49 protein-coding genes, 4 pseudogenes and 3 riboswitches (1 of these 56 running past the window's edge) are annotated in these 57,671 nt (G+C 32.7%); of the genes and pseudogenes, 49 read left to right on the forward strand and 4 right to left on the reverse strand.

Annotation, left to right across the window (positions count from 1 at the left end):
• Nucleotides 1–55 precede the first annotated feature (55 nt).
• From LN736_RS13915 to LN736_RS14050, 28 genes and pseudogenes are all read left to right on the forward strand, one after another.
• Nucleotides 56–751, forward strand: coding sequence for a hypothetical protein (locus LN736_RS13915; RefSeq protein ID WP_229981754.1), 696 nt, complete (start codon nt 56–58; stop codon nt 749–751).
• Between the two features lie 351 nt (nt 752–1,102).
• Nucleotides 1,103–1,840, forward strand: coding sequence for a uracil-DNA glycosylase family protein (locus LN736_RS13920; RefSeq protein WP_229981755.1), 738 nt, complete (start codon nt 1,103–1,105; stop codon nt 1,838–1,840).
• 360 nt (nt 1,841–2,200) lie between these two features.
• Nucleotides 2,201–3,091 (forward strand): toll/interleukin-1 receptor domain-containing protein, encoded by an 891-nt coding sequence (locus tag LN736_RS13925; RefSeq protein ID WP_229981756.1) that lies wholly within the window; start codon nt 2,201–2,203, stop codon nt 3,089–3,091.
• A 651-nt stretch (nt 3,092–3,742) separates the two neighbouring features.
• Entirely contained in the window at nt 3,743–4,687 is a 945-nt protein-coding gene (locus LN736_RS13930) for an IS982 family transposase (protein WP_229981757.1), read from the forward strand.
• Nucleotides 4,688–5,058: 371 nt separating this feature from the next.
• Nucleotides 5,059–6,117 (forward strand): cyclic GMP-AMP synthase DncV-like nucleotidyltransferase, encoded by a 1,059-nt coding sequence (locus LN736_RS13935; RefSeq protein ID WP_229981758.1) that lies wholly within the window; start codon nt 5,059–5,061, stop codon nt 6,115–6,117.
• Nucleotides 6,095–7,741, forward strand: coding sequence for a ThiF family adenylyltransferase (locus LN736_RS13940; RefSeq protein WP_229981759.1), 1,647 nt, complete (start codon nt 6,095–6,097; stop codon nt 7,739–7,741). The genes LN736_RS13935 and LN736_RS13940 overlap by 23 nt, the downstream gene beginning before the upstream one ends.
• Before the next feature lie 13 nt (nt 7,742–7,754).
• On the forward strand, nt 7,755–8,240 hold the full coding sequence (locus LN736_RS13945; RefSeq protein ID WP_229981760.1) for a Mov34/MPN/PAD-1 family protein: 486 nt from the start codon (nt 7,755–7,757) through the stop codon (nt 8,238–8,240).
• A 488-nt stretch (nt 8,241–8,728) separates the two neighbouring features.
• Nucleotides 8,729–9,592 carry a hypothetical protein gene (locus LN736_RS13950; protein ID WP_229981761.1) on the forward strand — a complete coding sequence of 288 codons (864 nt, stop codon included), beginning with the start codon at nt 8,729–8,731 and terminating at the stop codon, nt 9,590–9,592.
• A 203-nt stretch (nt 9,593–9,795) separates the two neighbouring features.
• Nucleotides 9,796–9,967: pseudogene (locus LN736_RS13955) on the forward strand (GrpB family protein); the annotation flags it as partial.
• A gap of 250 nt (nt 9,968–10,217) precedes the next feature.
• Nucleotides 10,218–11,723 carry a bacteriophage abortive infection AbiH family protein gene (locus tag LN736_RS13960; RefSeq protein WP_229981762.1) on the forward strand — a complete coding sequence of 502 codons (1,506 nt, stop codon included), beginning with the start codon at nt 10,218–10,220 and terminating at the stop codon, nt 11,721–11,723.
• Between the two features lie 161 nt (nt 11,724–11,884).
• Nucleotides 11,885–12,700, forward strand: a complete 816-nt coding sequence (locus LN736_RS13965) for a hypothetical protein (protein WP_229981763.1) — start codon at nt 11,885–11,887, stop codon at nt 12,698–12,700.
• Nucleotides 12,701–13,016: 316 nt separating this feature from the next.
• Nucleotides 13,017–14,480 carry an AAA domain-containing protein gene (locus LN736_RS13970; protein ID WP_229981764.1) on the forward strand — a complete coding sequence of 488 codons (1,464 nt, stop codon included), beginning with the start codon at nt 13,017–13,019 and terminating at the stop codon, nt 14,478–14,480.
• Nucleotides 14,481–14,710: 230 nt separating this feature from the next.
• Nucleotides 14,711–16,153, forward strand: a complete 1,443-nt coding sequence (locus LN736_RS13975) for a DEAD/DEAH box helicase (protein WP_229981765.1) — start codon at nt 14,711–14,713, stop codon at nt 16,151–16,153.
• 92 nt (nt 16,154–16,245) lie between these two features.
• Entirely contained in the window at nt 16,246–17,079 is an 834-nt protein-coding gene (locus LN736_RS13980) for a hypothetical protein (RefSeq protein WP_229981766.1), read from the forward strand.
• Between the two features lie 257 nt (nt 17,080–17,336).
• Nucleotides 17,337–17,948, forward strand: coding sequence for a hypothetical protein (locus tag LN736_RS13985; protein ID WP_229981767.1), 612 nt, complete (start codon nt 17,337–17,339; stop codon nt 17,946–17,948).
• Between the two features lie 436 nt (nt 17,949–18,384).
• A complete protein-coding gene (locus LN736_RS13990; RefSeq protein WP_229981768.1) occupies nt 18,385–19,134 on the forward strand; it encodes a DUF6414 family protein in 750 nt (249 codons plus the stop codon).
• A complete protein-coding gene (locus LN736_RS13995) occupies nt 19,131–20,273 on the forward strand; it encodes an AAA family ATPase (protein ID WP_229981769.1) in 1,143 nt (380 codons plus the stop codon). Before LN736_RS13990 ends, LN736_RS13995 begins: the two co-directional genes overlap by 4 nt.
• Nucleotides 20,274–20,623: 350 nt before the next feature.
• Nucleotides 20,624–20,938: a YdcP family protein gene (locus tag LN736_RS14000; RefSeq protein ID WP_229981770.1), complete on the forward strand. Its 315-nt coding sequence runs from the start codon at nt 20,624–20,626 to the stop codon at nt 20,936–20,938.
• 19 nt (nt 20,939–20,957) lie between these two features.
• The gene (locus LN736_RS14005; protein ID WP_229981771.1) at nt 20,958–21,341 is read left to right on the forward strand and encodes a YdcP family protein; all 384 of its coding nucleotides are present in this window, start codon (nt 20,958–20,960) and stop codon (nt 21,339–21,341) included.
• 30 nt (nt 21,342–21,371) lie between these two features.
• Nucleotides 21,372–22,772, forward strand: a complete 1,401-nt coding sequence (locus LN736_RS14010) for an FtsK/SpoIIIE domain-containing protein (RefSeq protein ID WP_229981772.1) — start codon at nt 21,372–21,374, stop codon at nt 22,770–22,772.
• Nucleotides 22,773–22,959: 187 nt separating this feature from the next.
• A pseudogene (locus LN736_RS14015) lies at nt 22,960–23,667 on the forward strand (replication initiation factor domain-containing protein); the annotation flags it as partial.
• A 613-nt stretch (nt 23,668–24,280) separates the two neighbouring features.
• Nucleotides 24,281–24,769 (forward strand): annotated as a pseudogene (locus LN736_RS14020) (reverse transcriptase domain-containing protein); the annotation flags it as partial.
• Nucleotides 24,770–25,333: 564 nt separating this feature from the next.
• Nucleotides 25,334–26,623: a group II intron reverse transcriptase/maturase gene (gene ltrA / locus LN736_RS14025; protein ID WP_229981773.1), complete on the forward strand. Its 1,290-nt coding sequence runs from the start codon at nt 25,334–25,336 to the stop codon at nt 26,621–26,623.
• Between the two features lie 213 nt (nt 26,624–26,836).
• Entirely contained in the window at nt 26,837–27,328 is a 492-nt protein-coding gene (locus LN736_RS14030; protein ID WP_229981774.1) for an ATP-binding protein, read from the forward strand.
• Nucleotides 27,329–27,490: 162 nt separating this feature from the next.
• Nucleotides 27,491–28,243 (forward strand): prepilin peptidase, encoded by a 753-nt coding sequence (locus LN736_RS14035; protein ID WP_229981775.1) that lies wholly within the window; start codon nt 27,491–27,493, stop codon nt 28,241–28,243.
• Between the two features lie 121 nt (nt 28,244–28,364).
• A complete protein-coding gene (locus LN736_RS14040) occupies nt 28,365–29,153 on the forward strand; it encodes a PhzF family phenazine biosynthesis protein (protein WP_229981776.1) in 789 nt (262 codons plus the stop codon).
• A gap of 33 nt (nt 29,154–29,186) precedes the next feature.
• Nucleotides 29,187–29,284, forward strand: a riboswitch (purine riboswitch).
• Nucleotides 29,285–29,352: 68 nt separating this feature from the next.
• Nucleotides 29,353–31,059: an adenine deaminase gene (ade, locus tag LN736_RS14045; protein ID WP_229981777.1), complete on the forward strand. Its 1,707-nt coding sequence runs from the start codon at nt 29,353–29,355 to the stop codon at nt 31,057–31,059.
• A gap of 41 nt (nt 31,060–31,100) precedes the next feature.
• Entirely contained in the window at nt 31,101–32,708 is a 1,608-nt protein-coding gene (locus LN736_RS14050; protein WP_150355498.1) for a gamma-glutamyltransferase family protein, read from the forward strand.
• A 109-nt stretch (nt 32,709–32,817) separates the two neighbouring features.
• Here LN736_RS14050 and LN736_RS14055 read toward each other — a convergent pair whose 3' ends face one another.
• Nucleotides 32,818–34,017 (reverse strand): M20 family metallopeptidase, encoded by a 1,200-nt coding sequence (locus LN736_RS14055; RefSeq protein ID WP_150355499.1) that lies wholly within the window; start codon nt 34,015–34,017, stop codon nt 32,818–32,820.
• A gap of 69 nt (nt 34,018–34,086) precedes the next feature.
• A riboswitch (SAM riboswitch) is annotated at nt 34,087–34,200 on the reverse strand.
• A gap of 145 nt (nt 34,201–34,345) precedes the next feature.
• Nucleotides 34,346–34,447: riboswitch (SAM riboswitch) on the forward strand.
• 124 nt (nt 34,448–34,571) lie between these two features.
• Between LN736_RS14055 and LN736_RS14060 the strand changes: the two genes are divergently transcribed.
• The 6 genes from LN736_RS14060 (at nt 34,572) to LN736_RS14085 (ending at nt 42,002) form a co-directional block, all read left to right on the forward strand.
• A complete protein-coding gene (locus LN736_RS14060; protein ID WP_229981778.1) occupies nt 34,572–35,648 on the forward strand; it encodes a methionine ABC transporter ATP-binding protein in 1,077 nt (358 codons plus the stop codon).
• A gap of 39 nt (nt 35,649–35,687) precedes the next feature.
• Nucleotides 35,688–36,368, forward strand: a complete 681-nt coding sequence (locus LN736_RS14065; protein WP_150355501.1) for a methionine ABC transporter permease — start codon at nt 35,688–35,690, stop codon at nt 36,366–36,368.
• Between the two features lie 25 nt (nt 36,369–36,393).
• Entirely contained in the window at nt 36,394–37,224 is an 831-nt protein-coding gene (locus LN736_RS14070; protein WP_229981779.1) for a MetQ/NlpA family ABC transporter substrate-binding protein, read from the forward strand.
• A gap of 127 nt (nt 37,225–37,351) precedes the next feature.
• Entirely contained in the window at nt 37,352–38,530 is a 1,179-nt protein-coding gene (locus tag LN736_RS14075) for a trans-sulfuration enzyme family protein (protein WP_150355503.1), read from the forward strand.
• A 214-nt stretch (nt 38,531–38,744) separates the two neighbouring features.
• Nucleotides 38,745–41,117 carry a glycyl radical protein gene (locus LN736_RS14080; protein ID WP_150355504.1) on the forward strand — a complete coding sequence of 791 codons (2,373 nt, stop codon included), beginning with the start codon at nt 38,745–38,747 and terminating at the stop codon, nt 41,115–41,117.
• A gap of 3 nt (nt 41,118–41,120) precedes the next feature.
• Complete coding sequence (locus tag LN736_RS14085) at nt 41,121–42,002, forward strand: glycyl-radical enzyme activating protein (RefSeq protein WP_229981780.1); 882 nt, start codon at nt 41,121–41,123, stop codon at nt 42,000–42,002.
• A gap of 89 nt (nt 42,003–42,091) precedes the next feature.
• Here LN736_RS14085 and LN736_RS14090 read toward each other — a convergent pair whose 3' ends face one another.
• On the reverse strand, nt 42,092–43,786 hold the full coding sequence (locus LN736_RS14090; RefSeq protein ID WP_150355506.1) for a M3 family oligoendopeptidase: 1,695 nt from the start codon (nt 43,784–43,786) through the stop codon (nt 42,092–42,094).
• 256 nt (nt 43,787–44,042) lie between these two features.
• Between LN736_RS14090 and rlmH the strand changes: the two genes are divergently transcribed.
• Nucleotides 44,043–44,522 (forward strand): 23S rRNA (pseudouridine(1915)-N(3))-methyltransferase RlmH, encoded by a 480-nt coding sequence (gene rlmH / locus LN736_RS14095; protein WP_150355507.1) that lies wholly within the window; start codon nt 44,043–44,045, stop codon nt 44,520–44,522.
• Nucleotides 44,523–44,766: 244 nt separating this feature from the next.
• Here the strand turns inward: rlmH and LN736_RS19230 are convergent, their stop codons facing one another.
• Nucleotides 44,767–44,868, reverse strand: a complete 102-nt coding sequence (locus LN736_RS19230; RefSeq protein ID WP_150355508.1) for a putative holin-like toxin — start codon at nt 44,866–44,868, stop codon at nt 44,767–44,769.
• Nucleotides 44,869–45,378: 510 nt separating this feature from the next.
• Here LN736_RS19230 and LN736_RS14100 point away from each other — a divergent pair.
• The 7 genes from LN736_RS14100 to LN736_RS14130 all read left to right on the forward strand — a co-directional run bounded on the left by LN736_RS14100 (nt 45,379) and on the right by LN736_RS14130 (nt 50,012).
• Nucleotides 45,379–45,861, forward strand: coding sequence for a hypothetical protein (locus LN736_RS14100; RefSeq protein ID WP_150355509.1), 483 nt, complete (start codon nt 45,379–45,381; stop codon nt 45,859–45,861).
• Between the two features lie 232 nt (nt 45,862–46,093).
• A complete protein-coding gene (locus tag LN736_RS14105) occupies nt 46,094–46,909 on the forward strand; it encodes an MBL fold metallo-hydrolase (protein WP_229981781.1) in 816 nt (271 codons plus the stop codon).
• 346 nt (nt 46,910–47,255) lie between these two features.
• On the forward strand, nt 47,256–47,513 hold the full coding sequence (locus tag LN736_RS14110) for a helix-turn-helix transcriptional regulator (protein ID WP_150355511.1): 258 nt from the start codon (nt 47,256–47,258) through the stop codon (nt 47,511–47,513).
• Nucleotides 47,494–47,946: a peptide deformylase gene (gene def / locus LN736_RS14115; RefSeq protein ID WP_229981782.1), complete on the forward strand. Its 453-nt coding sequence runs from the start codon at nt 47,494–47,496 to the stop codon at nt 47,944–47,946. The genes LN736_RS14110 and def overlap by 20 nt, the downstream gene beginning before the upstream one ends.
• Nucleotides 47,947–48,168: 222 nt before the next feature.
• The gene (locus LN736_RS14120; protein ID WP_229981783.1) at nt 48,169–49,149 is read left to right on the forward strand and encodes a serine hydrolase domain-containing protein; all 981 of its coding nucleotides are present in this window, start codon (nt 48,169–48,171) and stop codon (nt 49,147–49,149) included.
• Nucleotides 49,150–49,252: 103 nt separating this feature from the next.
• On the forward strand, nt 49,253–49,513 hold the full coding sequence (locus LN736_RS14125) for a TfoX/Sxy family protein (protein ID WP_150355514.1): 261 nt from the start codon (nt 49,253–49,255) through the stop codon (nt 49,511–49,513).
• A 25-nt stretch (nt 49,514–49,538) separates the two neighbouring features.
• Complete coding sequence (locus LN736_RS14130; RefSeq protein ID WP_229981784.1) at nt 49,539–50,012, forward strand: alpha/beta fold hydrolase; 474 nt, start codon at nt 49,539–49,541, stop codon at nt 50,010–50,012.
• Nucleotides 50,013–50,399: 387 nt separating this feature from the next.
• On the opposite strand, the gene LN736_RS14135 is transcribed toward LN736_RS14130, so the two are convergent.
• Nucleotides 50,400–51,212 (reverse strand): nitroreductase family protein, encoded by an 813-nt coding sequence (locus LN736_RS14135; RefSeq protein ID WP_150355521.1) that lies wholly within the window; start codon nt 51,210–51,212, stop codon nt 50,400–50,402.
• Between the two features lie 141 nt (nt 51,213–51,353).
• Between LN736_RS14135 and LN736_RS14140 the strand changes: the two genes are divergently transcribed.
• The 7 genes and pseudogenes from LN736_RS14140 to LN736_RS14170 form a co-directional block, all read left to right on the forward strand.
• Nucleotides 51,354–51,695 carry a winged helix-turn-helix transcriptional regulator gene (locus LN736_RS14140; protein WP_279237941.1) on the forward strand — a complete coding sequence of 114 codons (342 nt, stop codon included), beginning with the start codon at nt 51,354–51,356 and terminating at the stop codon, nt 51,693–51,695.
• 356 nt (nt 51,696–52,051) lie between these two features.
• Entirely contained in the window at nt 52,052–52,564 is a 513-nt protein-coding gene (locus LN736_RS14145) for a sigma-70 family RNA polymerase sigma factor (RefSeq protein ID WP_179977273.1), read from the forward strand.
• A gap of 5 nt (nt 52,565–52,569) precedes the next feature.
• The gene (locus LN736_RS14150; protein WP_179977274.1) at nt 52,570–53,733 is read left to right on the forward strand and encodes a DUF4179 domain-containing protein; all 1,164 of its coding nucleotides are present in this window, start codon (nt 52,570–52,572) and stop codon (nt 53,731–53,733) included.
• Nucleotides 53,734–54,729, forward strand: a pseudogene (locus LN736_RS14155) (helix-turn-helix domain-containing protein); the annotation flags it as partial.
• A gap of 613 nt (nt 54,730–55,342) precedes the next feature.
• Nucleotides 55,343–56,029, forward strand: a complete 687-nt coding sequence (locus LN736_RS14160; RefSeq protein WP_179977275.1) for a response regulator transcription factor — start codon at nt 55,343–55,345, stop codon at nt 56,027–56,029.
• Nucleotides 56,016–57,005: a sensor histidine kinase gene (locus tag LN736_RS14165; RefSeq protein WP_229981786.1), complete on the forward strand. Its 990-nt coding sequence runs from the start codon at nt 56,016–56,018 to the stop codon at nt 57,003–57,005. Before LN736_RS14160 ends, LN736_RS14165 begins: the two co-directional genes overlap by 14 nt.
• Nucleotides 57,006–57,087: 82 nt before the next feature.
• Nucleotides 57,088–57,671, forward strand: the 5' portion of a protein-coding gene (locus LN736_RS14170; protein ID WP_179977277.1) for an ABC transporter ATP-binding protein. 103 nt of this gene lie beyond the right edge of the window; only the first 584 of its 687 coding nucleotides appear in the window; its start codon is at nt 57,088–57,090; the stop codon falls past the right edge of the window.

Raw genomic sequence — 57,671 nt, forward strand, 5'->3', positions numbered from 1 at the left:
ACACTGAGGTTGGTTCGACCTTTAGAGCTTAGGTAAACTTGTTCCATTAGGAATATTGACTAAGAAGCCATCCACTTCTATAAGTGGTGGTAGTTCACTAAATGGGTATTGTTATCTTTTAAAAAGTTTATATGGAACTCAACATATTGAAATGATTTGGAAAACTATTGCCGGTTCATTTAGTGAAAGTAGAAAATTAGAATATACATTAGATAGAAGAGCTCTCGAAATGGATGCAGATTCATTTGCTGCAACATTGGGCATAGATAATATTATTGTTCTTTATCAGGAAAGACAAAATCAAAGGTTCTATTTTGCTCTACTAGAGAGCCCATTTCAGATTTTTCAACTATGGACATTCGCTGTTCATAATATTTTTATGTTGTTTGAATTGTTTTGTCCATCTTTTTATGAAAGAACATCTTTTTATTTGCCAAATGAGGCAAGGGAAATTCTGAATTTATCGTCTGCCAGAAGAACAATAGGTGCAATGATAGATAATGGGGATTTTAAATGTAGTTTTAGTGAAAAGAATAAGATTGTTGATCATTTTTATGGAGGAATTGCTCAAGCGGAGAATTTTTTTAATAATACGTTTGGAACTAATTATGATTTTATTAGAAATGGAATTAATAATTCTATATTTAATGATTATGCATGCGAGGTATTAGAACATTGGAATAAAAATTTAAGACATAAACTAAAGAAATATTCTAGGGCTATTTTATATAATCCAGATAGTATGGATTAATAAGGGTTAATGTAGCAAATGGAATGAAAGAATAAATTATTTTAATGATTTAAAGTACAAATAAAATTATATCTATTAAAGGTTGAATATAGAATTTTTATGAAGTTTATAATAGTGTTTAGAACTATAAAAATTGCTAATAAAATTAGAAAAAATTAAATAAATTAGTTGTAGAATTTCATAAAAATTAGATAAAATTTACTAAGTTAGCTACTATATCCTAGATTTACATTATTTACATGCTAGTTAGGCTAACAATGAGTAGTTGTAAAAATCAGAACTTAATTATTGTTAAAAATATCATAGATACATAGTTACTTACAATTATAATCATAAATAGGGGGATTGGGCTTGGGATATTATAATGATTTTTTGAGCGTATTGCCTAAGTTAAAGGTTATTGCTAATCAGGCTGAAAATGTAGTTTTAGAAAACGATGAATCATTAGAAGTCTATAATCCATTCAATTATGGTATTGAATGTTATTTAAAGTATTTAGAGCAGAAATTTTCACAGTGTTGGCCATGCCGTATAGTGATAGGCCTTAATCCAGGTTTAGATGGAGCTGTTCAGACATGTGTTCCTTTCACGGATGTTTATAGTTGCAAAAATAGGTTAGGAATTGATCCAACAGCATATATGAAAAAATATAAAAATGTAGTTCCTGAAAAATATATTTATAGATCGGCAGAACCAAGTGCTAATATTTTTTATGAAGCTCTGGAAGAAGAAAATTACTTGGCCGATTTTTTATCAACGATGTTGCTTCTTAACGCGTTTCCAATAGGAATGAGTAAAGAAACAGTAATAAAGAAAGTTGGTGGATTCTTTGCTAAAAATGTAACTCCCAATGATTTTAAAGGTGATTTTAGTAAAAAAATGAATGATTTATCTGAAGATTATTTAAGGGTAGTGCTAAATGGATTGTATGTATGTAATATAGTAGCGTTGGGAAGATATCCTTCTGATAGATTGAAGAAGTTAGGCATAAAACATAATTACCTAATACATCCATCACCTATAGCATTAAGAACACAAAAAATAAGCAGGGAAAAATGGAAACAAGATATTATTACATTAATTCGCTAAGTACGTCAACCTAGAGTTTAGAGATGTCTTAATGTGATAACATTATCTAGAAATTTTATATGTATCGTTTTACTATCTATTACTCATAAAATTGGATATGTTGTACCTATTCTCATCAGGCTAATAATAGGTAGTTGGTGGAACAAAGGATATCTTATAATTTTAATAATTTTATATGAAAAGTGTTGCTGAAGTAAATTATATTGCAGGTTTGGAAGAATAACATCTTTTTACTTTATGATGAATAATGAATTTAATACGAATTATTAAATAAGATTGTTTTTTTGAAAATTGAATAGTACGATGTATCACGTAAATATAAGTTTAATTATTATTACTATGTGTTAAGGGGGTTAAGTAATGATGTGGGACGTATTTATATCGCATGCAAGTGAAGATAAAGATAAATTGGTTAGGCCATTAGCTAAACAGTTAAAAGAAATATATAAAGTAAATGTATGGTATGATGAATTTACACTAGAATATGGAGACTCATTATTAGATTCGATTGAACGAGGATTACAAAATTCACGATTTGGAGTTGTTATATTTAGCCCAAATTTTCTAAAAAAAGTTTGGACTGATCATGAATTTAAGAGTTTAAAGACTAAAGAGATGTTGCTAAATAAAAAGGTCATTATTCCTGTTTGGTATGATGTAAATAAAGATGAAATAGCTAAGTATAGTTTAACACTCGCTGATAAAGTAGCTTTAACAGTTGATAATAATTTTAACATTAATGAAATAGCTATAAAAATAATAAAAATAATCAGACCTGATATTTATTACAATATTAGTCGTATGCAAATCTATGGTAAATTATTGAAATCATCCAATAAGGTTTGGTTGTCAATAGACGAGATGAAAAATATACCCAAACCTCCTATAAGACATGAAAATATATCTACTTTTATAAAGTCAAGGTTAAAACTTGTTTATAATGCAATTAAGGATGTAGATGGTAGAAGTTATAAAGAATATGAAGAAGATTTTAGAAGAAATACAAATATAGATAGGGAAATAATAATTACAGAGTTAATAACTGCTGCTTATGTAGACTATATTAATTTAAAAAAATTTACTTCAGACGAAAAATTATATATATACATTATAACGGTTGCTTTAGGGGAAGTAGAAAATTTAGAGATACCTTTAGATGAAAATGTTATAGATGAATGTGCAAAGGTAACTAAAGAATATCTTAAAGGTGTAGATGATGCTAATATTACTATGGAATTTAAATTTAAATAATTTATTCAATTTATTAGTATTTTAAAACATTATATTATTCAAAGAGAATTTTATGGTGCTTTTATGTTCGCAATGCAATATATGATCCAACTTTTATAGATTTAAAGAGGTAGACTTTTTTTAAAAATTATGACTTAGATGTATGTGAGTAATAGGACTAAAAACGCCTATTAATTACTTTTCATTATAGATATAATTTGGTAGATTATATCTATAATGGTAAATGGAGAAAATACATTAGTGAAGATTTTTAATAAAGTTTATTAGAAATGAATTAAAGCAATGTAATCTATAAAGTATATACAACAGATATTAAATTTTAATTAAAATTAAGAGATATTGTAGACAAAGTGAATAATAAGAAGGGGATGGTGTCATATGAGTTATGTTTATAATGAATTATGGTGGTTGCCGGAAAAAGAAGAAACTAAAGTATAAAATTACTCAAATATATGGAGAAAGTGTTCAATATATTTTTGTAAATAAGACTGATGAAATAGCAAAATCATCAACTTGTTGTGTAATAACTATATAAATTAACCTGTTGTGCTAGTTAAATCACTAGCAAGATTTACAAATAGAAAATCTCCAGCATGATGTGTTAACCTATCATTGAAAAGCACAACCAATTCAATGAAGGAGGAAACATATATGCTAGAGATTTATAACAATGATTCTATCACAATTATAGAAGATTTAAAAGATTTTATAACTGTCATATTTGTTATAGTTGATGATATTTACCAAGAAGTAACTCCAACATATATTAAAAATCGAAGAAACAGTAATCATTCAATAATGACTGACAGTGAAATAATTACAGTTTCATTAGCTGGTAAGCTTATGTCAATTGATTCAGAGAATGCTTGGGTTGGATATTGTAAAAAAAATTTAAAAGAGTTATTTCCAAGCTTCTGCAGCCGAACTAGGTTCAATAGAACCCGAAAGTCATTATATAAAATAATAGAATTAATAAGACATAATCTCACAAAACTTGTCAGATGTAATTACGATTTTTTTAGAATCGTAGATAGTATGCCTATATATGCTTGTAAATTTGGCAGAGCAAGATTTCATAAAACATATAGAAGCTATGCAGCCTACGGCAAGTGTGCTTCTAAAAAAGAAACTTTTTATGGATTTAAGCTACATTCCTTAATTACCTTTGATGGTTATATAACAGATTTTACATTAACATCAGCAAATATTGATGATAGAGAAGCATTATGGGATTTAACAAATAATATAAACTGTATAACCGTACTCGGTGATAAAGGATATATAGGTGATGATATTTGTTCAGATTTAAGTAAAGAGCGTAATATCAATCTTATATCCATGAAAAGAAACAATAGTAAATCACAATTACCCAAGCAATTAAGGCAGCAAATATTTAAGAGAAGAAGATTGATTGAAACAGTTAACTCTCAGCTCTCAGAGCAATTAAATATAGCCAGAGTACTTGCAAAATCACGTTTAGGACTTTTAGCAAGACTCGAAACAAAAATATTAGCTCATAATATATGCTGTTTTATAAATAAAGTTTTAAGAAAAAGCGCAGATATATTAAAAATAAAACAATTGATATTTGGATAATATATCCACAAAAGTTAAGCTTAATTTTTATAGGCATGCTATGCATTATTTCAATGGAACAATAAACCTTAATGTGTATTTAAAGGAATTATGCTAATATAGCACAACGGGTTAAATTAAATAAAAATGAATTTTTGAAGGCTTGTAATTGGCGTGTATCTCTCTGTACCAATTATAGATATAAATCAGGATATGTCGAAAATATTATTTATGTCTATGAAACTGAAAGATAGGAAAATACTTGATGAAGGCAAATGTTACTGATAAGCTTAGGAAATATTTTCAATTTATTTTGCCATTAGCAGATTGTTTATTCAAGTAACCATTCTACAGAAAATGTGTGATAATAAAAAGATGGGAGGAGTTATATTATGAAATTAAAAAAACAATTTGAAGATTTTTATAAAGAGATCACAATCGACACAGAGGTTGAAGAACTTATAGAAAAAAGAGAAACTTTGAAGAATGATTTTAAAAGCAATTTTCCATCGGAATGTAAAAAACATGATATTGAAGTAAAAAAGAGTGATATTGAAATATTTGATCAGGGAAGCTATAAGTTGCATACTACAATTAAAAACAACCATGGTGGAAGTATTGATAGAGATGTTGCAGTTGTGTTTCCGCTTGATATTGATCAAAATAGTGATCCAAGAAAAGTTAAAGGATATGGTAGAGATGCGATAAATTTATGGAATAGATCTGTTACTATTAAAGAACCATGTTTAAATGTATCTTATGTTGAAAATGGAACTGAATGGATGCACATAGATCTACCATTGTATGCAAAGCATAATGAAAATATATATCTTGCCAGAGGTAGGGAATTTGCAACTGAAGGAAATTATTCATGGGAACCGGCAGATCCTAAAGGATTAAACGAATATCTATTGGATAAGATCAATGGTAATAGTCAACTAAGAAGAATTATTCGCTATATTAAAAAGTGGAAGCTAGAAAAATATTATAATTCAACGTTGGATCACGAAGTGCCACCAAGTATAGGACTTACTCTTCTTGCGTGTGATAGCTTTGATGCAAGTGCAAGCTCCGAAGGAGATGATGACTTATCATCTTTACAAAAAACAATTCAAGGTATTATTAACAAATTTTCTTTAACACGTGAAAACGGAGTACTTGTAAAAGCAGATATTTCAAGATATTTACCTGTGACACCATGGACAGATGTTTTTAAAAAGATGAAAGACAGCAGTGATGCATATGGAGTTAAATTTTACGATAGATTAAATACAGCATTGCAAAATTTAACCGATGCATGTAATGAAGAATCTGAACATGATGCAGGTGTAAGTGTACAAAAAGTTTTTGGCGATGAATTTAAAGTGCCAGAAAAGCAAGTAGATGTATCGACCTCATCAAATGCATCTAGTAAAAGGGAGCATAATTTTGGTAGAGAATCAAATTATTAAAAAGATACTAGCTACATACGATGAATTACAAATTTTACGTGAAGAAGATGATATTGTATTTTTTAGACTTAAAGATAAGGAATATGGTATTTGGTATTCAAAAGAAGAGGAAAAGACTAATATACCATTTATCTTGGTAAAAGATGATAGTCAATATGATTATCCTCATATAATGCAATTTGAAATTCCAATAGATGAAGGTAAGCAGAAATATCGATCAGTATGTCTTCATGAATCAGGAGATACAATTAATTATTTAATGTCATACGAAGAAAAAATAATTGATACAATAGACCGTCTCATCCAACTGGTATCTTTATCACCATTAGAGATAGAGGAAGAATTTCAAAAAGAATTTTTATATTGCTGGAATGAACAAACAAAAGATGATATCATTGTGAGATTATATATTGCCTCGGATAGAGTATTTCAAAATATGAATGTTTATCAAAATAAAGATGGGATGTTAAGAGCCGTAACTAATGGAATTAACCTGAATAATAAGGATAAGTGGGACTTTGTATACAATATATGTGCATTCTATATTCCAATTACAGATAATAGAAGAATATTGCCACCTGTAAAAGATAAGCCTTGGGAAATAGATGATATCTTGAAAATTATTAAAGGAAGAGATGTAGCACGAATAAGTCATGAAACATATAAATCTATAAAAAAAGTAAAAGTTAAATCTAATAGAGCTTTAATTGTATTTGAAATGATGGTTTTAAATCATGGAATCAACTTTTGCTGCCTGGTATATTTTAAAAATTCCAAAACAGAAACACTTATGGATAAATTGGAAAATTCGATTCAAAAAATTGAACCGATAAAAACAAGGCGTTGTGACTATTTCTTCTTAAATAAACAAATTGGGAATGATACATCAATTGTTGACAAGAATATTGCCATAGTTGGAGTTGGATCACTTGGAAGTTATTTATCAACAGAATTAGTAAAATCAGGGATTAAAAACTTGACTATATATGATGATGATACAGTAGAAGAAGAAAATATTATGCGTCATAGAGCAAAACTTTTTTGGAGTGATATTAGTAAAGCTATGGCTATGAAATTTGAGCTAGAATCAATGCATCCTGAAATTATTATAAATCCAAAAAAAGAATCCATTACTCAAGAAATTCTAAAAAAAGATATGAGTGATTTTGATATGATAATTTTTACAGTGGGAAGTAGTGATGTCCAACTTATGGCTAATACTGTTTTTAAAGAGATTAATTATGATAAGCCAGTAATATATTCTTGGCTTGAAGCAGGAGGAACAAATAGCCATATTTTAAAAGTTGACTATTCCAAGAAAGGATGTTTTGAATGTTTATATACCAATGAAGAAGGTAATCTAGTAAATAATAAGGCAAATAAATTGCCCGATGAATTAGTAACACAAAACACTATTAGAAATGGCTGCGGGGCTACAAGAGTTGCTTATGGTACTGAAATTCTATTAAGAACGACATGTGTTATATTAGATACGGTTAAAAGAATCTTTAGAGGTGAATTTGAAGATAGCTGTTTAATAGATATAGAGCCTACTTCTGTGATCAATCTAGGAAATACTTTTAAAGAGGGGAAGTGTCAATGTTGTGGCGATAGAGATAGCTAATAGATGTATAAAAATGAAACTTCCAAATGGCAAAGTAGTGGATGTATTACCAGAAGTATTTCAGGGAATAAGCAAATGGATTCAAAATGATGATTATGTACCTGAAGGTGGAGGTTTTATCTTAGGATACAAGCATAAAGGAACCTGTAACATTTCTTTGGAATATGTAACGTATCCTCATCCATTAGATATTTGTGGTAGAGTTTACTTTAAAATAAGAGATCCAATTCATGAGCTATTGTTATTAAAGGCACGAGCTAGAAAAAGTTTTTATATGGGAGTGTGGCATACTCATCCACAAGCTATTCCCCATCCATCGCAAGTAGATTGGGATGATTGGAATGATACTTTGGTAAAGGATAAAATTGCTAGTGAATATGTATTTTTCTTTATAGCTGGTACAGAAGGTATTAGGGTATGGGTTGGTAATTTTAAAACAAAACATATTACTGAAATATTTGAGCTTGAGAAAGATGGTGATTTGTATAAAAAAGTTTAAATATAAATTGAAATAGGGAGATATTATAAGTTCTTTAGTAAACATTGGAGTAATTGCTATTAAATATAAAGATAATCTTTATGGCTTTATACAAAATTGATGGTTTCAGAAGTTTATTGGCATTCCTTTGGTATTATGATAAAAAAGGATATTATTTTATCATTAATAATATCTGCATAATAGAGAACATACAATAAAGCTGCTATGGCTCGATTACATAGATGTAAATATTTTAATTTTTGTACTGCTATGGTTATTAAAAATAATGTTAAAAGAAAATTATTTATATTGGATATTTTTCATTATGGGAAATGAGTTTTTATTTATGATGAAAAGAAATATGGAATACTTATTGGATGGGAAAGTTTGGGGAAAGTTATGAAAGACAATGAATAGTGGAGTTTGGTATCATTTAGTAATAGGAATTCAAGAAGTAGGCATATAGGGATATAATATGTATATAAAAGCTATAAAGAAGATAGGTAGTATTGAATGGAAAAGGATTGAATAGAAACATGAAACATTTTATTGAAAAGTTAAAAGAAAGTATACGTTCAATTTTAGAAGTGTGTGTATTAATCAGCGCATTCTTTATTCCTCCAATTTTCAATGCCTCAAAATGGATAGGGATGTGCTTTGCAAAGAATAATTTAAATTTTGATAATATTAAATATTATTTTTTGCTATGTGTAGGCAATTGGGGTACTGGATTTGCACTAATGATTATTGTACTGTTTAAATTTAGAGCGTTTAATAAAGAAAAATTATTCAATACCAAGAATGTTTATCATGATTATTGCTATACATGGTACTGGTTTTGTGCGAAAATATTAGGGTATAAAAAATGTAATATGAAACTGGTTCCTATATTTATGCAATTTAAGTTAGCGTTGAATGATACGTTTGAAAAATATTATGTAGGAACGGAAGATGATTATCTAATAAAGGAAAAGGAGCAAATTGATATTAAAAAACTTAATTGCAATCCAGTTTCAGATGAAATTAATTTGGTTTTAGTAGATACATATCCTATATTGGAAAATCAATTACCGGAAAACAAAAAGAGTTTATCAACTATTGTGATAAGTCGTAATAAAAATGATTTTAATAGGTACTTTAGCCAAGCATTTATTACAAAAATTGTCAATGAAGTTAGAAAGCTACCTAGCAATGTGAATTATATTAATATCTATGCGACAACAAATCCAAAACATACATTTAAAATTGTAAGAAATGCTTTCAAATTGGCAGAACGAGGAAACATAAATAAATTAATAGTCTTTCAGCAGAAAAAAGATGGTGCAAGAAAATTTAGTAGCAAAGGTATGGTTATATATAATAATAGAGTGTAATGTGTTAGAAAAATAGATAGGAGAGTTACTTGTTTCTTGTTTTTGAAATTTATTGAGAAAGTATAACAAAAAATTCTATTTATATGTCTTACAGTATAGTTCGCAATTTTACTATTTTTATTTTTCGATTATATAGGATTATAGTCTTCAATGAAATTGTGCATTTTCGGGATTTACCTAAAATCGTGGCAATGTTGCTGCCAATAATGGTACACCATTTGTATGTATGTGATAAAGACAATGAGGAATTACATCGGCATATAACATTTAGAGATTGTTTAAGACAACATAAAGAAGGTAGAGATAGTTATAATAAAGAAAGAGATGGCTTTGAAATATCTAGAAGATATAGATTCGTATATTGAAGGAAAGTAGCCTGTAATTTTAGATATCTATGAGAAATGCAGTTTATGCAAATGAAATCCTAGAGTAGTATCTTGGATTTTTTTACTTTTTTCTACAAATTATGAAGGATAATATAATTTTATGTAGAATTATTTTATTTAGAGCTAATAGAAAATAGCCCATTATTTCTATAATGCAAAGGTTAAAAATGATTTATTATAGCAATTAGGCGAAGTTCAAGATAATAACTAAATGTAAAACAATGGAAGGATATTATGTAATGGATAGAAATTACAATTCAGTTTTAATAGGCAATGGACTTGATATTCAAGTAGGTGGAGATGATTATTTAAACAAGTGGATAATTGTCCGCCTACTGGCAAAAGCAAAAATGGGAAAATATAATATGTTGTTTCAGGATAGTCAAGATAGAAAACCTTTAATAACAGGTGATGAAATCATTGAATTATTTAGTAATATGATAGAAATTGCAAACAAAGCTCGAAAAAATGAGTGTAAAGATTTAGCCGAGACTTATGGAGATAAAGATTTAATAGATGCTTTAAAAGATTTTGGGCAAAATTATACTTGTGAAATAAGAAGTATTGAAGAAATAGGAATGGAAGATTGGTTACTGATACTTTTACTATCTCTAATTAAACAGGAAGATATATTAGACCAGTATGAATCAATTAAACAGGGATTTGAAAGAATGATTTTTGATGCAATTTATTGTAAAGGGAGCATTCAAAAATTACATTGTAAAATGAACAAATTATCTAAAATATACTTTAGCAATTTTGATAATATATTTACACTCAATTATGATAACACAATTGAAAAATTAACAAATCGTACTGTATTTCATTTGCATGGAGATTTTAAAACAAAAAATCATTCAGAAAATCCACAAAATGCATATGGGTATTTAAGAGTACAAAAAGGACAGAATATATGGTTTCCACCACAATTTAAACATTGTAATTGCTCTGCAATACTTGATTTTAGCGGTAATCGTAAATATAATTATGCAACAAATATGACAAAAGCATTCTTAGAGTTTGAAAATCTTAAAGAAAAGGTCAAAAAGAATGAAGTTGAACTAAAAAACATACTTGAGAAATTACCAACTGAGCAACGTGAACTTGTTAATATTGGTATTGAGAAGAATCTTTATTGTGGTTACAACTATCATTTTCAAGATTTTGAACAAATGACTGGGACATTGACAATAATAGGATTAGCTCCTCAAAATGATAGTCATATTTTTTCGTGTATTAATAAAAGCAATATTAATAGTGTGGTATTCTATCACTATTTTGGTGCTAAAAATGATGACGAGATTGAAGCGGAAATAAAAACAATGTCTCTACCTATAAATAAGCCTTATGTAATTGAGAATGTTAAAGTAATTTGGGATGAAATCGGGGTGTTTAGACCTAATAAAAAAAACTATGGTTTATCGGAAACACAGTTGAAACTACTTAATGCCTTATGTCCTCAAAAGCCTATTGCAATAAATGATATTTTATGGCAGTTGAATTCTATACCAACATTTACAAGAAGAGCAATCTTAGAAATGATGACTTTTGAAATATCAAAAAGTAAATACCATACTACTCCTAAAACCGGAAAAGAATTTTTCAAAAGATTTATTGAGTTTGGAAAAACTCTTGAAGTTGCTGCTATAAGTCCTCAATCACTTTATTATATATACATAACAGGGTTACAATCAAATAATAAAGTGAGACATAGCAAGAATAAAAAAAGAAAGCGTAAAAAATAATGTTAGTAAAGCAAAACATCATTACTTACTGTAACTTCTCATTATGTTTAAATTGCCAATTAATAGAGAGAAATTTATTAAGTAAGAAAATCAGATACAAATTATAGTAGCGATGAGAAGAATATAATATTAATTAGTTGCTATTAGATAGAGGAGATTATATGAAAAAAATAAAACAATACCCATTTGAAAATAAACAAGATTTTATAGTTGCCTTTTATTTAATGGCAGAACATTCTGGAAGATATATTTTGCTTATGAAAAGTGTACTTCAAGACATGGAAACAGCACTTATAGGTAGAATCAAGCAAACTTTGGTTAAAATAATGATTGATAGTAATTCATTAATCGAAGGCGATGATAGTAAGCTTATTTCAGAACTCGGAAAAAAAGAAAATGAATGGCTATTGCTTGAGTCAAGTAATAGATTGAAAATAAAGTATAATAAATTCAAGAGTTTCGAAGAAAGGTTGGCATTCAATGCAAGTGTGTTGCTAAACGACTTTGGAGATTTATCTGAAGGTATTTCATATTATAAATTAAGAAAAACCTATTCAAGGTTAGAAGGTAAATTAGAATTACCTCAACTTAGTAACTATGATAAGATCATGCAGATGCTTGAAAAATGCAATAGATGGAGAAATTATAATCACCATTTTATAGAGCCCAAGCTAATAGCTTGGAGGGAGTACAGAGAAAAACAATTACATAATGATTCTACCTATTGTTGGCCAACAATAGACATAGAAATTGTAAGAGATTCTTTTATGAATACCTTAACTGTGCTCAAAACACATAAACTTTATTATAATCAATTTTCACTATTCAATTGTCTATATTATGCATTAAGATCGGATTACTCAATGTTGATTGGTGAAAGAAATGTAGCTGATATTAAGTTTAAGAAAATCGATTCTATTGAAGATAGATCGGCATTTGATATTTCTGAGTTAGGTGGTGACTTAGATTCAAAATAATATCTTATGTTTGTTTAGCGCTCGGTTTTATGTTTCTTATTACAACAGTAACAAAGGATTTTACGTCATTTCTCAATATTCTTATAACATAATGCAGACAAATTCCAATTTAATGTTGAGTATTACAAATTAGTAATTTGTAAATATAACAACAGTTAGAAGAACAAGTAAGAGGGGACTGTTTGATTAGGGTGATTTTTGAGTTATACCTAAAGTGAATGATGATTTAATTCGATTAATTAAAGAAAAGATATGTATTTTAGTGGTGTGCGGTTGATTTAAGCATTAAGCTGAAAGTAAGGTGGAATAATTTGATATGGATGAAAAAAGAAAGATTTTAAGTTATTGGTATAACCTAGAGTTTTTTTCACCGTTCTGGCCGGAAAAAACAAGAAATACACTATATATTAATAAGCCAAGCAATAGATTACCATGGATTATAAAAGATGATCCTAGATATATTTATGATATCTATTTGGGTAAGATCAAGTCACAAGATTTAATTGAGGACATGTTAAGTTCTATCGGTGAAAAAGATGAAGCTATAGAAAAAGATAATTCTCAATCATGTATTTGTGCATTTAAATTAAGAGCAGATGGAACCTACGTTAATGATTCTTTTTCGATTTCTACTTTCGTATGGGCAGTTGCAAAAATAATTGCAGAGAAAAATCTTAGAACAGATTTTCACACGTTAGAAATTAATAAATTAAATAGTGAAATAAATGATACTATACTATCTATAAATAATAAAATTGAATATGAAGATTTGGAAAAGATATATACGGGTGTTATTGAAAAAATATCACTTAAACAAAACAATAGTATCTTTAATGCTATCATAAATAAAAAGTATGCTAAAAAAGAAAATGGCAAAAGTAAAGTAAAAGGGAAAAAACAAAACGGACAGGAAGATGTAGGGGGTGACATAGACACTAGTACTGACATGTTATCAAGTTTTTATGTTTCAGATATTGATATGATTAGGCAAAAAATTCAAAACGAAGACAGCATTGTCAAATACATTGAAGCGTTAAAGATGCCAATTACTGATCGGGTGGAAATAGATAATAATGTTTCTCAAATGAACATCTGGCTATCACCAGACAAGTATCCATTAGGCAAATGGCCGTCAATTTATAGTCCTAGTCTGATGCAGCAAATTGCAATCAATATGGGAATATCAGATGAAGAACAACCTGGCAATATTTTTTCAATAAATGGACCTCCGGGGACAGGAAAAACTACTCTCTTGAAAGAAATAATAGCTTCATATGTTGTAGAAAGAGCAATATTGCTAAGTGATTATCAAAACCCAGATGATGCTTTTGAACAATGCCAATTTGATTCTCCCGAAAATGAATACTTAAAGTACTATTATCAGCCAGCTTCTAAGCTAAATAAGTATGGGATTATTGTGGCATCTAATAATAATGCGGCAGTCGAAAATATATCCAAAGAGTTTCCTATTGCAAAAGATGTAAAAAAGAGCAATACAAAATTGTTTAATATGGATGAAAATAGAGAAACCTATTTCTCTGATATTGCCAATACGCTTATGGGTAATGATGAAGAATGTTGGGGGTTGATTTCTGCATGTCTTGGTAAGAAATCTAATATTAATAAATTGAAGCAGGCTCTTTGGTTCAATAAAAATGGTATTAATTTACAGCAGTTATATAAGGAAGAATTGCCCGACTGGGAGCAAGCCAAGTATATATTTAAGAACAAGTATCAAGAAGTATTGAAATACCGCATTGCTAATAAAGGAAGCCATTGATAACACAAATAGACATAAGCTGGTTACTCAGGAATATGAAAATGCAAAAAATGAGATGAATATTGCAAAAAATGAGATGACTGAGCAGCAAGATTTGTTTAATCAGGCAGTAAAGGAACAGGAAAGTTTAAAATATCAAATTGAGGTATTAGAAAAAAACACAATGCTTCTTAATAGTAGACTCAGTCTGCTTAAAAGACTATTTTCTTTCATTTTCAGGAAAGATCCTCTTGTCCTGCAACTTATTCAGGAAAGATCCTCTTGTCCTGCAACTTAAACATACGAAAGAGGAGATGGATGCTGTCATAATTAAACTCACAGAGCATAATGTACGAATAAGCCATTTACAGATGTTAATTAATACTATGACAGTTAACTATGAAAAGGCACATAGACATTTTGAAGATAAGGAAAAAGCTTTTTTAAACAGCTGTGCGCAAATACAAAGATATAAAGAACAATTTGGTAAGAACTTTGCTAATGAAGAGTTCTGGATAGAGATACAAAAAAATGAAAGCTCTCAAATAGCATCTCCCTGGACGAATAAAGATTATGATACGCTTAGAGAAGAATTGTTTTACTATGGATTAATGCTACATAAAGCATTTATTTTAAATTCAAAAAGTGTAAAGCAAAATATGAACTGCCTTGTTAATATGTGGAATGGTAGCTTTTATGAGAAGGATAAGATAGTTGGTTATACACATCTCATAAATACCCTATTTCTGATTGTACCGGTAATATCAACCACTTTTGCTTCAGTTTCTACATTTTTAAAATATGTAGATAAAAATGGATTGGGCACTTTGATAATTGATGAAGCAGGACAGGCTACTCCATATTCTGCATTGGGTGCTTTATGGCGGACTTGCAAGGCTATTGTTGTTGGAGATCCATTACAGGTAGAACCGGTTGTGACCGTACCTAAAGAGCTTTCAAAAAAATTTGCTGAAGAATTTGAAATTGAAGCTTCATATAGGGTAGAGGAGCTTTCTGTTCAAATGTTAGCTGACAGCATTAATCCGTATGGAGGATATCGTGAGTATTCCTATGGAAAGATGTGGCTTGGATGTCCACTAGTAATACATAGAAGATGCTTAGACCCTATGTTTTCAATTTCCAACGAAATAGCGTACAATAACAGAATGTTCAAAAAATCAGTAAACCCCGAAGCAAATGTATTACTTTTATTGAACAAATCTATATGGATAGATATAAAAGGAAAAGAAAATGGTGATAGAGATCACTTTGTACCAGCACAAGGGGACAAGGCTATTGAAATGGTACTCAGTGCCTTTGAATTGCAAAATGGATTTCCAAATCTTTATATTATCAGTCCGTTTAAGACTGTTGCAAATAATATAAAGAGTTTACTAAAAAAAGCACTGAACAAGCATTATCCTAATTATGATCAAAATGATATTGGTGATTGGGTAGATAAGTCTTGTGGAACTGTACATACATTTCAGGGAAAAGAAGCAAATGAAGTAATAATCATTCTTGGTTGCGATGAAAAAAGCGGTGAAGGTGCTGCACAATGGGCAGGAAAAAAGCCCAATATACTTAATGTTGCTATGACAAGGGCGAAGTATCGGGTAGCAGTCATTGGTGATAGCAGTCTATGGAAAAAAATCCCTAACTTTGATTTTGCATATAAGATAATGGAGAATTAATAAAATAATATAAAACTCCATATTTAATAGAATACACCAATAATGATAATTAAAAAGGATAAAAAATATAAAATTGAAAGGGAGAAGTATTTTTGATATTTGATATTACTACTTCTGATTTAGCCTATAAATGGTTACAAGAAACTTTGGACATTTCAGGTAAAAATGTAATAAAAGACTATATTATCAAATGTAATAATGATTTGGATTGCTTTATTGATAGGCATTTAAATACGATCAAAGCAATTGATATGAATAGCATTGAATTTGTTGTTTTTCATGTTACTTCAAATTCAAATCAGTGCATTGAAATAAAACAACATGGAATAAAAAATTTGCAAAAAGTATTAGCAGAAACTAGCCAACTTAATTTATTTTTAGATAATTTAGGATTTAAATTCGATATTCAGAATAAGAAAATGATTTACAAAGGTAAAATATATAATATTGATTATGAAAGCTATAAGAACAAAAAAGAAACATTGACTTTTCAAGAAGAAAAATTAAAAGATATAGCACGAAAAATATATTTTGATCACCAGGTTAATGGTTTTTTCTTTAGTAAAGACATATTCAAATATGGAACGGAAATTGATAAACGGCCTGAATTTTTGCTTACACTATCGGCATTTAATTCATCTTTAGACTATCTTGGCAATAGCTGGAGTGAAATTGGAAAAGGTTATGTTGTTAAATATAAAGCCAAGTTAAGCCAATTTGAGTACTATACTTTTTATAATGATATTCATGATTATTTGAATGATTCGCAAACGGAATGGATGCAACTAAAAAAATGGATGTTTTCATATGCTATTGATTGTAATTTTTCAAATCTTTATTCTGATATATACGCATATATGAAGCCCGTGATGGATATCCTTCCGGAGCAGATCATAGAATGTATTCCGGTTGAAGAATGGAGATGAATTTTATGCTATTAAATACAGTAAACTTCATAAAATTAATATAGTCACTTGCGAATATCTTTTCTACTGATGAAAGGGATATTATTAGTTTTTTCCAACAATATGTAATATGGATTATTAATGAAAGTTATGATGAATACACTATTGATTATCTTGATTTAGAATTAATAAAGAAGTTTTTTAAATGTAGCGAAGTACAGTGTATTGATAAAATAATTGTAAATCACATTGCACCAAGAGAAAATAAAGAACTTTTGATGTCCGAAGATATTATGACACTGTCTAAAGCATTAACTACTAATACGGCATTATCAAGGTATTTAAAAGAGAAGAAGTTTGAATTTATATTTGTAGATAATCAGATTATTGCTAGAAGGAATGGTGGTGTTATAGATTGGAGTAAATTGAAGGAATCAAATTTATTCATGAGATTCGGTGGCCCAAAGAGTCTTAATGATTTCAATGTTAATGGATATCTTTTTGTCGCAGACTTTATTTTAGAGCGTTGTAAGGGATGGTTAGGTTCACCAGAAATATTGAAGAGTATTGCAAATGCCTATGAAGAGATTAGTATAGCAGACGACTATGCTGAGAGATGTGAAAATTATTTAGTATCATTCAGAGTACCACTAGAGTTAGTCGACATTGAATCCACAGACAAGTTCATTAATAAGCAGCAAAAGAGTGATTTATTGGTTAAGTATAGTATAAATGCTATGGCATATTATTTAAAAGCTGGTAAGTACAAAAATGATTTTTACAATCCAGTTATTATGCTTAAAAGAGACTATAATGTGCCTCATATAGATATTATAAAAGTAAGAAATCTTGAAATTGATTATACAAAAGTTAAGGTAATTGATGATTAAAAAATAATGTAATGAATTATATATAAAAAAGGCTTTTGTGTTCTGCAGTTTTTAATGAAGTTGTAAAGTAGAAATGGAATGCCAATTGTCATGTAAACTATGATGGAAGTCAAAGATAAGTTAGTAAAGGTGGGAGCAAAAAGCGTAAGAATTATATTTATAGTTAATTTTTTATAAAAATGACCTAATACCAAGAGGAGTATCAGGTTCAACAGGCGTGTTTTTTATACAATCAAGGCGTGTGGAGATATAGTTTCTGGCAACAAAGAAAACATACGTAAAAATTCTTCATTTTAGGTATTTTTACAAACATATTGTGTTTATAAAAATGGTGATAGAATCAAAAGTAAAAAATTATATTAATATTTCAGTGGTAGTTGATATAGAGTGTAGGAACATAAAAAAGATTAAAAATATAGGATGTGTGATTGATTGAATGGCAAAAAATAATAAAGAGAAAAAAATGATAAAAGTAGTATACTTTGATGAACAATCTGCGAGTGATTACATTGATATTGTTAACGGAGGTCATTTGGATTGGAGTACAGAAAAAGATAAAGAAAAATTAGCAAAAATAATTGCAGAGATAGATGCTGAAATAGGTGGTGGGTTTAACTTTTTATCTTGGGTAAAAGCATCTATTAGTGGAAAAACAAATAGCTCATATGACCATGAGACTAAAACTGCAATTGGAACAAAAATTACTAATACATTGCTTACAGATTACCTTGTTATTGCTAACGCTGATAAAAATATAAAGAAATTTACTGATGTTGCATATGCACCAGATAATTCGATTTCTCTTTATAAGATGTACAGCCCTTATTCTATAATTGTTCCTAAAGAAGAAGCACCAATTGACCTTGAGAAGTTGAATGAAGCTCTTGAGAGCGCAAGAGGATACTATGAGATGTTATTGAGTAGTGAAAATAGTCCTAAAACTGTTTTAAGACTTAATAATAGAGCTTTTAGAAACAATTATAATTTATCGGATTTAACAAAGATGAAACTTGTATATTATGGTATTTGTGTAGGTGTATGCGATATTTCAAAACTAGATATGTCCAAAGAATTTGACTTTTCGAAAAAAACACCTACTGCTGAAGAAATAGTATCAGGAAATGATGATATTAGCAATTCAGGATTAAAAGTATATGATATTGTTTTAGCGGGTGTTGAAAGATGAATGATGTTGTAATTTTTTATGGTTCAAATATAGCTTTCCAGAAAATAATTCCAAGTACCGAATGTAGAAATTTAACAGATTTAATAATGGAAATTGATACAGATAGCAGGAGTTTCATATTAGAAATACCAGATAAGCAATTACCAGATAGGAAGAAGGTAAAAGTAAAAAATTTTGTTATAGAATCAAGTGAGTATTCAGGAGTAAAAGAACATGTAATTTTAAATTTTGCTAATTTCTTGGGGAAATTGGATATAGAAAATTTATACATTCAGAATCCACCTATTTCCATTAGCTCACAAATAGAGAAAATATATCCTCAAACGAAAATAGTAAAGCAAGAGTATAATACAATCAAAAAAGATGATTTAGTTAATCTATATAATTCGTATGAAAGAAAAATTAAAGGTCAGAAAAAAGTCTTAGATGGTTTAATACAAGCGCTATATCCATTAACTAATTCTAATAGAAGTAAGCCAGTTGTGATTCTATTTTATGGCGATACAGGATTGGGAAAAACAGAGACGGCTCATGCAATTAGTAGTGTAATTGGAGAGAAGTTATTTAGAAAACAGTTTTCTATGTTTCAAAATAATCAATTTGCTACATATCTATTTGGTGGAGCCTATTATGAAAAAAGTTTTGCAAAAGAATTATTAGAGAGAGAATCAAATGTGATTCTTTTAGATGAATTTGACAAAGCATATTCAGTTTTTCATAGTGCCTTTTATCAGTTATTTGATGAAGGTATATACGAAGACCAAAATTATAAATTAGAATTAAAGAAATCTATAATAATATGTACATCAAATTATAAATCACTTGATGATATAAAAAATAAGCTTGGTAATGCAATCTTTTCAAGATTTGATTCAGTAATAAAATTTGAAGATTTATCAATTAGTGCAAAGGTTGAAATAGCGACAGAAATGTTTAATACTAAATATGATTCTTATGATTCGACTGAACAACAAATAATTGAAGATTATTCAATTAAAGAAAAACTAATTGCAGCGTGCACATCTTGTAATAATGCTCGTGAGATTTCTCATCTAATTGATAATACTTTTTCTTTAATTTTATTTCGTAATTTGATAAAAAATAAAGACTTAGACAATTGGAAATCAAATATATATTAAATTAAGAGGTATTATTTAAAAAGTAATATCTCTTTTTTATTTCAATTTATTTTCATGCCACAGCATATTGCAGTGCCATTTTTTTATATCTACTAAAACACAAGGGAGGATTTTATATGAAACAGCATTGTATTCGTTTACCACCATTTTAATTGTAGAGAACAGTTAGTATAATGTTTCCTTATTCTGCTTACCTGCTATTTACCTTTTTGACCGGGCTTTGTCAAGGGTGCGAAGCACATAAGCTTGCCCTTGATAAAGAACGGGCAGAAAGGTATGCTTCATCCAGCAGAATAAGGAGACAATTACAATTTAATTATTATAAATAAAAAAGAAAAGAGGTTAAGTATATGGAATTAAAGCATGTTATTCCGAACATGGAAAAGACATTTGGGAATCTGGAGTATGCAGGAGAAGGAAAAGTTGAACAACGCAGAATGAACGGTCGTATGTCGATTCTTTCCCGTAGTTACAATCTGTATTCTGATATCCAAAGAGCCGATGATATTGTAGTGATATTACCATCGGAAGCTGGTGAAAAGCATTTTGAAGTTGAAGAAAAAGTAAAACTTATCAATCCTCGTATTACTGCTGAGGGATATAAAATTGGCGACCGTGGTTTTACAAATTATATTCTGCATGCAGATGATATGGTGAAAGCATAAAGAAAGAGAGGTATAAAAAATGAGATTAGCTGAAGGAATTGTAATTGACAAGGAAAAGACATTTGGAGTGTTGAAATTTTCTGCACTTCGCCGTGAGGTGCATATCAATAATGAAGATGGTACGGTCAGTGATGAAATAAAAGAGCGTACCTATGACCTTAAATCCCGTGGACAGGGTTGTATGATACAGGTAAGTATTCCAGCTTCTGTCCCTTTAAAAGAGTTTGACTACAACGCCGAAGTGGAACTTGTAAATCCAGTAGCAGATACAGTGGCCACTGCCACTTTCAGAGGTGCAGACGTGGACTGGTATATCAAGGCCGATGATATTGTACTGAAAAATAAACAGGTAATCTCCCATGTTAAAAACCAACAGCCGCAGTCTCAAAATAAAGGAAAATAGAACATCTATATTTTCCGGAAAGGATGATCTATGAAGCATTTTATCTATAAAGGAAGACGAATTAGAGCAAGTGATAAAAATTTGGTCTTCTGGTTTGCTGCTACCTCGCTTACTTTGATTTTTCTGCTGGTGCTACTAGCCTTTCATGGGAAACGGCTCATGACAATGGACTGGCAAAAGGTTAGTCTCACACATGATGGCAGTTTTCAATTTTCTATTACGCCCTATCTGATATTTAGTATAGCTGTTGCCACAGCAGTAAGTCTGGTCGTGGCTTGTCTATATTACCATTTTCGGCATGACCATGTGGAACAGCTGATTCATTGCCAAAGGCTGGCACGAATGATACTGGAAAATAAATGGTATGAATCTGAGCAGATACAAAATGATGGACTTTTTAAGGACCTTCCATCTGGCAAGTCGAGGGAGAAGATCAGTCATTTTCCGAGGATGTATTATTTACTGAAAAATGGCTTGATTCATATATATGTGGAAATAACTCTTGGAAAGTATCAAGATCAGCTTCTGCACCTGGAAAAGAAACTGGAAAGTGGCTTGTACTGTGAACTGGTGGACAAAGAGTTAAAGGATTCTTATGTTGAATATACCCTGCTCTATGACATGATTGCAAACCGTATTACTATTGATGAGGTAAAGGCGGAACACGGCAGGCTAAGGCTCATGAAAAATATCTGGTGGGAGTATGACAAACTCCCTCACATGCTGATAGCCGGAGGCACAGGTGGAGGGAAGACGTACTTTATCTTCTCCATAATTGAAGCATTATTGCATACGAATGCCGTCCTTTATGTTCTTGATCCCAAAAACGCTGACCTTGCCGACCTTTCTTCTGTTATGCCAAATGTATATTACAAACAGCAGGATATGATTGACTGTTTGGATCAGTTTTATGATGATATGATGAAACAAAATGAAGAAATGAAGTTGATGGAGAACTACAAAACAGGTGAAAACTATGCTTATTTAGGACTGCCAGCTCATTTCCTTATCTTTGACGAGTACACTTCATTTATGGAAATGATAGGTAAAAAAAGTACGCAGGTTATGAGCAAGCTCAAACAAATTGTCATGCTGGGGCGCCAAAGCGGCTTCTTCTTGATCTTAGCTTGTCAGAGACCAGATGCAAAATATTTAGGAGATGGAATTAGAGATAACTTTAACTTTCGTGTAGCACTTGGCCGTACGTCAGAGATGGGATACGGCATGATGTTCGGTGAGGTGGAAAAAGATTTTTTCCTAAAGCAAATAAAAGGACGTGGCTATGTTGATACAGGTACAAGTGTGATAAGTGAGTTTTATACTCCACTTGTACCAAAAGGACATGATTTTATAAAAGCGATAGGAAAACTAGAGAAAAGCAGGCAGGACGGACAGGCGGCGTGCGAAGCGAAAGCCGCAGGGACGGACTGACCTGCTTTTGGTGTGGCTTATGCCACACCAGCGATTAGCCCCCGTATCTAACAGGGGGGCACAAATACAATAAAAAACAGTTTTAAAATCCTGTAGATACCTTATTATATAAAGGTTTCCGGGATTTTTTAAGGATGTCAACTACAGTCCTTTCAGTTGACATCCTTTTTTGATTGGAGGGATGTAGTTGAGTGAAAACAGTTTATGGTTGCAGGAACTAAAGGAAAAGAGAACTTCCTATGGCATCTCACAAAATCGTCTTGCAGTTGCAGCTGGAATCACAAGACAGTATCTAAGTGACATTGAAAACGGCAGAGCTTCACCGTCAGAAGACATCAAAGAGACAATTTTAAAGTCACTGGAACGCTTCAACCCGGACTCACCTCTTGAGATGTTGTTTGACTATGTAAGGATACGTTTCCCTACTGTAAATGTAAAACATGTTATTGAAGATGTCTTGCTTCTTAAGATGAAGTACATGCTTCATGAGGATTATGGATTTTATTCTTACACCGAGCATTATGCTTTGGGAGATATTTTCGTAATGGTATCACCTGATGAAAAGAAAGGTGTGCTTCTGGAGCTTAAAGGACGGGGCTGCAGGCAATTTGAGGGATTTCTTCTGGCACAGCACAGAAGCTGGTACGACTTTTTCATGTGTGCAATAAGTGACGGCGGCGTATTCAAGAGGCTTGACTTAGCTATAAATGACAAAGCAGGTATACTTGATATCCCAAAGCTAACTGAAAAATGCCGAAATGAAGAATGTATTTCAGTGTTTCGCAGTTTTAAGAGTTACCGAAGTGGTGAGCTTATACATCGTGAGGAAAAAGAGGCCATGGGAAATACACTCTATATTGGTTCTTTAAAAAGTGAAATTTACTTTTGTATTTATGTGCGCCCATAAGGGCTTGGTTTAAGAATGTGTATTAACAACACACTAGGGTGTAAATACCTTTAATACCTTATCAACATTCGACTTATCTGAAAGGGAAACTGGACAGGGAGTGTAGCATGTCGAAAAAGTCATAAGTTAAACAGTTATCAGTTTACGACTGAATGGCGAGTTGAAAAATAAGAATAAGGATGAAAGCTAAACTGCCTGAATGACAGTCTGACTAGGATATAGAACCTCTTAACGGAACGATAACTATTTACGTTAAGTGAATTTGGGTAATGTACACATCGTAGATACGTATATTACTGGTATTTCCAGATTCAAGTCTTTCCATAGAGATAGATAAACAGACGAACGTCACATCCGATATCTTATGAAGTTAGTCTACCAAGTACTAAATGGGGATTGCCTAAGTTAGAATGCTAGAAACAGCTATGTGCAATGCTTTTAATTGTGATAAATTTCAAGGGGAAACTCAAGAAAGATGGCACTGAATATCTAATATGGTAACGGAGATTTCGTAGTAGTCGGAGCTAGGGAAAGCCTAGTACAGGGCGAAGGGAATCAACTTATTAAGTTTAATGAATTTTAGGAAGGAGCGTGATGCTCAATGAGAAATCCAGAAGTGATATTAGACAATCTAGTCAAGCAATCAACAAAAGCTGAATATCAATTTCAAAGATTATATAGAAATTTATTCAACGAACAGTTCTATATTATGGCATATGGAAGAATTGCTCATAAAACAGGTAATTTAACAAAAGGTGTTGATAATGAAACCATTGACGGCTTTAGTATGAAACAAATCCATCAGTTGATTGATTTAATGAAAACTGAACAATATCAACCAACACCTGTTAGACGAGTATATATTCCGAAAAAGAATGGTAAGAAAAGACCATTGGGAATACCAAGTTTCAAAGATAAATTAGTTCAAGAAGTTATCCGAATGATTTTAGAAGCAATTTATGAAAGTCAGTTTTCTAAATATTCACATGGGTTTAGACCAAACAAGAGTTGTCATACAGCTCTATCACAAATACAAACAAACTTTATTGGTACCAAATGGTTTATTGAGGGAGATATCTGCTCTTTCTTTGGTGCGCCGGGCTAAGCCGGGCAATTTCAGTTGGTGAAATTCCAACTCAGGAAAGAGGTACAGCCGCCTCACCTGAAATCGAGTCTTGGGTCTGTGAAGGTAACGACACAGACTAAGCGTAGATAGAGCGAATCTAGGCCATAACGTAAGTGAAGCGATTGAGCCTCGTTAGTACGTCCGGAGGCCGACAAGGTCGAATACTTGGAAGGCTATAGTAGTTTCCTGATAAAGGCGAGGGAAATGGAGACTCCGGCGGGGTCTGAGAGCATGGCATTTGTTACAGGATTGGCTGTTGGAGCAGGGACCACAGAGACTCCGGCGGGGTCTGAGAGCATGGCATGGATGAAAAGGAATTGTCAAGGAACCCGGGAGACCCGTCACGGTCTTTGCAAATGCAGAGTACGCAAGCCGAAAGGACCATCCACAAGCAAGCGGAAGCTGTGACGGGAGTCGGACTTGTTGGTAGTACTTGGAGCGTGGGAAAGCCACGTACATGGGGAAGCGACAGGACAAAATGAATTCTCGTCAAGGAAACATAAACTACACAAACAGAGGTAGATGAATATGTCAACAAAATTGGAAGAGATAGCGATTAAAGCTCGCAAAGACAAGAAAGCAGTATTTACGTCTTTAGCCCACATTATAACTCCTGAATTTCTAAAAGAAACATGGAAGATGATGAATAGGAAAGGGACAAGTGGCGTAGACGGAGAAACAACTAAAGAGTTTGAATATAATATTGATGAAAGAGTAAAAGATATATGGAAGAGAATGAAAGAAAAGAAATACAAAGCGCCGCCGGTAAGGCGTGTAGATATACCAAAAGGTAATGGTAAAACACGCCCTTTAGGCATTCCTACTGTAGAAGATAGGCTTGTACAACGTGCGGTAGCAAGAATTCTTGAATCCATATATGAACAAGAATTTATGGATTTCTCATATGGATTTAGACCAAGGAGAAATCCTCATCAAGCACTCAAAACACTAAGAGAATGCATAGTAAAGAAGAAAGTAAGATTTATATATGAGGCCGATATTAGGGGATACTTTAATAATATAAACCATCAATGGTTGATGAAAATGATAAAGCTGAGAATAGCCGACCCTGTAATAATTAGTATGATAGGGAAATGGTTAAGAGCAGGAGTAATGATTAATGGGGTAGTTACAATAAATACAAAAGGAACGCCTCAAGGTGGACCAATCAGCCCATTACTTGCAAATATTTATCTTCACTATGTTTTAGATTTATGGTTTGCGAAGAAATATAAAACATATGCACAAGGCGAAGCATACCTGATAAGGTTTGCTGATGACTATGTGGCTTGCTTTCAATATAAAAGAGATGCAGAAAAGTTTGAGAAGTATTCAAAATACCGAATGAACAAGTTTAGTTTAGAACTTGCAGAGGAAAAGACGAGACTTCTTTCTTTTGGGAGATATGCAAGAGAAAGAAAAGCTAAATATGATGAAAAGCCAGAAACATTTGATTTCTTAGGATTTAAACATATAAGTGGGGTTGGTACAAATGGACAGTTTGCATTAATCCGAAAACCTACAGTAAAGAGTTGTAGAAAGTTTTTGGACAAAACTCATAAATGGCTTAAAGGACATAGTCACTGGAAAAGAAGAGACCAGCAGAAGCAATTGATAAGTATGTTGAAAGGTTTCTATCAGTACTTTTCCTTGTATCACTGTAGAAATAAGCTTGTATATATTCGGCAGGAAGTTGTTAATCAATGGATTAGGTCACTTAGAAGAAGGAGTCAAAGGCATAGAATGTATTGGTCTTATCTAAGTACTAAGGAATGGTTTAAATTACCCTATCCAGAATTAATACATGCAAATGTCTAACGATGATAATTGTGAATTGTTTTGGGGAGCCCGGTGCGGAAAAACTGCACGCCGGGTTCTGATTGGGGCTGGGAGTACAAGGGTAAAACCAAGGCTTCCTTCTACCAACCACAATGAAGAAACACCAGAGTAAAATTTTACTCTGGTGAAATTTTAAAATCACAGTTTTTTGTCATCTATTAAATTGAACGTTATCTGGAGCTGCTTATAAATATGATAAAGTCGGAAGGCAGTATTGCTTTTAATCCAGTTAAAATAAATATGAAAATATTTTTCAAAAAGTTGGAAACTCAGGGGAAGGCTCTTGCAGCTAGGAGGGATCTTCAATTTGAGAACAGCAAAGGGGAAAATGTACCGGAATTTTTTCGTGGAGATGAAAATTTACTGTACAGGGCCCTTTTAAATGTTATATCAAATGCAGTTGAATATTCTCCAGAAGGTGGAAAGATTAATTTCAAACTGGAGAGAAAGGATCACAGGATAAGTTTCTCAGTTGAAGATAGTGGCAAGGGATTTTCAAGGGAGCAATTGCAGCTGGCCGGGGAACAATTTTACAGGGGTGACAGCGGCAGAACCTCAAGAACTCATTATGGCATGGGGCTTTTTATTGCAAAGTCCTTTATGAAACTTCATGGGGGCTGTATGAAGCTGTTGAATTCTGAAATTACAGGGGGAGCTCTTGTAATACTTGAAATACCATTCTAGTTAAAGCCTCCTCTTTTAGTTTAATATTTACCACCGTATATTTCGGATGATTATAGAAAAGCCATCCTTGATAATATATACATAATCGGAATATTCGCAGCAAGATTTGTTCATAATGTAAAAGGTATATACTATAAATTATATAGAAATTGGAGAGTGTATATGAATATTTATCTTGCTGCTTTTATCTTTATTTTTGGAGCTGCCATTGGAAGTTTCCTAAATGTGTGTATTTACAGGATACCAAGGGGCGAGTCCGTTGTATATCCTCCTTCACACTGCACAAACTGCAGTGCTAAAATAAAGTGGTTTGATCTGATGCCCATTATAAGTTACATTGTACTAGGAGGAAAATGCAGACACTGTGGTGTAAAAATATCTGTAAGATATCCTGTAATAGAATCTGCTGCAGCACTTCTATATCTGATGCTCTATGCGAAACTGGGAATAGGTCTTGAGTTTGTAAAATATGCTATATTTATAAGTGTTTTAATTGTAGTGGGAATGATAGATTTTGACACTACTGATGTTTATTTTAAGACAACGGCAGCAGGTATTATCTTTGCTCTGATATTTATTGCATTGTATTGGTATATGGGTTTTGAAATAAAGAATTTTATTCTTGGAGGAATTTTAGGTGGAATATTTTTTATAAGTATTATAATTGCAACAAGAGGAGGAATGGGATGGGGTGACATGGAAATCTGTCTTTTCTGTGGACTGTTTCTGGGGTTTAAATTCACTCTGGTGATGATGCTTTTAGCTTTTGTACTAGGCTCAGCTGCAGGAGTGATTCTGATTTTATCAGGTAAGAAATCCAGAAAAGACTATATACCTTTTGGACCATTTATTTTAATGGCCTCAATTATAACTATTTTTTGGGGTGTTGATATACTGAATTTTTATATATTTTAAAGAATATTGATAATTGTCTAAATAATAGTATAGTATAATATAATTAATGATTTGACTTGTCTAGGGATCTGTTTAAATATCGAAGTTCAGAGTTCAGATATTAAAAAGGAGGGAGTCCAATATGAAATATTATGTTGTGGATGCTTTTGCTGATGAAGTGTTCAAGGGAAATCCTGCAGGTGTATGTGTTTTAGATGAGCCTATAGGTGATAATGTAATGCAGAAGATTGCTGCTGAAAACAATTTGTCAGAAACAGCTTTTGTAATTAAAAACGGTGATAATTATGATTTAAGGTGGTTCACTCCAAAATCGGAAATAGATTTATGTGGACATGCTACTCTGGGAACTTCTTACGTTATTTCTAATTACGTTGATGTTGGAATTGAAAATATGGGATTTAATACTGCCAGCGGGGTGCTTAAAGTTAAACGAAATGGTGATTTGTATGAGATGGATCTCCCTTTGAGAGAACCAAAGAAGATAAAGTTATCGCATGAGATAATTTCAGAAACTATTGGTATCAAACCGGTTGAAACATATTTATCGAGAGACTTGTTTATAGTATTAGAAACAGAAGAGCAGGTTAAAAAATTAACCCCAAATTTTTCTAAGATGGTAAAACTGGATAAGGGGTTAGGAGTTATTGTTACAGCTAAAGGTACAGATGTGGATTTTGTGTCACGTTGTTTTTATCCAAAACTCGGTGTAAATGAAGACCCTGTAACGGGGTCAGCACACAGCAATTTGGTACCATTTTGGTCACGGATATTGAATAAAAGGGTAATGGTAGCTAAGCAGTTATCAGAACGTGGGGGAATATTGTACTGCAAGATGGCTGGAGATAGAGTTAAAATAAGTGGAAGAGCTGTACCTTATATGATAGGAGATATTAATATTATTCAGAATTGACAAAAAATTTTTATATAGTATAATTTAATTAAATAAAAGTTAACATAGGTCACTTATATAAGCTCATAATGAGGTTGAGCGTTTCTACCAGCTACCGTAAATAGTTGATTATAAGTATATTTAGAGATAGGTATATTATAATTATTTTTCGGTAGCTGGTTTTTTTATACCTTTCTCTAAATGAGAAAGGAGAATATTAATGAGAAATAGAGTGAAAAAACAAAGTGCAGCAATGGGAAATGAAAAATCGGATATTGTATTAAAAGGAGGCAATATAGTAAATGTATTTACAGAAGAAATAATTAAAGGCGATGTGGCCATTGTAGAAGATACGGTCGTTGGAATTGGCAAATATAGTGGAGAAAAAGAAATAGATTGTACTGGTGAGTACATTGTACCGGGTTTTATAGATGCCCATATGCATATGGAATCAACCATGGTCATGCCCCTTGAACTGGCAAAAGTGATTCTCAAATGGGGAACTACCACGTTGATTGCTGATCCCCATGAGCTGGTTAATGTAAGAGGTGAGAAGGCGTTGGATTTTTTGTTGGATGCCACGGAGCATATACCTCTTAATATATATATAATGATACCTTCATCGGTACCAGCTACTCAATTCGATACCAATGGAGCAGGTAAATTTCTTGCAAAAGATATGAAAAAATACAGAAATCACCCTAGAGTTCTTGGACTTGGGGAAGTTATGTGTTTTCATGATGCAATAGAGGGTAAAAAGGAGATAATGGATAAAATTATTCTGTTTGAGGATAAGATTATAGATGGACATGCCCCTGAAATAAAGGGGAAAGAAATCCAGTCCTATCGTATGGCAGGCATTGACGATGATCATGAATGTATTACTTTTGAGGAAGCACTTGAAAAGATGAGGTCGGGTTTTCACATTTTAATAAGAGAGGGAAGTGGAGCTAAAAATTTGGAAACCATTGTAAAGGGAATTCTTCATGAGAAACTTCCTTTTGAACAATGCATGTTTTGTACTGATGACAAACAGTTAGACGATATTGAGAAGGAAGGTCACATAAGTTATAATATAAAGAAGGCTATTGAGCTTGGGGTACCACCTATTAAAGCAATTAAAATGGCTACCTATTACCCAGCTGAGTTTTACGGACTTAAAAATCATGGAGCCGTTGCCGCAGGGTATATGGCAGATATCGTGGTTTTGAAGGATTTAAATCAGGTAAAAGTGGATTTTGTTTTAAAATCTGGACATATTATAGACGATAATTATCTATCTCTGTTTAAATATGAAATTAAAGAAAAAGAAATGTTAAATACAGTTATTTTTAAGTCTATTGATGAAGAAAGATTGCTGCTGAAAAGGAAACAGAAAAATCACGTAATAGAAATTGTAAAAAGACAACTGACAACAGAACATCTTTTTGAAAAAATTCCAGGAAAGGGAGATATTTTTGTACCAAATGGGGACTATAATAAACTCTGTGTAATAGAAAGGCATGGAAAGACAGATCATGTATCAGTAGCTCCATTAAAAGGATTTGGAATAGAAAGAGGTGCAATTGCAACTACGGTGTCTCATGATTCCCATAACATTATAGTTGCCGGCGATAATGACGGAGATATAGTTGCTGCAGTTAATTGTTTAAAAAAACTACAGGGCGGATACGTCATTGCCTCAAATGGAAAGATAATTGAAAGTTTGCCTCTTCCAATTGGGGGATTGATGAGTAATCTGCCAAGTGGTGTAGTTCAGAGGAAAGTAAAGACTATGATTGATACTGCCAGGAAAATGGGAGTTCATGATGGAATAGATCCTTTTATTACTTTGTCATTTATGGCACTTCCTGTCATTCCTAAAATCCGACTTACGGATAAGGGCTTATTTGATGTGGAGAAAATTGAAATGATAACAGAAAATTAAGAAGTGCAATTATGCAATTAAATATATTTGGGAGGATAACTATGAGATCTGATAATTTATATAATCCATATAAAACGTCCAGGGCTGTATCCTATGGGAAGAATGGGATGGTAGCTACTTCACAGAATTTTGCAGCAGAGGCTGGGTTTGAGATTCTAAAAAATGGAGGGAATGCTGTAGATGCTGCTGTGGCTGCAGCAGCAGCCTTAACTGTATGCGAACCCACTTCCAATGGAATTGGAGGAGATGCTTTTGCGATAGTTTATTATAAGGGAAAACTCTATGGCTTAAATTCCAGTGGACCCTCACCAGAAAAAATATCTGTGGATATGTTGAGAAGTAAGGGGTATAAACAAATGCCGAGGTTCGGATGGGCACCTGTAAATGTTCCAGGTATTCCTGCTGCATGGTCGGCGCTTTGGAAAAGATTTGGGAAGCTTCCTTTTGAAAAACTTTTAGCACCTGCTGTGGAATATGCAGAAGAAGGTTATCCTGTTACGCCTACTGTAGGGCACCTTTGGGAAAAATCCTACAGAGAATTCAAACATTATTTGAAAGGTGACGAATTTAAATACTGGTTTGAAACTTTCTCACCTAAGGAAAGAGCACCTAGGATAGGAGAAATTGTAACTTTAAGGGATCACGGGAAAACTTTAAAAACTATAGCTGAGACCTTAGGAGAAGCTTTTTACAGGGGAGAACTGGCGGAAAAAATAGATAAATTCTCCAAAGATACTGGTGGATACATAAGAAGAGAGGATCTTGAAAAATTTCAACCGGAGTGGATGGATCCAATAAGTGTAAATTATAGGGGCTATGATGTATATGAAATGCCTCCAAATGGACAGGGAATAACAGCTTTAATGGCACTTAATATACTGAAGGGGTTTGAATTTGGTGAAAAAGACTCAGTGGATACCTGTCACAAGCAGATTGAAGCTATAAAATTGGCTTTTGAAGATTCTTTAAAATATGTTACTGATGCAAAAAAAATGAAAGTCAATATAGGAGACTTATTATCTGAATCTTATGCAGAAGAGAGAAGAAAGCAAATAACAGAAACTGCTTTCATGCCCAAGGTGTATAAAAATATAAACGGTGGAACTGTTTATCTTGCCACTGCAGATGGCGAGGGAAACATGGTATCTTATATACAGAGCAATTATATGGGTTTTGGCTCTGGCTTGGTTGTACCTGGAACGGGAATTGCCCTTCACAATAGGGGAAATAGCTTTTCACTTGATCCAAATCATGTAAATTTCCTGGAACCTGAAAAGAAACCCTACCATACTATAATTCCAGGATTTTTGATGAAAGGTAATAGGCCCATAGGTCCCTTCGGAGTTATGGGAGCATTTATGCAGCCGCAGGGGCATATTCAAGTACTGATGAATTTTATTGACTTTGGGTTGAATCCTCAGGCGGCATTGGATGCACCCAGATGGTTCTGGACCTCAGGTAAAAATGTAAGCCTTGAAAAGCAGTTTTCTTCAAATTTGGCAGAGAATTTGTATGAAAGAGGCCATGATGTAGATTATGAAATTGATACAAGTGTATTTGGCAGGGGACAGATAATATGGAAAAATGAAAATGGAGTTCTATTCGGTGGTACAGATTGGAGAAGTGATGGTACTGTATATTCCTGGTAGGTAATTTTATCCGACCGCTACCATTGCTAAAACTATCAACTCCTTAAAGTTGTAGATAAGTGCCGGCAACCATCGGATAAAGGTTCAGGTGGATACCTGTAAATATTTTTTAGGAATGCTGCCTGCTGAATTCTTCCTTAATTGCATTGAGTTTGTTTTTATCAGTAAGCAGAGTGAGGCCTGTCAGTGCTAGAGCTTTGGCTCCAATTATAAGAGCATTATCTCCTTGTTTTGATATAGCGGCTTCACGGAATTCTGGAGTATGGCCTACTAATTTGTCATCTCCTATTTTTATATGGGGATGTATAGTTGGAACCACATGGCTCACGTTACCTGCGTCTGTAGAACCAAGCCCTTCTGGAATTTTATTTTTTATATGAACTCCCAGTGATTCTAGATTTTCTGCAAACACATCATCAAATTTGTCGTTTATGAGAAAATTATCTATCTTATTCTGGAAAAAACTTATGTTAACCTTAGTTCCTGTGCTCAAAGATGCTCCTCTGGCAATATTTTTAACTTTTTCTGTAACCTGATCGCAGGTATTTCTTTCAGAGGCACGTATGAAAAATTTTGCTCTGGCATAATCCGGAACTATGTTTGGGGCATATCCGCCATCGGTTATTATACCGTGTATTCTCACATCACTGGTTACATGTTGTCTTAGGGCATTTATTCCATTAAATAATTGGATTACTCCATCAAGGGCGTTTATTCCTTTTTCAGGACAAGCTGCTGCATGAGCGGCTTTTCCTATAAATTCAAATTGAATTGGGTCATTGGCCAGAGATTTAACCGTTCTATAGTTCTCATTTCCAGGATGAATCATCATACAGGCGTCTACATCCTTAAATAAATTATGTTTTACAAAGCTCGCTTTTGCACTGCCATTTTCTCCTCCTTCTTCAGCAGGAGTACCAAATACAACAATTTCCCCGCCAGTTTCATCTATAAGCTTTGACAGGGAAATAGCTGCAGCTGTACTTGCCGTGCCTATGATGTTGTGGCCGCAGGCATGTCCTAAATTGGGAAGAGCATCATATTCTGCCAAAAATCCGATAACTGTACTGGAATTTTTATTTGATTTTTTCCTGGCTATAAAAGAAGTAGGATGGCCTGCTGCTGCTTTTTCTATAGAAAATCCTTCCTTTTTCAAGGTATCTATAAGTAATTTGGAAGAAAAAAATTCCTCATTTCCTATCTCAGGATGACTGTGTATTTGGTGGCTTATATTTATATAAGCATTTTTGCTATTTTCGATTCCATTTATTATGTCCTGTTGAAAATCCTTGATATATTTTATGTTCATAATAAAAACCTCCTCTTTTTTGCATAAAAAAAATCTTCTTTGAAACAAAGAAGAGATATTTAAATTCTCTTCTTATCTTTCAAGCCTATAAAAATAAACTTGCTGGAATTGGCACAGTATCTTTTAAAAAGATCTGCTGCCGAGGTTTCAAAGGGCCATTCCCTCCACCTCTCTGGATAAGAATTTTGCATATTAAACTGACTACTAAATATAATAGAGCTTTTAAGTAATTTTGTCAACAAAAATGATTATTAGAAATTACATATTGACATAATAAAAATAAGTTGTATAATTTAGCTTATAAAGTAATTTGAAAAAATTGAATATATCCTTATCAAGAGAAACTGAGGGACTGGCCCTTTGAAGTTTCAGCAACCACATTTGTGTGATGGTGCTAAATCCAGCAGAACGTTGTTCTGAAAGATGAGGAAAGGTATAAAAACCCTTCCGCGGGTTTTTTTTAATGCCGTGTATCCCCTTCTTTTAGGAAGGGGATTTTTTATGAATAAAATTACTGTAAAATTGCAATAGATGATTTTAGAGGAGGGAAAAGTATGATATGGCTAAAAAATATCAACAAGACTTATACAGGTAAAACTAATACAGTGGAAGCCTTAAAAAATGTCAATCTTCACATTAAAGCTGGTGAGATCTTTGGAATCATAGGGTACAGTGGAGCGGGAAAAAGCACTTTAATTCGCTGTATAAATTTATTGGAAAAGCCGACTTCCGGAGAAGTAATCGTAAATGGAAAGAATCTAACTCGTTTATCTCCAAGAGAATTGAGAAAGAGCAGAGAAAAAATTGGAATGATATTTCAAAATTTTAATCTCATGAAAAATAGAACGGTATTTGAGAATGTGGCCTATCCTTTAAAGAGAAAGGGCTTTAGCAAAAATGAGATAGAGAAAAAAGTACTGGATCTTTTAAGACTGGTGGAACTAAATGACAAAATAAAAGTGTATCCTTCACAGCTGAGCGGCGGGCAAAAACAGAGAGTTGGAATTGCCAGGGCACTGGCCAATGATCCTGAAGTGCTTTTATGTGACGAGGCCACATCGGCTCTGGATCCACAGACAACTCAGTCAATTTTAAAACTTTTAAAAGGTATTAATGAAAATTTGAAATTGACTATAGTAGTAATAACTCATCAAATGGAGGTAGTAAAGGAAATATGTCAGAGAGTGGCAGTAATAGATTCTGGTGAAATAGTTGAACAGGGGAATATAATAGATATATTTACAAATCCAAAAGCTCCTATAACCAAAAAATTTATATCTTCACTATTTCATTATGAGAAAATATATGATTTTCTTGAAAAGGGAAGTTCGATGGGTGAACTTAAACAGGTAACTGAAGGAGAAAGTATTGTTAAAATATCCTTTACAGGGCAAAAAACAGGTCAGGCATTTATCTCGAAAATTTCTCGAAAATTTAAAATAGATGCCAGTATACTATTTGGGAATGTAGAAATTATTCAAAATGTACCTATAGGAAATTTGATAGTGAAGTTAAATGGAACGGATGAGAGTATAGATAATTCAATAGCATACCTTGAAGAAAATAGCATACATGTGGAATACGTAGGTATTAAAAATGATAGTGATAAATTAAAAGTTGGAAGTAATTGAATCTAAAATATGAATTTTTAAATTTTTGAAGGTGATAAAATGAATGAATTTTTAGCAAAAATAGCACCAAATTTGGTGAATTTATATCCTGAAATGCTAAAAGCCATATTTGAAACTTTTTATATGGTGGCTGTTTCAGGAATTATATCTACAGTAGCTGGAACAATAATGGGAATTACCCTGGTTGTTACACAAGAAGGAGGTATACTTGAAAATAGAATTGTTAACAGTATACTTGGCAAAATAATAAATATTTTCAGATCTATACCATTTATTATCCTTCTTGCAGCTATAATCCCACTTACAAGACTTTTAGTAGGTACTACCATAGGTACAAGAGGAGCCCTGGTGCCTCTTATATTCGGCTGTACTCCATTTATTGCCAGGCAAATTGAATCCGCGCTGCTTGAAATAGATAAGGGAGTAATTGAAGCGGCGCAATCAATGGGTTCAGGTCCCTTTGGAATAATTTTCAGAGTAATGCTTCTTGAAGGACTGCCGGGAATCATTCATTCTCTTACAATAACAATTATAAGTCTTATTGGATTATCTGCTATGGCAGGTACTGTAGGAGGAGGGGGTCTTGGCGATTTCGCCATACGCTATGGATATCAATATTTCCAGACAGATGTTATGGTAGCTACTATAATTGTGCTCTTGATTATTGTAAATGTCATTCAATTTGTAGGAGATATTTTATCAAAAATAACAACACATTAATTTAAAGATTAGGGAGGTCTTAGTAATGAAAAAAATTTTAGTGTTATTTTTAACACTCGTATTATCTTTAGGGGTTTTGGCAGGCTGTGGTTCTAGTAACAGTACTGGACAAACTTCTAGCAGTAAAAAGCAGGTGGTTAAGATAGGCATAACCGGTGATGATCATAAGATTTGGGACAAAGTTAAAGAAAATCTGGCAAAGGAAAATATTGATCTGCAGATTGTGAGTTTTTCAGATTACGTACGTCCTAATATGGCACTTTCCGATGGTGAAATTGACTTGAATTCATTTCAACACTATGCTTATCTCAATAAATTTAAAGCACAGCACAATCTGAAAATCAGTGCTATAGGTGAGACTGTACTCGCACCGCTTGGAGTATACTCACATAAAATAAAATCCATTAAAGACATTAAAGAAGGTGCAAAAATAGCTATTCCAAATGATCCTACAAATGAGGGCAGAGGATTGAACCTGCTTCAAAGTGCAGGCTTGATAAAATTGAAAGAGGGAGTGGGACTTCTACCAAAACTTCAAGATGTAACTGGAAATCCAAAGAATATTCAATTTGTAGAACTTGTTGCTACCCAAATTCCCAGATCACTTGAAGATGTAGATGCAGCTATAATAAACAGTGGTGTGGCTATAGATGCCAAACTTAATCCAGTTAAGGATTCAATTTATCTAGAGGATGTATCAAATAAAAATGCAAAGCCGTATATAAATGTAATTGCAGCTAGAGATAAAGATAAAAACAATGCCACTTATAAAAAGGTGGTTAAAGCCTATCAGACTGACGAGATAAAACAGCTTATAAAAGACACATATAAAGGATCAGAAATTCCTGTTTTTTAAGTCTGATTAAAATGAAGAGAATATTATTTTATAAAGATATTTACTTGTGTAGAGGATTTAGATAAAATAGATGTTATATAAGTTGTAAGTATAAGAATAATATTAGCAGTATTTGGAGGAGTTTATTATGAATAGAAGTTTTGCTACAAAGCTCATTCACCGTGGAGAACAAAATCCGGAATCCATTTCTAAATCCAAGACTTTGCCTATTTCTATGACTTCTGTATTTGCTTTTGATGATGTGGAAACACTGGATGAAGTCTATGAGGGAAAGGCCAAAGGGTATGTGTATTCCAGAAATGGAAATCCAGTTCATGATGCATTGAAGGAAATAATGTTCAGTATCGATGAAGGAGAGGATGCGCAGGTTTTTTCATCTGGCATGGCAGCTGTTTCCATGTCTATTTTATCTCTGGTAAAGGCAGGAGATCATATAATTGCAGATAATGTACTATACGGTGGAACTTATCAATTTCTTAAGAATGAATTGAGTAAATTCAATATAGATGTTACTTTTGTGAATACTATAAATGATTCCATAGAGAAATATTTCAGACCTAATACAAAATTGGTGTATGTGGAAACTATATCGAATCCGCTTATGGAGGTTGCTGACTTGAGGACAATATCAAATATTGCTCATGTTCATAAAGCCAAATTGATTGTGGACAACACTTTTGCCACTCCTATAGTATGCCAACCAATAAAACTTGGAGCAGATATAGTGGTGTATAGCGCTACAAAATATTTGTGTGGCCACAGTGATGTAACTGGTGGAATTGTGGTTTCAGATAAATATCTTACTCAAAATATAAGAAATATATCTGCACTCTATGGACCTATGATGAGTCCTTTTGATGCATGGCTTCTTATAAGAAGTCTTAGGACTCTGGAAATTAGAATGATTAAGCATTCCCAAAATGCTATGCAATTGGGAGATTTCTTGGAGAAGCACAGTAAAGTGAAAAAAGTTCATTATCCTGGATTGAAATCTTCACCTTCCAACAAAATGGCCAGTAAAAATTTCATCAATGGTTTGTATGGAGGAATGTTGAGCATTGATGTTGTAAATGGTGAAAGGGGAGCTTATGAACTTATAAGGGCACTCGACACTGTGAAATTTGTACCTAGCCTAGCAGGTGTGGCTACATCTGTATCATATCCCGTAAAGACTTCACATAGGGCACTAAATGATGATGAACTGCGTAAAGCAGGTATATCCAAGGGCCTAATACGTATTTCTACAGGTCTTGAAGATGTAGATGATTTGATCTCTGAATTTGACAAGGCTTTAAATAAAATATGAAAACTTGGTAAAATAATTTTTATGAGACTGTTGCACAGATAGTGTAACAGTTTCTCTTTGTTTCTGTAATTTTTATCGTTAAATTAAAGTGTCAGCTTTTAAATAAAAATTGTGTTTATATTTACAAGATCATTGACATGAATATTGTATACAATATATAATATACATATATTATATAGAAATAATTATATGAATTTATTATGGAGGTGTGATGATGAGTGTTACGGATAGAATTGAAGAGCTTAGGCAGGGTTATTTAAACTCAAAGCCATCTATTTGTTATGAAAGAGCAAAAATTTGGACTGAATCTCATGAGAGTACAGAGGGGGAACCATTGTCTATTAGAAGAGCAAAAGCTTTCTTAAAAGCATGTGAAGAGCTCCCTGTAAATATATTTGAGAATGAGCTGATTGTGGGAACAGCGGGAAAATTTAAGAGAACCGGCATACTTACTCCTGAATATTCATGGAAATGGGTTGACAAGGAGATGGATTCCTTTGATAAAAGGCCCCAGGATCCTTATTATATTACAGATAGCCAGAGGCAGTTTGTACGTGATAAAATATTTCCATATTGGAAAGGTAAATCCCTGGAAGAATGTTTCTTAAAAAGAGTACCTAAAGAAACTGCAAAATTACTGATTGATACTGGGATAATCGATACTGATTCAAAATGGAGACAGGCAGTTGGCGAAATTACTCCGGATTACCAGGATATATTATTTGCAAAAGGGTATGGGAAAATTAAGAGTGAAGCTGAAGAGCATTTAAGTGAATTGGAGGAAACCTCCGTGGAAAACATTGATAAAGTGAATTTTTACAGGTCTGTAAAAATTGTGGCTTCTGGAATAATAAAATTTGCAAATCGGTATTCTGATAAAGCAGAAGAGCTTGCAAGAGAAGAAAACAGCCTTGAGAGGAAAAATGAATTGATGGAAATATCAAGAATATGTAAAAAGGTACCTGAAAATCAACCTGAAACGTTTTATGAAGCAATTCAATTTCTATGGTTTGTGCAATTGGGCTGTATAATTTCTGAGAACCCTCTTTCCCTTAATTTAGGAAGATTTGATCAATATATGTACCCTTATTATGAATCTGATATTAAATCAAATAAAATAACAGAGGAAAAAGCTCAAGAATTAATAGAAGCTCTATGGATTAAGCTATCCGAATGGATATGGACAATATCTTCTAATACAGCTGGTTATTTTGCAGGGTATAATCAATTCCAAAATTTAACGGTTGGTGGCAGAAAAAGAGATGGAAGTGATGCCACAAATGATCTATCATACATGTGCCTTAAGGCAACAGCAAATGTAAAAACCCATCAGCCGGGTTTAAGCGTTCGAATTCATTCGGGATGTCCTGAAGAATTTTTAATGGCAGTATGCAAGCTGGTTAAAACGGGAACTGGATTTCCTGCCATTCATAATGATAACGTTGGCTCACAGATGCTTTTGAGGGCGGGGTATGAACCTGAAGATGCGAGGGATTGGAACAATTGCGGCTGTGTAGTACCTCATTTTAGGAAGACAGGGGAATGGACATCAGCGGCAAATATCAATTTTGGGGCAGCACTTGAATATGCATTAAATGAAGGTAAAAGTAGATTGACTCATGAATCTATGGGGCTCAGCGAAAAAAATGCATCTGAATTTGATACTTATGAAGAGGTGAAAAACGCCTTTTTGAAACAGCTTGCAAATTTAATAAAACATACTGTTATTGGAACGGTAATAGCGCAACAGCTCCACACAGAGCTAGTTCCAAGGCCATTTTTGTCAACCTGTGTGGATGGATGTATGGATAAAGGTAGAGATTTGAGCAAAGGCGGTGCCAAGTACAATATAGGGCCTGTTTTAACAGGAATAGGTTTGGGAGTTGTATCAAATTCTCTAGCTGTAATAAAAAAGTTGGTTTTTGAAGAAGATATTACTACTCTTGAGGAGCTAAACAAAGCAATGGATGCGGATTGGAATGGATATGAAGAGTTGCGGAAGAAAGCACTGTCAGTTCCAAAATACGGAAATGACAATGAATATGTAGACTCCATTGCAGTGGAAATTTCTGATTTTTATTATAGAGAAGTTACAAAGTACAAAGATATTTTTGGTTCTAAATTCAATTCGGCATTTATGGGTATTTCCAATTATATACCTACAGGCAGAGTAATAGGAGCGACGCCCTGCGGCAGAAAGGCAGGAACACCTTTGTCAGAGGGAGTATCGCCATTTACGGGAAGCGATACGAACACGCTGCTTGCTGCAATGAAATCAGCAGCAAAGGTCAATCATGATGTACACACAGGGGGTACACTTTTGAATTTGAGATTGTCACCTGAATTTTTAAAGTCAGATAGGGGACTTAGAAATTTAGAGGCTATAATCAGAGCATATTTTTCATTGGGAGGATTTCATGTACAATTTAATACCGTGTCTAACGAAATATTGCGTAAGGCTCAGGAATCACCTGAAGATTATAAGGATCTGTTAGTTCGTGTTGCAGGTTATAGTACTCAATTTGTGAATTTGTCAAAAGAAGTTCAGGATGCAATTATCGCAAGAACAGTACATGAAAGTATGTAGAATATGAGTGGTATGAGTGAAAAAGGATATGTATCCCAGATACAAAATTTTTCAGTAAATGATGGAAATGGAATACGTACAACTATATTTTTATCAGGATGCCCGTTGAGATGTAAATGGTGCTGTAATCCAGAAACATGGACAGTTAAGCCTAAACTTGCAGTATTTAAGGAAAAATGTGTTAAATGCGGAAAATGTATTGAAGTGTGTCCTACAAAGCAAAAAAATTGTGTGACCTGCGGCAGATGTGTTAATGTATGCTCGTATGGTGCAAGAAAAATTGTTGGAAGGTACATGTCTGTTAAAGAAGTTATGGATCAAATAAGAAAAAATATGGTTTTTTTCAGGGAATCGAATGGAGGAATAACTTTTTCAGGAGGTGAAGCAACATTTCAGCAGAATTTTTTGAGAGCTCTTGTAGATGAAAGCTATAGTATTGGAATTGATATGGCTATTGAGACCAGTGGATATTTTATATGGGATGAAGTGAAAGATATATTTGAAAAGCTTGATTTTATATTTGTAGATATAAAAAATATGGATGAAAAGGAACATATAGAATTAACTGGTGTAAGTAATAAGTTGATTTTAGAAAATATTAAAAGAATAGGAAAATTAAAAAAGGAAACAGTAGTCAGAATTCCTCTTGTCGCTGGAATAAATGACAAAGAAGAAAATATTACGGCTGCAGCTGAATATGTAAAGAAATATGTACCTAATGGGAAAATAGAAATTTTACCTTATCATAATTTAGGAGAAGGTAAATATGAAACTATAGGGTTGGGAAGATTCAAAAATGAATTTGTCACGCCGGGATCTGATGAAGTTGATAGTGTAAAGCAATTGATCTGCAGCACGGGGGTTGAACTGGCGGATTATAGATAATATAGAAGTTACTTTAATAGGATTGTTTCGATTATTTGAGACAATCCTATTAATTTTGTAACCTCATATCATTTTAAATTATTTTTAAATTACAGTTTTTTGTCATCTATTAAATTGAACCATTCATTTATAGGTTTCATAATTGAACTTATACATCCATTTTCGAAAGGAGATTTAAGGTTAGCCAATTTTACCAATTCCAAAAAGGATTTTGTGCCTCCCACCTTGCATATTTTTATATAATCATTCCAGGCATATTTTCTATTGTCCATGGCTTTCTTCCAGAATTGAAGGGCGCATATCTGTGCCAGTGTATAATCTATATAGTAAAAAGGTACATTGAATATATGGGACTGCTGGAACCACCAGCATCCTTTTTCAAGAAAATCACATCCGGTATAATTTTTATGAGGGAGATATTTCTTTTCTATATTTCTCCAGGCTTTTTTCCTATCAGAAGGAGAGACCTCAGGATTTTCATAAACATAATGCTGGAACTCATCCACCGTAACACCATAGGGAATAAATTTTACAGCGCTTTCAAGGTGGGCAAATCTGTATTTATCTGCATCTTCTTTAAAGAACAGATTCATCCAGGGCCAGGTGAAAAACTCCATGCTCATTGAATGTATTTCGCAGCTTTCGTAGGTTGGAAAAATACATTCTGGAATGTCAATCCATCGGGACAGATAAGTCTGAAAGGCATGCCCAGCCTCGTGAGTCAAGACATCTACATCCCCTGAGGTTCCGTTGAAATTTGAAAATATGAAAGGTGCTTTGTAATCTGGTATATAAGTACAGTATCCACCACCAGCCTTACCTTCTTTGGTTATAAGATCCAAAAGTTCTTTTTCCAGCATGAAGTTAAAGAATTTCCCGGTTTCGTCAGATAGCTCAGAATACATTTTACGGGCATTTTTCACTATCCATTTTGAAGTTCCCTTTGGCCTGGCGTTTCCAGTGGCAAACTCAAAGTTTTCATCATAATAAGTAAGATTGTCAAGGTCAAGCCTTTTTCTCTGTCTTTCATAGAGTTCTGAAGCAGCGGGTACGAGGTATTTTTCCACCTGTTTTCTGAAATTGGCTACCATCTGTGGATTATAGTCACTTCTTTTCATCCTTATATAACCTAGCTCCACAAAGTTTTTGAAACCCAGTTTTTTGGCAATTTTATCTCTTATTTTCACCAGATCATCATATATTTTATCAATTTCATCTTCATGATCTGTAAAAAATTTGTACTTGGCATCAGAAGCATTTTTTCTCACTTCTCTGTCTTTGTCCTGCATAAAAGGCGTTAACTCAGAAAGGTTTCTGGTTTCACCCATGAAGGGAATTTTTGCAGAAGCCAGCAATTTGGTATATTGTGATGACAGTGCATTTTCAAGTTGTAAGTCCTCTATTACTTTAGGGGAAAATGCTTTTAGGGAAAATTCAGCCAAAGTGAAAAATTGTCTGCCAAGTTTCTCTTCCAGTTCTTTTCTGAATTTTGAGTGAATCAGCTCTTTGTAAAATGTAAAGTCAAGTTCATTATACAGCGGTGAGTATTTGTCCCAGTAATTTTGCTCCTCGTCATAGTGTTTATCTTTTGTATTTATACTGTGCCTTATTTCAGCTAGAGTTCCCATAGTCTGAAGGTGGTTTCTAATGTGATTTATACGATTTATGCAGTCAAGTTGTTTTTCAAAACTGTTAGAGATTTTCAGTTCACGTATAAGAGAATCAATTGATGCTTTAACTTTCTCATAGTCAGGTCTTTCATATTTAAATTCACTGAATTTCATTTAAATAAACCTCCAATACAAATTGAGTTCATTAACATTATAGTATATGTGATTGAATTTTGAAAATAGATAATTTGATGTTTGGAATCAAATCTGATAAAATATAAATAATATAATGAAAGGTAATATCTTAACACTGCAGCTGCAGTGTATTGTTTTGTATACTTGTTTTTTTGTCTATCTTTCCAGTTTTAGTAGAGGAGAGATTTTTTTATGTTTGTTTTGAAAGTTAACAATTTGAAAAGTGGAGGACGATATGAACATTACAATAATTTCTGTGGGAAAATTAAAGGAAAAATATTTGAAGGATGCGGTTTTTGAGTATTCCAAAAGGCTTTCCAGGTACTGCAAGCTGAATATCATTGAAGTCATGGATGAGAAAATTCCGGATGGAGCTTCAGAAAAAGAGGAGGACATGATAAGGGAAAAGGAAGGCAAAAAGATATTGAAATATTTAAAGGAAGGCAGTTATGTAATAGCTCTTGACTTAAAGGGAAGTATGATGTCCTCGGTGGAGTTTGCCTATAAAGTTCAGCAGCTTGCCCTGGAGGGAAACAGCAGCATAATTTTTATAATTGGAGGTTCTCTGGGTATTTCTGAGGAAATTTTACAGAAATCAAATTGTAAATTGTGTTTTTCTCAAATGACTTTTCCACATCAGCTTTTCAGGGTAATGCTTCTGGAGCAGATTTACAGAGCTTTTAAGATACTGAAGGGAGAACCTTACCACAAATGACAGAGGTTTTTTGTGGTAAAGGGTTGATGTGAGAGGGTTAAAGAGATATGTTTAAAATAATATGAATGAAAATTTTTATAAAAATATGATTTTAAATCATAAAATGTGTTATAATATAAATACAAAGAGAGAAAATAAAAACAGGATGCTGGCAACATCCTGTAGTGTACAATCTAGTTGCTTAGGCAACTGGTATCACTAAATTTTTTAATAAAAATAGTAGTATCCACTTGCGCAGGGGCTACTATTTTTTTGAGATTTTTTCTATAAGTAAAACTATTAATGTTAATAGTGATATTAAGAACAAACCACTTTGAAATAGTAACATTAAAATGCTGTTACTCATTGTATCACCTCCCTTCAACAGGGATGAGTGATACCAGTAGCCCACATGCAACCTATTTAATTGTACTAATAAATTATAACATGACTGTTGAGATAATTCTATATCTGGTATTATTTTCCTATTTAGATATATCTTATAAAAAGTATTTGTTGATGTATAGTCAATAAATACTTTATTTTTTATATTTGGAGGATGGGAACGTGAGAATTATCAAAACATTAAAAATATTAAACTGCTGAAGAGGAAATCGCAAATAGATAGAGAAGTACTCTAGGAAATTGAGGAATACTTCAACAACATATGCAAGCTAGAAGGAAAGACAATAGATGAGTTTTCACTGAAAGACTGTGGAATAATTGTATACATTCAAAATGGAGACAATATCTGGGATTTGAAGGAAGTAGGATTGAATCGGAAGATAATGATATAATCTATCTATAAATTAATTTACAGTAGTAAATTATTGTGGAGCAAAGATTATAATAATTCTTTAGGAGAGTGTATAGGCTAATGGATGAAACAAATTATACTGAGATAATTAAAGACCAAACAAAACGCGCTTTATGGAGTATAAACAATGTTATGGATTGTGTATCTGATGAATATTGGAATAAAAATTATTGTGATATGCCTTTATGGAAACATATTTACCATACATTACATTCCTTGGATATGTGGTATATAAATCCAAGAAAATATTCGGAACCGTCATTTCATATTAAGGACTTAAATAATTTGGATGTTAAAACAGATAAAGTATTATCAAGAAATGAATTAAACCACTATTTTCAATTAATTGAAGAGAAAATAAATCAGTATCTTAATAGTATAACAGATGATATACTTCTTACAAAGCCTGAAAACTGTGAATGGACAAGGTTTGCATTAATTCTTGCACAACATAGACATTTACATAGCCATATGGGAATGATTATGGGATTTATTATTGCTGAGACAGGATTATGGCCCAGAGTTTTAGGATTAGAAGATTAGATCCCAACTGGTGAGTATAATTTATATTTTTAATAATTATGATATATACTGGCGAATCAGTATGGAATTTTCTCAAAATGCGAACAAAGATTATTTAAAAGTAATATACAGATAAATATAATAATTTGTAGAGAAGGTGAAGTTGTGAAGATATTTTTACGAATGCATCCAAGAAATCGCTTATCCTCTGTGCAACTATAAAATTATTACTGTACAGAGGAGTGTATATTAAATGAATAGATTAAATAGACCAGTTTTTACAAAAGAAACAATCAGAGAAATGGAAGATATGTCATTTTTCATATATGCTAAGATTTTTGATGATTTGCTAATTGTTGCACAAAAGCAGACAAACTGTTTTGTATTGAAAACAAGTGATGGGCTGATAGTAATAGATGCTATTTGGCCGGCAAAAGAAGCTTTTGAGGCAATAATAGATTCCATTGAAGATGTTGGCTGGAATCCCGCTGCAATAAAAAAACTGGTTTTGACACATGGACATGTTGATCATACTGGATGCGGGAAATGGTTTGTTGAAAGATATCATGCTGATACCTATCTTTCTAAAATAGATGATATTTTTTGGAATGAATATCCCACAAAACCTGATAGACCGGAAACGTGGAAAGATTACAAAATTAATGTTTATATCCAGGATGGTGATACCATAACATTAGGTGATAAGACGATATATGTTTATGGTACTCCTGGCCATACTCCGGGAGGATTAAGCTACATGTTCCCTGTAAAAGAAAAAGGAGAAACTCACATGGCAGCATTATGGGGAGGAACGACACCACCATGGACAAAGAATGAAGTGAAACAATATCTCAAGTCATTGGATTACTTTATAAGTGAAGCAATTTGTAGAAAAGTAGATGTGGCTTTAAGTAATCATACAGCTATAGATAATGGATTGGAACGTATTATGTATTCAAAAAAAAGATTGGACTACATGCCCAATATTTATATCATCGGGCAGGATGGATTCCAAAATTATTGTCAGGTATTTCGTACATTGAGTTATGAGATGCTGCAAAAATTATAAATATAGCATGAAGCCGACAAATTCATGTTTTTGTATAAATTATAATATAAAAATTTTGCGTTAAAAATCAAGCATAGATTTATTTAAGTACTAAGAAGATAAGCGCTATTGTCACTGTGAAAAATATGATATGGTGATGATAGTGTTTTTTCAAGTCTAAATATCTTTAGTATATCTAAGCATTTTTTTAGCCTTGAGAAAGTGAAGAAGTTCTTTTTTACTTTCTATGTTCCAAATACTGTTATTTTTGTTAATAAGCTTATTTATTAAGTAAGGTTAACTTGATATCAGTGTTAAAGAATGTTATATTTGTTATGTAAGGTAAACATTACAGAGGTGATAATTTATGAAAAATCGATTAAAGAAATTTAGAGAAGCCTTTGGATTAACTCAAGAGCAATTAGGAGAACTTATAGGGGTATCAAGACAGGCTATTAATTCTATAGAAACAGAAAAATATGAACCTTCCATATGGTTAGCATATGATATTTCTAAAGTTTTTCATGAATCCATAGAGGATATTTTTCTTTTTGAAGAAAGTGAAAGAAAATCGAGAGCACAACAAAGCAGGGGGTGTTGTTTAAATGGCACTAAGACAAATTAGGCTTTCTGATGATCAAATACTAAGGAAAAAAAGCAGAAAAGTTGAAATAGTAGATGATAAAATAAGACAAATTTTAAAAGATATGGCTGATACTATGTATAATTCAAAAAATGGTGCAGGATTAGCAGCTCCACAAGTTGGAATATTGAAGAGATTAGTTGTAATAGATATGGGGCAGGGACTCATAAAATTAATTAATCCAGAGATAATCATGCAGGAAGGAGAACAAGAAGTTATAGAGGGATGTTTAAGTATTCCTAATGTAGTAGGAAAATTAAATAGACCTGCAAAAGTAACAGTACAAGCATTAAACGAAAATGGGGATAAAATTATATTAAAAGGTACAGGAGATTTGGCAAAATGTTTCTGCCATGAAATAGATCATTTAGAAGGTATCCTTTTTACAGATTTAGTTACCGAATATATAAGATGATTTCATTTATACAGACAAATATAAATCTAAGGTCCAGTATTATAAATTAGTAATTTACCGAGCCGTCAAACCAAAGGTTATTTATATAATCCAACGGAACAATAAACTAGAAGTTGCAGATTAGTTTGAAATATAGCTAATCTATTTTTCTTGATTTATTTAAAAATAGTTGTTGAAAAAATTTTTTAATTAACCTATCCTTTAGGTAAAGGAGGAGATCATATGAATCAAGAAAAAATGATAGAGTTAGAAAAGACAATAAACAGTAACTATAACAATATTGCGGGTATGATTGTACTAAAAAATGGTAAAACATTATATGAAAACTACTTTAATGAATATACTGCTACTAACACCATCCATGTAGCATCGGTAACAAAAAGTATTTTTTCTGCATTGATTGGTATCGCCATAGATAATGGGTATATCAAAAGTATAGACCAGAAAGTATTGGATTTTTTCCCAGATTACACTATTAAAAGAGGTGAAAAAACGATACAGAGCGTTACGATTAAGAATATGCTGACTATGACAGCCCCGTATAAATGTAAGTCAGAACCATACGAAAAGTTTTTCGCAAGCGATAACTGGATAAAAGCTGCACTTGACTTGTTAGGAGGTAAGGGGCAGATAGGAGAATTTAGGTATTCTCCTATCGTAGGAACACATATTTTGTCGGGCATTCTTGTAAAAGCAACAGAACAATCAGTGCTTGAGTTTGCAACAGAAAATTTATTTTCGCCATTGGGAATTAATGTTGGACACAATGTGGTGTTACATAATAAAGAAGAACATTTTGCCTTTCTCAAAGATAAAAATGTTAGCGGTTGGGTTGTTGACCCGCAAGGGATAAATCCAGCAAGTTGGGGTCTTACCTTGACCCCTATGGATATGGTAAAAATAGGTCAATTGTACTTAGATGGCGGAATATGGAAGGATAAACAAATTGTATCGGCTCAATGGATAGATGAGAGTACAAAGGAAAATAGCCGATGGGGCAAGCTGTCGTATGGCTATCTGTGGTGGATTATTGATGATAAAGAACATATCTATGCAGCTTTGGGAGATGGAGGAAATGTGATTTATGTCAATACAAAGAAAAAAATGGTAGTTTCTATTGCTTCCCTTTTTATGCCAGATGCTAAGGATAGAATAGAACTTATTAAAGAGTATATTGAACCAATGTTTGAGAATTGTGTATAGTGAATCTCAATTTATCGGGGAGACTATGAGCATAATAGAAACACTACAAATTCCAATTTAAGTTTGAATAACATAAATCAGTAATTTGAAAGGAAGTTTTATTATGGGAGAATTATCAAAATTGCCTAATATCGGAAAAGAAGTTGAAAGGCAGTTGAATGAAGTAGGCATATTTACTTATGATGAATTAAAAGATATTGGTGCAGAACAGGCGTGGCTGAAAATACAAGAAATTGATGTTTCTGCATGTATTCATAGATTGCTGGCATTAGAGGGTGCAATTCACGGTGTTAAGAAAACAGCTTTACCACAGGAACGTAAAGCAGAACTAAAAGATTTTTATAATTGGCATAAACATAAATAGTAAATTTGTGGAGGAAAAATATAGTATGAATATATATGAATTTGGAGTGGAATATGATAAGATACTAATTCTTTTTCATGGCGCATGTATGAGTTGGAAATGGTATGAACCTTCTATAAAAATATTAAAAAATTATTTTCATGTTATAATTCCTGCACTTCCAGGTCATGACCTAACAAATAACAGTTATTTTACTAGTATTGAGGATGTATGCAGAAAAATGGAGGAATGGTTGTTGCAAAAAGGGTATCAAGCCATTGATATTTTATATGGACTTTCTGCAGGAGGAGGTCTTGCAATTCGTATGCTGTCCGACAGCAAACTTACTATTAGAAATATAGTGATTGATGGTGGAATTACACCATATCAGCTTCCATATTTAATTACTCGAATGCTTGCTGTAAGGGATTTTTTGATAATAGAAATAGCAAAGCGTAGCAGAAAAGCTATTACTTTAGCTTATTCTGAAGAAAAATACGGCAAAGAGGCAATAGATTAAATATATGAATTTATTCAGCATATAAGTGCAAAAACAATATGGAATGTTTTTGACTCTTGTAATAATTATTCTATGCCGAATACAATACCTTTACCTGTCAAATGTAAAATAATGTATTGGTATGGAGAAAACGAAAAATTAAATCGTAAGTCAGATATTGCTTATGTAAAAAAGAATTTTCCAGATACAAAATTTCGGATGATATCACAAATGGATCATGGGGAATATTGCATGGTACAGTCAGAAAAATTTGCCATGGATTTGATAAAGATAAGCTATAAAGTATAAATCCCAACTTGAGAAAGTAAAGCAGTTCTTTTTTATCTTCTATGTTCCAATCCTTATGATGGTGGACGTGTATAAATATTAACATTAAATAATCAAATATCATTCAATGAAATTAACTTCTAGTGGATTTCTAGTAACTAATCTCTGAAATTTATATTTTGGATATCCAACCATAACAACACCTGTTACTACTTTATCTTGGGGAATGTTAATCAAATTTAATAGAGGTGCATATTCTGCAAAAGCACACATTTCAAATAGTCCGGCCCAGCAGCTTCCTAGTCCTAAAGAGGTTGCAAAAAGCTCCATATATGTAAACTGTGAAATTGTATTTTGTCTGCCATTTTTTAAATTTTTAGAAGCAGTTCCTAGAATCAAATTAGGTGCATCTCGTAGTATTACATCGTTTTTATTTTCCTTATAATCTTTAACATGAGCAGAAAAGCTCCAGTATCCTGATGACTTAGTTATTTGTTCTTCCATCCACTCCATTACAGCTTCTGTTAATTTTCTAAGCAATTCTTTATTTTTAATAATAATATATGAAATTCCCTGGCTATTACTTGCCGTAGGGGCAAGTCTTGCAATATTAACTAATTTTATAAGCTTTTCTTTTTCTACAGGTATGTCTTTATAACAGCGAATTGATCTGCGTGATCTAAGAAATTTTTCAGCTGCTAATTCATTTATTACAGGAAATTTTTCTAGTTTAACTTGATCTTTTAAAGGAGTCTTCATATTATCAATTGCACTATTAGGGCACACTGCAGTACATTGTCCACAACCGATACAAACTTTTTCAACGACCTCTCTTGGCCCATTTTCATCCATATGTAAAAATTTTGTTGGACACACTTTTGTACAAATTCCACATTTAGTACATTTCTCTTTGTTTATCTTAATTAATTTCACCATCTACGCCTCATTTTTGTTTAAAATTTGTATACGAAAGTTACTTACATTATAATAATATACATCAATGTAGAACATAACAAGTACGCACTTATAAGTGCTATAGTAACCATTTGTATACTATTTAAGGAGGTGTTCCCAATAATAAAATATAAAAATACAGAATACCAATGTTCCATGGAATTAACTTTAAATATAATAGGTGGAAAATGGAAGCCAATTATTCTTTGGTATTTGAGCAGCAATACTCTAAGGTTTGGAGAATTAAAAAAGAAAATGCCTAAAATAACACAAAAAATGCTTACACAGCAGCTTAAATCACTTGAAGAAAATGGACTTATTAATAGAGTTGTATACAATGAAATACCACCTAGAGTAGAGTATTCTCTTACCTATACCGGGAAAACTCTTATTCCAATTTTAGAAAACCTATCTGAATGGGCACATGAATATATAAATACAAATAAATCACAATGTCTTTAATAATACTTACTGTATATTTTAAGAAAACAGAATAAAAATGACGATAACAGCAATGAGGATGATGATTCTTCATCTAATGACAATTCATCGAATGATAATGTACTAATAGATTATAGCATGTCTAATAGGATAATTCTACAGCTGGAATTATCTGTTACTTCAAATATATATTATAAAAAAGAAAAGTATTTGTTGATGATATTAAAATCAATAAATGCTTTTCTTTTTTATTTGGAGGATGGTAACATGAAAATTATCCATAGAAAATAAATAAAACGGAAATGTGATTTCAAATGTCTAATAGATGACAAGGTATTACCGGTAATAATATTATATTCTGCTTGGAGGATTATTATATGAACATTGAGGAGTTGGTTGTTAAAGCAAAAAATAGAGATGAAAATGCTTTTTGTGAACTTATAAAAATGAACAAGGAGACTCTATATAAAACAGCATATTTTTATACGAAAAATAAACATGATTCATTAGAGATATTAGATGATACTGTATATAAAGCTTATATATCCATAAAAAAATTGAAGCAAGGAAAATATTTTAATACCTGGATAATGAGAATACTTATAAATAGTGCTATTAACTATATAAATAAAAGAAAAAGATTTATATTTTTTGATAAAAATATTGATGGAACCAAAAAGCATGAGTCGTTTAACAATAGAGAAGAGATATTGGATTTATATAACGCTATAGATACGTTAGAAGGAAAATTTAAAATGATAATAATACTTAGGTATTTTAATGATTTAACTGTTCCGCAGATAGCTAATATTATGGAATACCCTATTGGAACAGTAAAAACTTATATTCATAAGGCTTTAAAGCAATTGAGAATTGAATTGGAGGAATAGAAAAGATGGATTATGATAAAAAATTTTTTGGAAATAATTTGGAGTCTGTAGAAATTCCAGAAGAAGTTGATTTTGTTATAGATAGAGCTATAAAAAGGGCAAAAAATAGATATAAAAATATTTTTTTAAAAGGTACAGCCTCCATGGCAATTATGCTTGTTTTGTTTGTATTTCTAAATAAAACGTCACCTGTTTTTGCTGATTACGTAAATAATGCATCAAAAGAAGTAAAAAACTTACTTAACGGTTTTAGAGACAGTGGAATTGACAATGCAATAAAAAATGGATTTGTTCAAGAGTCTATTGACAATAAAAATTATTTTTCTCAATCAGCTGAAGATAGAGGAATTACAGTAACTATAGACCAATTTACTATGAGTGGAAATGAACTCCTTATTGGATATAGTGTAAAAGCTGATAGTAAATATAATGATTGGAATGATTTAATGTGTGATTCATTACAAATTATAGATAACAAAGGTAGAATATTGTTTGATGGAAGGGATAGTAATGATGTTGCAAAAGAGCTTGCTAAAAATAATATTGATAACAAAGAGTATGCTGTATATAATTCTCTTTATTATATGGATGTAGATAAGGGAAGCTTTAAAAATTCAAGAGTGAAGAAAGGAGTTTTTCACTTTAGCAGTGATAAAACTAAAATATCAGAGCTGCCTGATAGTGTTACTATTAAATTTTATGATTTTTATGATAATACAATAAGTCCTCATATTTATAAGAAAATGAATTTTTTTAGTAAATTGTCTCATAAGGCTCCTAAAATTATTACTGGAAGTTGGCAGGTCAATATAAAAGTTGATGATAAATTGAAGAATGCCAGGGAAATTAACTATGTAAAAGATATTAATACAGATGTAAATTCGGCTATAAAAATAGGATATGTAAATGTATATCCTACTGTAGCAAATGCTAAATTTTCAGTTCCAGTTGATATGAGTGTTAAAGATCTATATCTTGAAGATGACAGTGGAAATAAGTATAAATGTGGTGCTAGAGAACGTCATGGAAATGATAATTCTAATTTCCGTGAAGAAATTTCTGATTTTGAGAGTCCTTATTTTGAAAAAGTCAAAAAATTATATTTGGTAATCAAAAGTGAAGAAAATAATAAGGAAAAGGACTTTAAAATAGCACTTAAGAAAAAATAAAATCTTACTCAAGAACAAATTGCTAATTATTTAAATATTAGTGCACCGGCAGTGAACAAGTGGGAAAATGGAATATCCTATCCAGATATAATGTTGTTATCACCTCTTGCGCGTGTTCTAAAAATTGATGTTAATACTTTATTGGCATTTAATGAGAAATTAACAACTGCAGAAGTAAATAAACTTGGAAAAGAGGTTAGTGAAATGGTATCAAAAGAGGGGCACCAGAAAGCCTTTGAAAGGGGTAGTGATTTAATTAGGCAATATTCAAGCTGTGATGAGTTAATATTGAGGATATCATCAATATTAAGATTACTTCTAGTTACATCCCGAATTGAGGAAAAATATAAATATGAAGAAAAAATTATTACCTGGATTCAATTTGTAGCAGCAAGCAGCAATGAAAAGACAGCATCTATGGCCAAAATATCCTTATCTGCAATATATAGAGAAAAGAAAGAGTATGAAAAAGCTAGAGAAATATTAGATAGAATTCTAGAGATAGGACTAGGCATCGATAAAAAAATTCAACAGGCGCTACTGTTTGAAAGCAGCGGAAAAATTGAAGAAGCTTACGATGTTTATGAAGAAATACTATTAAATAATGCTCATGAAGCATTAGGAGCCTTCTCTTTAATAATAAGTCTGTTGTTAAAAGAAAATAAATTTACTGAAGCAGAAGAATGTACAGGGCGAGCGAAAAAGTTAGTTGAAGTATTCGATTTAGGAGCATATCGTAAATATACATTGGATTTATCTTTAGCAAGGGAAAAACAAGATAAAGAAAAAGCTATAAGGGTGATTACAAATATGGTAAATGAAGCAGACAGTATGAATAACTTTATGAAGTCAAAACTATATAGGCACAGAAAATTAAAGGTGACCCATAGTTGGAGTAAAGATGAATATGAAAGATTAGTAAAACAGTCGATTAAAAAAGATAAAATCCTTGATCTTGTAAAAAATGACTCTAGAATAAAATTTCTGCTGAAATAATACTTAAATTGGTATATGCATAAGAATAAAATAGAAAAACGTAACTCATAGTAGTTATAGTGAATAGTACTGTAAATAACGTAGACTTTTTGTAATGAGAGACTGATATAAATGGGCTTGGTGAATTTAGGTGAAGTTAATAATGATAAAAATTTCATAAATATATGATTTTAAATTGTAAAATGTGTTATAATACGAATACAAAGAGAGAAAATAAAAACAGGATGCTGGTAATATCCTGTAGTGTACAATCCGGTTGCTTAGGCAACTGGTATTACTAAGTTTATTAAATAAAAATGGTAGCAACCACTTGCCGGTAGGAGCTACTATTTTTTTATTTCTTTAATAAGTAAAACTATGAATGTTAATAGTGAAATGATGAATAATCCTGCTTAAAAAAGTAACATTAATATGTTTCTCATTGTAATGATATAAAGAGAAATATAGAAAATTTTGAATACCTTCTATAATTTTATGAAGGATTATAATAAATAATGTGAAGTACTCAATTTACAAAAAATATGCAACTGTGGACACAGTTTGTGTATTTATGCCTGAAGAAATATAATAAAATAAGGTATAAAATCAGTAAAGCAAAGGATGGTGAAAATAAATGAAACGGATATTTTTAGTTGAAGACGATAGAGCAATCGCCAGAAATCTTATACTTCTGCTCCGCTCGGAGGGATTTACAGTCACTCACACCTCTACGCGGGGTGATGCCTTTGCCGCGCTTGCCGGAAATAAATTTGACTTGGCGTTGATTGATATTTCTTTGCCTGACGGAAATGGATTTACAGTTTGTACGGAAATCAAACAAACGCAGGATCTTCCCGTTATCTTCCTGACGGCTTCCGGTGATGAAGCAAGTGTTGTTACCGGGCTGAACATGGGTGCAGACGACTATATCACCAAGCCTTTTCGTCCGCGTGAACTGATTGCACGAATCAGAACCGCCCTGCGAAAGAGTGGACGTTCTCCATCGGCTTTTGAAATTTTCGGGCTTCATGTGGATATGACAAGCGGCGTCGTGAAAAAGGAGGACAGTGAAATTTTTCTTTCAGCTTTAGAATATCGCTTGTTGTTGGTGTTTATTAACAACCCCAAAAGCATTATCACAAGGAGCAGGCTGCTTGACGAATTGTGGGATGCTGCAGGCGAGTTTGTCAATGACAATACATTGACCGTGTACATTAAACGCTTGAGGGAAAAGATAGAGGATGACCCGGCAAACCCGCAAATAATTTTGACCGTTCGGGGGACGGGATATAGATTGGGGGACGGGTATGCTTCGAAATAGGGAGTTTCGGCAGATTGCCATTTTGTTCTCCTTAATAGCTGCCGTCGCTGTGACGTTGGGGTTTGCAGTCAATAGGTTGGCTGGAATTCTTGCCATTGCTTCTGCCACTGCCTTTGGAACAGCGTTTTTTGCGTTTACCAAAGCCCGATATAAAAGAATTGCGCAAATTTCAGATCAAATCGATCTTGTGCTTCATAACGCTGACCGTCTGTATATTGGTGAATTAGATGAGGGCGAACTTTCCATTTTGCAAAGTGAAATAACAAAAATGACGCTGCGTATTCGGGAACAAAACGATGCACTAAAAAAAGAAAAAGAACATCTTGCTGATTCGATGGCCGACATAGCTCACCAACTCCGCACTCCACTCACATCCGTAAACCTTATTCTGTCATTGTTAGAGAATAACCCTGACGAAAATGAACGGAAAGCATTGATACGGGAAACAAAAGAATTGTTTGTACAGATGGATTGGCTGCTTACTTCCCTGTTGAAATTATCCCGCCTGGACGCAGGCATTGTGGTGTTCCAAAGCGATCAGATTGATGTGAACACTTTGATCAGTGCTGCTCTTCACCAGTTTTTGATTCCGATGGAACTGCACAATATTGCCTTTCAAACAGACGTGCCGAAAGGGATAATTATTCAGGGTGATTTTGGTTGGCTTTCGGAAGCAATTCAAAACATTCTCAAAAATTGCATGGAAAGTGCTGGCGATAACGGGAAGATTGAGATTGTTTGCAGGTCCAACCCACTGTTTACCGAAATTGCCATCCACGACAGCGGCGCGGGCTTTGAAAAAGAAGATTTACCCTGTCTGTTTGACAGGTTCTATCGTGGGAAAAATGCAGGCACTACGGGATACGGGATTGGATTGGCTCTCTGCAAGACGATTATAACATGGCAGGACGGGACGATTACCGCCAAAAATCACCCGCAGGGCGGTGCAATATTTTCCATTCGTTTTCCAAAGTGACGGATCTCTCACCTTAAAGTCACAGAGATGTAAGTTGAAAGTTCTATTATATAGGTAAAACATGAAAGAGGAGGCTCACATAATGGAGTTTTTAAAAACAGAAAATTTATGCAAGATCTACGGCAAGGGTGAAAATCAAGTTACGGCCCTTGATCATGTTTCGCTTACAATCGAAAAAGGGGATTTTACTGCAATTATCGGTTCTTCCGGCTCCGGTAAATCCACCTTGCTGCACGCCATCGCGGGTGTGGACGTGCCGACCAGTGGAAAGGTGTATCTGGAAGGGCAGGATGTATATGCACAAAACAATGAAAAACTCGCTATTTTCCGCAGGCGGCAGGTCGGACTGATTTACCAGTTTCATAACCTCATTCCCACTTTGAATGTGGTGGAAAACATCACCTTGCCTATACTGATGGACAAACGGAAGGTCAACGAGGAACGGCTGAATGATTTGTTGGATTTGCTTGGGCTAAAAGACCGTAAAACGCATTTACCCAATCAGCTTTCAGGCGGTCAGCAGCAGCGTGTTGCTATAGGACGCGCTTTGATGAACGCTCCAGCGGTTATGCTGGCCGATGAACCCACCGGCAGCCTGGACAGCCGTAACGGACAGGAAATCATCAAACTGCTGAAAGAAAGCAATAAAAAATATGGGCAGACCCT

This window comes from Clostridium aromativorans, assembly GCF_020908015.1.
Classification (GTDB): Bacteria; Bacillota; Clostridia; order Clostridiales; family Clostridiaceae; genus Clostridium_B; species Clostridium_B aromativorans.

Bases quoted from the DNA above. Each gene is read 5' to 3' on its own strand.
- LN736_RS14065 (WP_150355501.1), top strand. From the start codon at position 35,688: ATGAATGAATTTTTAGCAAAAATAGCACCAAATTTGGTGAATTTATAT.
- def (WP_229981782.1), top strand. From the start codon at position 47,494: ATGGCACTAAGACAAATTAGGCTTTCTGATGATCAAATACTAAGGAAA.
- LN736_RS14085 (WP_229981780.1), top strand. From the start codon at position 41,121: ATGAGTGGTATGAGTGAAAAAGGATATGTATCCCAGATACAAAATTTT.
- LN736_RS14070 (WP_229981779.1), top strand. From the start codon at position 36,394: ATGAAAAAAATTTTAGTGTTATTTTTAACACTCGTATTATCTTTAGGG.
- LN736_RS13995 (WP_229981769.1), top strand. From the start codon at position 19,131: ATGAATGATGTTGTAATTTTTTATGGTTCAAATATAGCTTTCCAGAAA.
- LN736_RS14010 (WP_229981772.1), top strand. From the start codon at position 21,372: ATGAAGCATTTTATCTATAAAGGAAGACGAATTAGAGCAAGTGATAAA.
- LN736_RS14060 (WP_229981778.1), top strand. From the start codon at position 34,572: ATGATATGGCTAAAAAATATCAACAAGACTTATACAGGTAAAACTAAT.
- LN736_RS14030 (WP_229981774.1), top strand. From the start codon at position 26,837: ATGATAAAGTCGGAAGGCAGTATTGCTTTTAATCCAGTTAAAATAAAT.
- LN736_RS14150 (WP_179977274.1), top strand. From the start codon at position 52,570: ATGGATTATGATAAAAAATTTTTTGGAAATAATTTGGAGTCTGTAGAA.
- LN736_RS14125 (WP_150355514.1), top strand. From the start codon at position 49,253: ATGGGAGAATTATCAAAATTGCCTAATATCGGAAAAGAAGTTGAAAGG.
- LN736_RS14080 (WP_150355504.1), top strand. From the start codon at position 38,745: ATGAGTGTTACGGATAGAATTGAAGAGCTTAGGCAGGGTTATTTAAAC.
- LN736_RS14145 (WP_179977273.1), top strand. From the start codon at position 52,052: ATGAACATTGAGGAGTTGGTTGTTAAAGCAAAAAATAGAGATGAAAAT.
- LN736_RS14040 (WP_229981776.1), top strand. From the start codon at position 28,365: ATGAAATATTATGTTGTGGATGCTTTTGCTGATGAAGTGTTCAAGGGA.
- LN736_RS19230 (WP_150355508.1), bottom strand. From the start codon at position 44,868: ATGAGTAACAGCATTTTAATGTTACTATTTCAAAGTGGTTTGTTCTTA.
- rlmH (WP_150355507.1), top strand. From the start codon at position 44,043: ATGAACATTACAATAATTTCTGTGGGAAAATTAAAGGAAAAATATTTG.
- LN736_RS14130 (WP_229981784.1), top strand. From the start codon at position 49,539: ATGAATATATATGAATTTGGAGTGGAATATGATAAGATACTAATTCTT.
- LN736_RS14100 (WP_150355509.1), top strand. From the start codon at position 45,379: ATGGATGAAACAAATTATACTGAGATAATTAAAGACCAAACAAAACGC.
- ade (WP_229981777.1), top strand. From the start codon at position 29,353: ATGAGAAATAGAGTGAAAAAACAAAGTGCAGCAATGGGAAATGAAAAA.
- LN736_RS14035 (WP_229981775.1), top strand. From the start codon at position 27,491: ATGAATATTTATCTTGCTGCTTTTATCTTTATTTTTGGAGCTGCCATT.
- LN736_RS14005 (WP_229981771.1), top strand. From the start codon at position 20,958: ATGAGATTAGCTGAAGGAATTGTAATTGACAAGGAAAAGACATTTGGA.
- LN736_RS13930 (WP_229981757.1), top strand. From the start codon at position 3,743: ATGCTAGAGATTTATAACAATGATTCTATCACAATTATAGAAGATTTA.
- LN736_RS13965 (WP_229981763.1), top strand. From the start codon at position 11,885: ATGAAAAAAATAAAACAATACCCATTTGAAAATAAACAAGATTTTATA.
- LN736_RS14110 (WP_150355511.1), top strand. From the start codon at position 47,256: ATGAAAAATCGATTAAAGAAATTTAGAGAAGCCTTTGGATTAACTCAA.
- LN736_RS14105 (WP_229981781.1), top strand. From the start codon at position 46,094: ATGAATAGATTAAATAGACCAGTTTTTACAAAAGAAACAATCAGAGAA.
- LN736_RS14120 (WP_229981783.1), top strand. From the start codon at position 48,169: ATGAATCAAGAAAAAATGATAGAGTTAGAAAAGACAATAAACAGTAAC.
- LN736_RS14090 (WP_150355506.1), bottom strand. From the start codon at position 43,786: ATGAAATTCAGTGAATTTAAATATGAAAGACCTGACTATGAGAAAGTT.
- LN736_RS13945 (WP_229981760.1), top strand. From the start codon at position 7,755: ATGAAACTTCCAAATGGCAAAGTAGTGGATGTATTACCAGAAGTATTT.
- LN736_RS14000 (WP_229981770.1), top strand. From the start codon at position 20,624: ATGGAATTAAAGCATGTTATTCCGAACATGGAAAAGACATTTGGGAAT.
- LN736_RS13970 (WP_229981764.1), top strand. From the start codon at position 13,017: ATGGATGAAAAAAGAAAGATTTTAAGTTATTGGTATAACCTAGAGTTT.
- LN736_RS13925 (WP_229981756.1), top strand. From the start codon at position 2,201: ATGATGTGGGACGTATTTATATCGCATGCAAGTGAAGATAAAGATAAA.
- LN736_RS13935 (WP_229981758.1), top strand. From the start codon at position 5,059: ATGAAATTAAAAAAACAATTTGAAGATTTTTATAAAGAGATCACAATC.
- LN736_RS14055 (WP_150355499.1), bottom strand. From the start codon at position 34,017: ATGAACATAAAATATATCAAGGATTTTCAACAGGACATAATAAATGGA.
- LN736_RS14165 (WP_229981786.1), top strand. From the start codon at position 56,016: ATGCTTCGAAATAGGGAGTTTCGGCAGATTGCCATTTTGTTCTCCTTA.
- ltrA (WP_229981773.1), top strand. From the start codon at position 25,334: ATGTCAACAAAATTGGAAGAGATAGCGATTAAAGCTCGCAAAGACAAG.
- LN736_RS14160 (WP_179977275.1), top strand. From the start codon at position 55,343: ATGAAACGGATATTTTTAGTTGAAGACGATAGAGCAATCGCCAGAAAT.
- LN736_RS14050 (WP_150355498.1), top strand. From the start codon at position 31,101: ATGAGATCTGATAATTTATATAATCCATATAAAACGTCCAGGGCTGTA.
- LN736_RS14075 (WP_150355503.1), top strand. From the start codon at position 37,352: ATGAATAGAAGTTTTGCTACAAAGCTCATTCACCGTGGAGAACAAAAT.
- LN736_RS13960 (WP_229981762.1), top strand. From the start codon at position 10,218: ATGGATAGAAATTACAATTCAGTTTTAATAGGCAATGGACTTGATATT.
- LN736_RS13990 (WP_229981768.1), top strand. From the start codon at position 18,385: ATGGCAAAAAATAATAAAGAGAAAAAAATGATAAAAGTAGTATACTTT.
- LN736_RS13985 (WP_229981767.1), top strand. From the start codon at position 17,337: ATGTCCGAAGATATTATGACACTGTCTAAAGCATTAACTACTAATACG.